The following is a 56,334-nucleotide window of genomic DNA, read 5'->3' as shown; positions in this document are numbered from 1 at the left end:
CTTCGAATTCTGCGAAGCCTCGGCGAAGCCGGCCTTGATCTCGGTGAGGTCGCCGTTCAGCAGGCCGATCTGCACGTTGGTTGCCCCGCCCGCGTCCAGCTTCAGGTTGCCGGTGACGCCGTCGGTGGTGACGCCGGGTTCGAAGTAGGCGCGCGCGTTGCCGCTGTCGGGCGTGCAGTTCGTGAGTGCGATGGTGAAGGGCGTGCGGCCCGCGGTCTGGCCGGCGGTCGACAAGGTGGTGACGGCCACGGTCGGCAGCGTCACCGTGAAGTCCTTGGCGCCGGAGCCATTGCCATTGATCGTGCAGGTCTGGGCCGTGATGTTGCCCTTGAAGGTGATGGTGCCATCCCCGTTGTCGGCGGCCGATGCGAGTTGTGAAACGAGGGCCGTGCCGGCAACGGCGAGAGCGGCGAGGAACTGGGGGGTCGTTTTCTTCATGGTGCGGAAACAGTCGATTCGTCTGGAAAATGAAAGCGGAGGGACGGGGCCACAGTGGCCTCGCTTCCCTCCGCCAGATCCGGATTGAATCGAATTCGCTCTCGCGCGCCTATGAGAAAGCTCCGAAAGCGAGAGCCCGGCTGCCGCGCCGCGGCTCAGGGCGCCTTGCGTGCGACGCGCCCCTGCACGCCCTCGGCCAGCCAGTTCATGTGGAGGACCTGCTCGTCGTCCAGGCCCTGCCCCTTGGCGATCACGACCCGGCCCTCGTTGTCGCGCACGTCGGCCGCCACGGCCTGGAAGGGCTTCAGCCTGCCGGTGGCGATGTCCTGCTGGCGCGCCATCACTTCGTCCTGCACGGCCTTGGGCACCTTGGAGCCGAAATCACCGACCCGGATCATGCCCTCCTTGACGCCACCCCAGACGTTGCCGCTTTTCCAGCTGCCGTCGAGCACGGCTCGGGCGCGCTGCGTGTAGTAGTCGCCCCACTGGTGCGTGACCGCGACGACCTGGGCATCCGGCGCGACCTTGCGCATGTCGGAGTGGTAGGCGACGGCCAGCTTGCCGCGCTCCTGCGCCGCCGCCATCACGGCGGTCGAGCCGGTGTGGAAGGCGATCACATCGACGTCCTGGTTGAACAGCGCCATGGCCGCCTCGCGCTCCTTCGGCGGGTCGAACCAGACGTCCAGCCACACCACCTTGACCCGCGCCTGCGGGTCGACCGAACGCATGCCCAGCGTGAAGGCGTTGATGCCCTGCAGCACCTCGGGGATCGGGAAGCCCGCCACGTAGCCCGCGACGTGGGTCTTTGTCATGCGGCCGGCCGCGACACCCGCGAGGTAGCGGCCTTCGTAGTAGCGCGCATTGGCGGTCGCGACGTTGGGCGCCGTCTTGTAGCCGGTGATCGACTCGAACTTCACGTCCGGAAAGTCGCGCGCCACCTTCAAGGTCGGCTCCATGTAGCCGAAGCTCGACGTGAAGATCAGCTTGTTGCCCTGCTGCGCCAGGTCGCGGATCACGCGCTCGGCATCGGCGCCCTCGGCCACGTTCTCGACGTAGGTGGTCTTGACCTTGCCGGCCAGTGCGGCCTCGACGGTCTTGCGTCCGTTTTCGTGCTGGCGCACCCAGCCGGCATCGGTGACGGGGGCGACATAGACGAAGCCGATCTTCAGCGGATCGGCCTTCGGCGCAGGTTGGGAAAAAGCTGGAAGAAAGCAACAAGCGGCCGCGAGCGCGGCTGCGAGGTTTTTATACATGGTAGTCCTCTACATGGCCCCGGAATGGAAAAGGCGCCGCGGGGCGGCGGCGCCGGGGCCATTTTACCGGAGCCGCCGCAGCGGGCGCGGCACGGCAGAATGCGAGGCACGAAGGATGGGCCCTCATGCACCGATCACCCCGATCCGCCAGCCGCCGGAAACACCTCGCATGGCGCTAGACGCCAGCCTGCCGGCCGCGGATCCGGCCGCCGAGGCCGAGCGCCAGTCGCGCGATCGGCGCCGCCTGCTGCGCTTCCTGCTGCGGCTGGGCCACCTGCTGCTGGCCACCGGGGCCGCCGCCGGCGTGGTCGAGACCAGCCTGCGGCGCGTGGCCCAGACCTACCAGGTCGAACACTTCAACGCCCTGGCGCTGCCCACCGTGGTGTTCGTGAACTTCACCGACGAGGAATCGCAGCAGATCGAATTCACCGCCGAGCAGGGCCTGGTGCTGCGCTTCGACCAGATCGAGGCCACCTACGAACTGGCGCGCGACGCCGAACAGGCACCGATCGACCCCAGCGACGGGCTCCGGCGCATCAACGAGATCCTCTCGATGCAGCCGCGCCTGGGCCTGGCCTGGGGCGTGCTCGGCCATGTGCTGGTGACGGTGGGCATCGCGCTGGTGCTGCGGCCCTCGATCGACGTCGTCACGGCCGCCGCCTTCTTCGGCGGCGTGGTCGGGGTGCTCAAGGTGCTGGCGCGCAACCGCGGCATCATCACCACGCTGCTGCCCACGGTGGCCGCCTTCGTGGTGGCGCTGGTGTCGCTGCTGGCCGCGCAGCATGGCTTCGCGGCCAGCCCGATCTACGTGCTGGTGGCCTCGCTGGTGACCTTCCTGCCCGGCGGCACCCTGGCCATCGCCACCATCGAACTGGCCTACGGCGACGTCGTCTCGGGCGGTACCCGCTTCGTCTCCGGCCTGCTGCAGCTGGTGTTCCTGGTGCTGGGGATGCTGGCGGCGGCCTCGATCGTCGGCCTGCCGCCCGACACCCTGCTCGCGCCGGTGCCCGACACCGCCGTGCGGGCCTGGGCGCCGTGGCTGGGCGTGCTGCTGTTCGGCGTCGGCCACACGCTGCACTATTCGGCCCGGCTGCGCACCCTGCCCTGGCTGCTGGCCCTGCTGTGCGTGGCCCAGGCCGGCCAGTTGGCCGGCAACGCGGTGTTCGGCGGCTACATGAGCGGCCTGTTCGCCGCGCTGCTGATCACGCCGGCCTCCTACCTGGTCCAGTACCGCCTGGGCGGACCGCCCTCGATGGTGACCTTCACGCCGGCACTGTGGCTGCTGGTGCCCGGCTCGCTGGGCCTCATCGGCATGGCCGAGCTGGTCGGCAACGACCGGCTCGCGGGGGCCGAGAACTTCGTCACCACGCTGCTGTCGATCGTCGCCATCGCGCTCGGCTCGGTGCTCGGCACCGGCATCTACAACGCGCTCTTCGACCCGGTGCTGCAGCGCGCCGGCACCATGGCCGACGCGATGCTGCGCTACCTGCGGCTGCGGCGCTGAGCCGCCGCCGCTCAGCCACCGGTCGCGCTGCCGCGCACCGCCTCGCGCATCAGGTCGGCCAGCCGCGCCACCGGCGCTTCGGGCCGGGCCTGTGCGCGCGCCATCGACAGCGCGATCTGAGGCAGGGCCGGCAGGCCGGTGCCCGAGCGGTCGAGCACACGCACGTGGGGCGGCAGCCCGAAGGCCGGACGGGCCGACAGCCCGAGCCCGGCCGACGTCGCGGCCCACAGCGCCGCCAGGCTGGCGCTGGTGAAGACATGGCGCCACGGAATGCCCGCACGGTCGAGCACCGTGGTGACGATCTCGCGCAGCGGGCATGGCGCGTCGACCATCACCAGCGGCAGCGGCTCGCGCGACTGGCGCGGGCCGGCGCGCTGCAGCTCGGTCCACCAGGCGGTGTCCAGTGCGGCGGGCGCGGCAGGCGCGATCCATTGCAGCGGCAGGCGCACCAGGTGCTCGGCATGGTCCAGCGGGGCGCTGCCCGCCACTTCCCAGGTCAGCGCCAGGTCGAGCTGGCCCAGCGCCAGGCGCTCGCGCAGCTCGGCGCTGCGCGCCACGCAGGCCTCGACGCGGACCCGGGGATGGGCCCGCGCGAAACGGCCGAGCACGCCCGGCAGCAGGCTTTCGCCCAGGTCTTCCTGCAGGCCGAGCCGGACCCAGCCTTCGAGGTCGGCGCCACGCATCGCGGCCGCGGCCTCGTCGTTGATCTCGAGCAGGCGATGGGCGTAGGCCAGCAGGGTCTGGCCGGCGTCGGTCAGCTGGAGGCCGCGGCCGGCCTTGCGCAGCAGCGGCGTGCCGGCCTGGCTTTCGAGCTTCTTGAGCTGGGCGCTCACCGCCGAGGTCGAGCGGCCGAGCTTGTCGGCCGCCCGGGCGTAGCTGCCGAGGGCCACGCCGGTCGAGAAGCTGCGCAGCACGTCGAGGTCGAACAACACGTGGGTCATGGTCAATCGTCCCATTTTTATGGATGGACAGTTGATTATTTTCTGATTTTCAAAAGCTTTGCGCGAGCGGACACTGCGCCGCATGATCCAAGCCCCCTCCCTGTCCGCCACCTCGTCGCACCGCTGGAAGGTGCTCACCGCCGGCGTCGCCGCCAACGCGGCGTTCTCGGTCGCCTTCAGCGGCATCCCGATGACCGCCGTGCTGATGCGCTCGGGCTACCGGCTCGACAACGCCGCGCTGGGGCTGGTGCTCGGGCTGATGGGCCTCGGCATCGCCGTGAGCGAACTGCCGTGGGGCCTGCTGACCGACCGCTGGGGCGACCGGCCGGTGCTGCTGACCGGGCTCGGCGCCACCGCCTTGGCGCTGCTGGCGATGGCGCTGCTGGCCGCGCCCACGCCGCAGCATGTGCCCGGCCTCGGCTGGCTCGGTGCCGGCCTGCTCGGGGTCGGGCTGCTGGGCGGCAGCGTCAACGGCGCCAGCGGCCGGGCGGTGATGAGCTGGTTCGCCGAGGGCGAGCGAGGGCTGGCCATGAGCATCCGCCAGACCGCGGTGCCGCTCGGCGGCGCGATCGGCGCACTGCTGCTGCCGGCGGTCGCGCTGCGCTTCGGCTTCGCCGCGATGTACGCCCTGCTGGCCGCGCTGTGCGCGCTGAGCGCCCTGCTGGCCTGGGCCTGGGTGCACGAGCCCTCGACGGTGGCGGCGCGCGCAGCATCGCCCGCGGGCGCGATCGCCGCGCGCTCCATCGGCCCGCTGCGCGATGCCCGCGTCTGGCGGCTGGTGGCGGGCATCGGCATCCTGTGCGCGCCGCAATTCGCGGTGCTGTCCTTCGGCACCGTCTTCCTGCACGATGCCGGCCATGCCGGCCTGGCCGAGATCGCGGCCGCGATGACGGCGGTGCAGGTCGGTGCCATGGCGATGCGCGTCTGGAGCGGCCGCTGGACCGATCGCCGCAGGAACCGGCCGGCCTACCTGCGCGCCTGCAGCCTGCTGAGCGCGGCGCTGTTCGCCGCGCTGGCGGGCTTGGCGTGGGCCGGCGAAGGTGCGGCCGGGACCTCAGCCACGCTGCGCGCCCTGTGGATCGGGCTGCTGGCCGCGAGCGGCATCTGCGTCTCGGCCTGGCACGGGGTGGCCTACACCGAGCTGGCCACCTTGTCGGGCGCGGCGCGTGCCGGCACGGCGCTCGGCATGGCCAACACCAGCGTGTTCCTGGTCTGCTTTGTCACGCCGCTGAGCATTCCGCATCTGCTCGCGCTCCAGGGCTGGCCGCTGGTGTGGCTGGTGGCCGCGGCCTGCGCGGGTGCGGCCCTGCCGCTGCTCGCGGCGCCGGCGAAGGCCGCTCAGGCGAAGGCGTCGAAGGCCGCGTTGAGCCGCTCGACATAGGCGCGCTTGGCCGCCGCATCGACGAAGCTGCCCTCGAAGCTGTTGGCCGCCAGCTGCCAGGCATGCTGCGCCGTCAGTCCGGTGGCGGCGAAGGTCTCGATGAAGTTCTGGTTCATGTAGCCGCCGAAATAGGCCGGGTCGTCGGAATTCACCGTGGCCACCAGGCCGCCGTCGAGCAGCGCGCGCAGGTTGTGCTGGCCGAGGTCGGGGAACACGCACAGCTTGAGGTTCGACAGCGGGCAGACGGTCAGCGGAATGCGGTCCTCGGCCAGCCGCTTCATGAGCGCGGCGTCCTTGGTGCTCTGCACGCCGTGGTCAATGCGCTCGACCTTGAGCACGTCGAGCGCGCTCCAGACATAGGCCGGCGGCCCCTCCTCGCCGGCATGGGCGACCAGATGGAAGCCGAGCTCGCGGCAGCGGGCGAACACGCGGGCGAACTTCTCGGGCGGATGGCCGAGCTCGCTCGAATCGAGGCCGACGCCGATGAAGCGGTCCCTGAAGGGCAGCGCCTGTTCGAGCGTCGCGAAGGCCTCTTCTTCGCTGAGGTGGCGCAGGAAGCACAGGATCAGTTCGGCATCGACGCCGAGTTTCGACTTGGCATCGACGCAGGCCCGGTGCAGGCCGTCGATCACGGTCTGCATCGCCACGCCGCGCTCGGTGTGGGTCTGGGGATCGAAGAACATCTCGGTGCGGATCACGTTGTCGGCCGCCGCCCGCTCCAGGTAGGCCCAGGCCATGTCGTAGAAGTCCTGCTCCTTCAGCAGCACGCTGGCGCCGGCGTAGTAGATGTCGAGGAAGGTCTGCAGGTTGGTGAAGGCGTAGGCGGCGCGCAGGTCCTCGACGCTGGCGTAGGGAATGGCGACGCCGTTGCGCTGCGCCAGCGCGAAGATCAGCTCGGGCTCGAGCGAGCCCTCGATGTGGATGTGCAGCTCGGCCTTCGGCATGGCGCGCAGCAGCGCGGGCAGGCGGTCGGCGGCGATGTCGCGCACGGTGCGGGGGAGGATGGTCATCAGCAGACTCCGAAGGTGATGCCACGCATTTTGAGGTGGCGGCGGTAGAGGGACGAGGCCTTGTCGGCCACGGTGTGGAGCTCGGCCCGCAGGTCGAGCGGCAGGCGCTTGGGGCTTTGCGATTCGAGCACCGGCTTGTCCTGCAGGAAGATGGTGTCCTGGAAGGCGCGCACCGAGGCCGCGTCGCGCTCGAAATCGGAGGTGGCGAAGCGGAACCAGACCCGGCTGCGCTCGGCATCGACCGGGCAGATCTGCAGTGCGATCGACTCGCGGTAGCCCTCGATGCCGACGCTCGAAGCCTCGGGCACCTTGGTCAGCACCGCCGCATAGGGCGCCGTGACCTCGTAGCCGTATTCGACCTGCGCCGGCGCGGTCGAATGGGCCGTGGACTGCGGCTGCCAGGCCTTGCAGCCGGTCGCGCGCAGGCCGTCGGGGGTGGCTTCGACGCGGTAGTCGTCGATCACGGCCATCTCGCGCGCGCCGAGCCAGCCTTCGTGCACGAAGCCGAAGTGCGCCATGTCGAGGAAGTTCTCGACCAGGCGCGGGGCGCTGGTCTCGACGTCGTAGGGGCCGCAGCTGATCTTGCGCATGCCCGCGTCGGCCTCGGCCTCGAAGGCGGGCAGCGCCGCATCGCCCTCGCCTTCGAGCCGGACCCACACCAGGCCCTGGGCCTCGATGGCGGCATGCGTCGCGGCACGGTGCGTGGCCGGCGGCACGAAGTCCGGCAGCGCCGGAACGTACGTGCAGCGGCCGCCGGCCTCGAAGCGCCAGCCGTGGTAGGGGCATTCGAGGACCGCGCCGCCCTCGCAGGCGACGACCCGGCCGAGCGAGAGCTGCGCCCCGCGATGCGGGCAGCGGTCGGCCCAGGCATGGACGGCACCGGCGGCATCGCGCCACAGCACCAGCTTGTCGCCGAGCAGGCGCACGGCCACGGGCGCCGAGGCGACTTCGTCGGCCAGCACCACCGGGTGCCAGAGTTGTCTTTCGATCATCATGGGACTCAAATGAAAAAGGGTTGCCCGAGGACAACCCTTCCGACCGGGAATCCGGTTCGTCGACTTACTTCTTGTCGCCGCCCGGCACCTTGCCTTCGACGCCCTTGACGTAGAAGTTGACGCCGCTCAGGAACTTGTCGTCGGCCACGGCACCGGCCGCCACCACTTCCTTGCCGTCCTGGTCGACGATCGGGCCCTTCCAGATCGAGAAGCTGCCGTCCTTCAGGCCCTTCTTGACTTCCTCGACGCGGGTCTTGGCCTCGGCCGGCACGTCCTCGGCGATCGACACCAGGTCGATCGCGCCTTCCTTGACGCCCCACCAGGTCTGGCCGGTGGTCCACTTGCCGTCCAGCATGTCCTGGGTGGCCTTGGTGTAGTACGGCGTCCAGTTGATGATGGCCGAGGCCAGGTGGGCCTTCGGGCCGTAGGCGGTCATGTCGGAGTCCCAGCCGAAGGCGCGCTTGCCCTTTTCCTGCGCGGTCTTCAGCACGGCCGGCGAGTCGGTGTTCTGGAACAGCACGTCGGCGCCGCCGTTGATCAGCGCGGTGGCGGCCTCGGTCTCCTTGGGCGGGCTGAACCATTCGTTGACCCACACCACCTTGGTCGAGATCTTCGGGTTGACCGACTGGGCGCCCAGCGTGAAGCTGTTGATGTTGCGCAGCACCTCGGGGATCGGCACCGAGCCGACCACGCCCAGCGTGTTGCTCTTGGTCATCGAGCCGGCGATCACGCCGGCCATGTAGGCGCCTTCGTAGGTGCGGCTGTCGTAGGTGCGCATGTTCTCGGCCGTCTTGTAGCCGGTGGCATGCTCGAACTTGACGTCCTTGTTGTCGCCCGCGACCTTGAGCATCGGCTCCATGTAGCCGAAGGTGGTGCCGAAGATCAGCTTGTTGCCCTGGCCCACCAGGTCGCGGAACACGCGCTCGGCGTCGGCGCTCTCGGGCACGCTCTCGACGAAGGTGGTCTTGATCTTGCCGCCGAATTCCTTCTCGATCGCCTTGCGGGCGTTGTCGTGCGCGAACGACCAGCCGCCGTCGCCGACCGGGCCGACATAGGCGAAAGCGATGTTCAGCGGGGCCGCCGGCGCGGGTGCCGCGGCGGTGGGAGCCGGTGCAGCCGGCGCCGCGGCCGGGGCTGCTGCTTCTTCCTTCTTGCCGCAGCCGATGAGGGCGGCCGAAGCGACCGCGGTCAGGGCAGCCAGCTTGAGCAGGGAACGCTTGTTCAGATCATTCATTGTTCGAAATCCTCGAAGGACAGGTTGGCGGAGAAACAAAAGGAAACGCAATTATGAGCCGGGGTAGAAGGGTTTCCCAATCGAAGCCGGCATGTTGACGCGGATAAACGCCGGGTTGCGCGAGATCAGCGCCAACACCACGATCGGCGCGATGTAAGTCAGCATGCTGAGGAACTGGCTCGGGATGTCGACCCCGGTGCTCTGCAGGTGGAAGCCCAGCATCGACACCCCGCCGAACAGGTAGGCGCCGAGCAGCACCCGCACCGGCCGCCAGGTGGCGAACGTGGTCAGGGCCAGTGCGATCCAGCCGCGGCCGGCCACCATGCCCTCGACCCACAGCGGCGTGTAGACGGTCGACAGGTAGGCGCCCGCCAGCCCGCACAGCGCGCCGCCGGCGATCACCGCCAGGAAGCGGATGCGCCGCACCGGATAGCCCAGCGCGTGCGAGGATTCGGGCGACTCGCCGACCGAGCGCAGCACCAGGCCGGCGCGGGTGCGGTAGAGGAACCAGATCAGGCCGATGGTCAGCAGCACCGCGAAATAGACCATCGGGTGGTGGCGGAACAGCGCCGGCCCCACCAGCGGGATGTCGCCCAGCACCGGCAGCGCGTAGGACACGCTTTCGGGCAGCTTGGCCTGGACGAAGTTGATGCCCGCGAAGGCCGAGAAACCGACCCCGAACAGGCTCAGCGCCAGCCCGGTGGCGTACTGGTTGGTGTTGAGCCAGATCACCAGCACGCCGAAGAAGGCGGCCAGCAATGCCCCGGCCGCCATGCCGGCCAGGAAGCCGAGCCAGGTGTTGTGCGTGACCACCACGGTGGCGAAGCCGGCGATGGCAGCGCACAGCATCATGCCCTCGGCGCCGAGGTTGACGATGCCCGCCTTTTCGTTGATCAGCAGGCCCAGGGCGGCAATGGCCAGGACCGTGCCGGCGCTGAGGGTGGAGCCCAGCAGCAGTGCGTAGCTTTCCATCATGCGGCTCCTTCGGTGGGACGGGCGACCGGTGCCGTGAGCGGCGTGCTGGCCTGCAGCGAACCGGTCCCGGAGGTCGAGGCGATCACCTTGACCGCCGCCTTGCGCCGGATCCGGTAGGCGATCAGCGTATCGCAAGCCAGCAGCGTGAACAGCAACAGGCCCTGGAACACGCCGGTCAGCGACTTGGGCAGGCCGAGCCGCGACTGGGCCAGCTCGCCGCCGATGTAGAACATGCTCATGAGGATGGCAGAAAAGATCATGCCGACCGGGTGCAGCCGGCCGACGAAGGCCACGATGATCGCGGCGAAGCCGTAGCCGGCGGGAACATAGGGCGTGAGCTGGCCGATCGGGCCCGCCACTTCGAGCGCGCCCGCCAGGCCGGCCGCGCCGCCCGAGACCAGGAGCGCGATCCAGACCGCGCGCCGGGCCGAGAAGCCCGCATAGCGCGCGGCCGCCGGGGCCAGTCCGCCGACCTGCTGGGCGAAGCCGGCCCGGGTGCGGAACAGGAACACCCACAGCGCGGCAGAGCCGGCCAGCGCGATCAGCAGGCCGATGCTCACGCGCGAGCCCTTGATGAGCCGCGGGATCTGGGTCACGGCCTCGAAGGTCTTGGTCTGCGGGAAGTTGTAGCCCTGGGGGTCTTTCCATGGGCCGTAGACCATGTAGCCCAGCAGCAGCACCGCGACGTAGACCAGCATCAGGCTCACCAGGATCTCGTTGGCGTTGAACTTGTCGCGCAGGAAGGCCACGATGCCGGCCCAGACCATGCCGCCCAGGATGCCGGCGACCAGGATCGCGGCCACGATCCACGACCCGGTCTGCTTGTCGGCCAGCAGCGCGACGCCGCCGGCGCAGATGGCGCCGAACACGAACTGCCCTTCGGCGCCGATGTTCCAGACGTTGGAGCGGAAGCACACGGCCAGGCCGAGCGCGATGATCAGGAGCGGCGTCGCCTTGACCATCAGCTCGCCCAGCGCGTAGCCGCTCTTGATCGGCTCCCAGAAGAAGACCGCCAGGCCCTTGACCGGGTCCTTGCCGAGCAGGGCGAACAGCACCATGCCGATCAGCACCGTGATCAGCAAGGCCAGGATCGGCGAGCCGTAGCTCCAGAAACGAGAAAGCTGCGGGCGAGGTTCGAGCTTAAGCATGGGCCACCTCCGTGGACTTGTCCCAAAGGCCGCTCATCCATTCGCCGATCTGCGGCACCGTGGCGGCGGCGCGATCGATCGAGGGCGACAGGCGGCCCTTGGCGATGACGTGCAGGCGGTCGCAGATCTCGAACAGCTCGTCGAGCTCCTCGCTGACCACCAGCACCGCGCAGCCGGCGTCGCGCAGCGCCAGGATCTCGCCGCGGATCAGCGCCGCAGCGCCGACGTCCACGCCCCAGGTCGGCTGCGAGACGATGAAGATCTTCGGGTCGGCGTCGATCTCGCGCCCGACGATGAATTTCTGCAGGTTGCCGCCCGACAGCGAGCGCGCCGCCGCGTTCGGCCCGCCGGCCTTGACGTTGAAGCGCTGGATGATCTTGCTGGCGTGCTGCTGCAGCGCGCCGGTCCGGATCCAGCCGCCCTTGCCGACCGCGTTGCCGCGGGTCAGCAGCATGTTCTGCGCCAGTCCCAGGGTCGGCACGGCGCCGCGGCCCAGCCGCTCTTCGGGCACGAAGTGCAGCCCCAGCGCGCGCCGCCGGCGCGGCCTGAAGTGGGCCGCCGGCTGGCCGAAGACCTCGATCATGCGGGCCTCGGCCCGCGTGTCCTCGCCCGACAGGGCGTAGAGCAGTTCCTTCTGGCCGTTGCCCGAAACGCCCGCGATGCCCACCACCTCGCCGGCGCGCACGTCCAGCGAGATGCCGTCCAGGTCGACGCCGAACTGGTCCTCGCGCGCCAGGCTCAGGCCCTTGACCTGCATCGCCACCGCGCCCGCATGGATCGGCCGGTGCGTGAGCGGCGGCGGCTCGGCGCCGATCATCAGCCGCGACAGCGATTCGTTCGATTCGTTCTGCGGATTGCAGACGCCCGTGACCTTGCCGCCGCGCAGCACCGTGCAGGCGGTGCACAGCTCGCGGATCTCGTGCAGCTTGTGGCTGATGTAGAGGATGCTGCAGCCTTCGGAAGCCAGCTTCTTGAGCACCACGAACAGCTTCTGCACCGCCTGCGGCGTCAGCACCGAGGTCGGCTCGTCGAGGATCAGCAGCTTGGGGTCGGTCAGCAGCGCGCGGATGATCTCGACCCGCTGCATCTCGCCGACCGACAGCGTGTGGACCGGCCGCGCCGGGTCGATGTCCAGCCCGTATTCGGCCGCCTTGGCCTGGACCCGGCGCGCCACCTCGGCCAGCGCCAGGCTCTTGTCCAGCCCGAGCCAGACGTTCTCGGCCACGGTCAGGGTGTCGAACAGGGAGAAATGCTGGAACACCATGCTGATGCCCAGCGCCCGCGCCTCCTGCGGGTTGCGCACGTTGACCGGCTGGCCGTTGAACATCACGCTGCCCTCGTCGGGCTTGACCGAGCCGTAGATGATCTTCATCAGCGTGGATTTGCCGGCGCCGTTCTCGCCGAGGACCGCGTGGGTTTCGCCGGGCGCCACCGTCAGCGAAACGTCGCTGTTGGCGACCACCGCGGGGTAGCGCTTGGTGATGTGCGCGAGCTGGAGTCTGTGGATTGTCATGCCTGTGCCTGGCCTTTGGGTTTCAGCGACGCATTGTCGTCAGTGTCCGCCGATATAAATGAACTTGAACAGGAAAACGCCGCCGATCAGCCACACCATCCAGTGGACCTTGCGGGCCTGGCCGGTGAACAGCTTCAGCACCGCGTAGGTGATGAAGCCGAACGCCAGGCCGTTGGCGATCGAGTAGGTGAAGGGCATGACCAGCGCGGTGACCGCCGCCGGAATCACTTCGGTCGTGTCTTCCCAGTCGAGTTCGGTCAGTTCCCTAAGCATCAAACAGGCCACGAAGAACAGGGCCGGTGCCGTGGCATAGGCCGGCACCGCGCCGGCCAGGGGCGAAATCACCAGCGCCGCCAGGAACAGCACCGACACCGTCAGCGCCGTGAGCCCGGTCCGGCCGCCCGCCTGGACGCCGGCCGCGCTCTCCACGTAGGCGGTGGTGCTGGAAGTGCCCAGCAGCGAGCCGGCGAAGATCGCGCCGCTGTCGGCCAGCAGCGCCTTGTTGAGCCGGTCCATCTTGCCCGGCACCAGCAGGCCGGCGCGGCGCGCCACGCCCATCAGGGTGCCGGTGGCGTCGAACAGCTCGACCAGGAAGAACACCAGGATCACGTTGAGGATGCCGCCCGTGAGCGCGGCCTTGATGTCCAGCTGCAGGAAGGTCGGCGCGATCGACGGCGGCGGCGCGAAGATGCCGTGAAAGACGTTGCCGCCGAAGAAGAAGGAAGCCACGGTGACGGCGATGATGCCGATCAGGATCGCGCCCGGCACCTTGAGCCGGTCGAGCACCACGATCAGGAAGAAGCCCAGCGTGGCCAGCACCACTTCGGGCGTGTGCAGGTCGCCGAGCGTGACGTAGGTCGCCTTGGAGGGCGCCACGATGCCGGCGCTCTTGAGCGCGATGATCGCCAGGAACAGCCCGATGCCGACCGTGATGGCAACCCGGATCGAATGCGGAATGCCGCGGATGATCAGCTCGCGCAGCTTGAACACCGTCACCAGCAGGAACAGGCAGCCCGAGACGAACACCGCCCCCAGCGCCGCCTGCCAGGTGAAGCCCATCTGGCCGACCACCACGTAGGCGAAATAGGCGTTCAGGCCCATGCCGGGCGCCAGCGCGATCGGGTAGTTGGCGTAGAGCGCCATGATGGCGGTGCCGAGCGCCGCGATCAGGCAGGTGGCGACGAAGACCGCGTCCTTCGGCATGCCCGCGTCGCCGAGGATCGACGGGTTGACGAAGATGATGTAGGCCATCGTCAGGAAGGTCGTCAGGCCCGCCACCAGTTCGGTGCGCACCGTGGTGTTGTGCTCCCTGAGCTTGAAGAGCCGTTCGGCCCAGCCGCTGGCGGCAGGGCGTGGCGTGGTGGCGTGCCCGGTGGGCACGGTGTCAGTCCGGTTCATCGCGTTTGTCTCCGTCTCGTTTCTTGGGCTCATGGCGTTCCTGTCGGTGTCGCGACGCCGGCGCGAAATTCGTAGCGGTCTATTCGGGACCGGCCGCGGCCGGCGGCGGGCGCAGCGACGCCGCCACCGCCTTGGTGCGCTCGCGCAGCCAGCGCGCCGAACTCGACGAATGGGTGCGCTCGTGCCACAGCTGGTAGTACATGAGGCGCGGCAGCGGCACCGGGCAATCGAGGATGGCGACCGGCAGCCGGTCGACGAAGCGCTCGCAGTACTGGCGACCGGTGGTCAGCACCAGCAGGCTCGAGGCCACCATGTCGGGGATCAGCCCGAAGTGGGCGCAGCGCGCCATGATGTTGCGCTGCCGGCCCATCTCGTCGAGCATCTGGTCGATGATCCCGCGCGCACCCGGATGCAGCGGCGTCGGCGCGATGTGCTCGGCCGCCAGCCAGCTGTCCAGGTCCCAGCCGCGCCGCACCGCCGGATGGTCCTTGTTGACCAGCGAGACGATCTCGTCGCCGAACAGCCGCGCCATATGCAGGTCCTCCGGCGGCTTGAGCCAGTTGCCGATCACCAGGTCGACCTGGCCGAGCGACAGGTGCGCGTGGTAGTCCGAATCGGAGGACAGGGGGTGGATCTCGATGTGGCACAGCGGTGCCTGGCTCTTGATCTGCGCCACCAGCAAGGGCAGGAACTGCGGGTCCATGTAGTCGCTGGCGGCGATCCTGAACGTGGTGGCCGCGGTCTGCGGGTCGAAGCCGCGGGCATCGCTGAACAGCACCTCGGCCGAGCGCAGGATCGCGGCGGCCGGCTCGATCATGCGCAGCCCGGCATCGGTCGGCACCATGCCCGAGCCCGAGCGCACCAGCAACGGGTCGCCCGAGAGCTCGCGCAGCCGCTTGAGGGCGGCCGAGACGGCGGGCTGGTACATCCCCAATCGGATGGCGGCACGCGAGACGCTGCGGTCGGTCAGCACGGTGTGTAGAACCCTGATGAGATGAAGATCGATCTTGTCGAGAAGCGCCTGGTCTCTCATGTCTGCCCGCCGTGGTCTGGAATGTGCGGGCAGTTATACAGCGCGGCAATCACATGGAAAGGGCCTCAGGCGCTCGCCTGCACCGCGGTGATCGCGTTCAGGATCGCCTCGCTGGTGGCCGGCGCGCGCAGCGGCGGGTCGACCTTGTGCTCGCCGGCCGCCGATACGGCATCGCGGATCGCGAAGAAGACCGAGAACGGCAGCAAGAGCGGCGGCTCGCCGACCGCCTTGCTGCGGTGGATCGAGTCCTCGAAGTTCTGGCCTTCGAACAGCCGCACGTTGAACACCGGCGGACAGTCGTTGGCGGTCGGGATCTTGTAGGTGCTCGGCGCGTGGGTGGTCAAGAGGCCGGTCTTGGGGTGCCAGACCAGCTCTTCGGTCGTGAGCCAGCCCATGCCCTGGATGAAGGCGCCCTCGACCTGGCCGATGTCGACCGCCGGGTTCAGCGACTTGCCGGCGTCGTGCAGGATGTCGGCGCGCAGGAGCTTCCACTCGCCGGTCAGCGTGTCCACCACGACCTCGCTCACGGCCGCGCCGTAGGCGAAGTAGAAGAACGGCCGGCCGAACATCCTGTCCTTGTCCCAGCTCAGGCCCGGGGTGGCGTAGAAGCCGTCGGACCACAGCTGCACCCGGTCGAGGTAGGCCTCGCCGACCACGGTGCCGAAGGGCAAGGTGCGGCCGTTGACCTCGACCTTGTCGTTGGCGAAGCGCACCTGCGACGCCTCGCCGCCATGGCGCGCCGCGGCGCAGGCGGCCAGCCGCTCGCGGATCTGGCGGGCGGCGTCCTGTGCCGCCTTGCCGTTCAGGTCGGCACCGGTCGACGCCGCGGTGGCCGAGGTGTTGGCGACCTTCTGGGTGTCGGTCGCCGTGACCCGAACGCTCTCGAAGCTGACGCCGAGCTCGTGCGCCACCACCTGCGCCACCTTGGTGTTCAGGCCCTGCCCCATCTCGGTGCCACCGTGGTTCACGAGGATCGAGCCGTCGGTGTAGACATGGACCAGCGCACCGGCCTGGTTGAAGTGCTTGACGTTGAACGAGATGCCGAACTTGAGCGGCGCCAGGGCGATGCCGCGCTTGAGCACCGGGCTCTTGGCGTTGAAGGCCGCGATCTCCTCGCGTCGCGCGCGGTAGCTGCTGGTGGCCTCGAGCTCGGCCACCAGCTCGTGGATGATGTTGTCGCTCACCAGCTGGCCATAGGGCGTGACGTTGTTCTCGCCCTTGCCGTAGAAATTGACCCGCCGCACGTCGAGCGGATCGCGGCCCAGTTCGCGCGCCACGCTGTCGAGGATGTTCTCGACCGCGATCGCACCCTGCGGCCCGCCGAAGCCGCGGAAGGCGGTGTTGCTCTGGGTGTTGGTCTTGCCCGAGTAGCCGTGCATGCTGACGTCGGGCAGCCAGTAGGCATTGTCGAAATGGCACAGGGCGCGGGTCATCACCGGGCCCGACAGGTCGGCCGAATGGCCGGCGCGCGAGACCATCGAGATCTCGGCGCCGAGGATGCGGCCCTCGTCGTCGTAGCCGACGTCGTATTCGTACCAGAAGCAGTGGCGCCGGCCGGTGATCATGAAGTCGTCGTCGCGGTCGAGCCGCAGCTTGACCGGGCGCTGCAGCTTGCTGGCGGCGACCGAGGCCACGCAGGCGAACAGGGCCGACTGCGATTCCTTGCCGCCGAAGCCGCCGCCCATGCGCCGGCATTCCACGTGCACCTCGTTGGCCTGCAGGTGCAGCGCATGCGCCACCAGGTGCTGCATCTCGCTCGGATGCTGGGTCGAGCAGTAGACGTGCATCGCGCCGCCCTCCTTGGGGATCGCGTAGCTGATCTGCCCTTCGAGGTAGAACTGCTCCTGGCCGCCGACGTCGAGTTCGGCCTTCAAGCGATGCGGCGCCCGGGCGATCGCCGCCTGCGCGCCGCCTTCGTTCGTGCTGCGCACCAGGTGCATCGGCGGCACCACGTACTGGCCCTTGGCGTGCGCGTCCTGCGGCGTCAGCACCGGCGGCGCGGCATCGATGTCGAGCGCGTCCCTGGCGCGGGCCGCGGCGCGGCGGGCAGCGTCGCGGGTCTCGGCGACCACCGCGAACACGGGCTGGCCCAGGTAGCGGATGTCGCCGCTGCACAGGATCGGGTCGTCGTGGACGATCGAGCCGCAGTCGTTGCTGCCCGGGATGTCGGCGGCGGTGAGCACCGCGACCACGCCCGGCATCGCCCGGATGGCGTCGAGCCGGACGCCCGTGAGCCGGCCGTTGGCCACCGGCGACAGGCCCAGCGCGCAGTGCAGCGTGCCCGCGAGTTCGGGGATGTCGTCGATGTAGGTGGCCTCGCCGGCGACATGCAGCTGGGCCGATTCGTGCGGCCGGCTGATGCCGACGCGGGCGCCATCGTCGTGCGCGCGGGCCTCGGCCTTGGCGTCGATGCGCGCGGCGGTGTTGGTCAGGTAGTCGGCGAAGGCCTCGGCCGACTGGAACAGGCTGGGATCGAGGGGTTTGTTCATGTCAGGCTCCTTGCACGGCGGCGTGCGGCATCACGCTCCAGACGCTGGTGGCTGCCACCGGCAACGCATCGATGGTGCGCGTTTCCAGCCACAGCCGCTGCAGCAGGTTCTGCGCCACCTGCAGCCGGTAGTCGGCGCTCGCGCGCATGTCGGTCAGCGGCTTGAAATCCTGCGCCAGCGCCAGCTTGGCGGCGTTCACGCTGGCCTGGCTCCAGGGCTTGCCGGCCAGCGCGGCCTCGGCCTGCGCGGCCCGCTTCACGGTCGCGGCCATGCCGCCGAAGGCCAGCCGGATCTCCTTGACCACGTCGCCGTCGAGCGCGATCGCGAAGCCGGCGCACAGGGCCGAGATGTCGCAGTCGAAGCGCTTGCTGATCTTGTAGGCGCGCAGCTGGCGCCCGAGCGCCGCCAGCGGGACCGCCAGCCCCTGCACGAACTCGCCCGGCTCGAGCTTGTTCTTCATGTAGTCGACATAGAAGTCGGGCAACGGCATGCGGCGCACGCGGTCGCCGCGGCGCAGCTCGATCTCGGCGTCGAGCGCCATCAGCACCGGCGGCGAATCGCCGATCGGCGAGCCGTTGGCGACGTTGCCGCCCATGGTGCCCGCATGGCGGATCGGCGGCGAGGCGAAGCGCAGCCAGACATCGGTCAGGCTCGGCGCCCGCTGCACCAGCGCGCCGAAGGCGTTCTCGAGCGAGGCGCCGGCGCCGATGTAGAGCTCGCTGCCGCGCTCCTCGATCCGCTTCAGCTCGGCCACGTCGCCGACCGAGATGATGTCGCCCAGGTCGCGGAACTGCTTGTTGACCCAGAGCCCGACGTCGGTCGATCCGGCCAGCAGCTGGGCGGCCGGCTTGGCTTCGCGCAGCGCGGCGAGCTCGGCCAGCGTGGTCGGCGCATGGAAATGGTCCAGCCGCTGGCCCAGGGGCGCGGCGTAGTCGAAGGTGGCGTCGTGCTTCAGGCTGGCCAGCGCGTCGACCACCGGCGCGGTGTCCAGCCGCACGCCCGGCAGGTCGAACATGCGCTGGCCGGCGTCGAGGATCGGCCGGTAGCCGGTGCAGCGGCACAGGTTGCCCGACAGGTCGTCGGCCAGCTGCTGGCGGCTCGGCTGGGTGCCGGCCTCCTTGTGGTGCTCGTAGCTGGACCACAGCGACATCACGAAGCCGGGGGTGCAGAAGCCGCACTGCGAGCCGTGGCAGTCGACCATCGCCTGCTGGACCGGGTGCAGCCGCTGCACCGGGTGTTTCTCGTGCCGCGACGCATCGTGCCCGTGGCCGCACTGCGCCTTCAGGTCCTCGACCGTGAACAGGGCCTTGCCGTGCAGGGTGGGCAGGAACTGGATGCAGGCGTTGACCGTCGACAGGCGCAGCCCGCCGACCGCCCCCTGCTCGCCCGGCTCGGCCAGCTCGCCGACGACCACGGTGCAAGCACCGCAGTCGCCCTCGTTGCAGCCTTCCTTGGTGCCGGTGCAGCGCACGTCCTCGCGCAGCCAGTCGAGCACCGAACGGGTCGGATGGACGCCGCTGACGTCGACGATTCGGCCGCGATGGAAAAAGCGGATCGGTTGGGTGCTCGGGGTCATGCGCATCTCGTGGGTGGGTTCTGTCGACGCTCTGGAACGATCAAAAATCGGGCCAAGTCGAAGTTAGTACTTTGCCGCAAGCCACGCATACGGTCGCACCCATAGCGCCTATGTGGCGCCTGGTATGTGACGATAGGGAAAACCCTTGGGGCGCAGCGCCCGCGCGGGGCTAGGCCGGCCGGAGGTCGAAGCAGCAACCGGCGTAGTAGGCCGCGTCCCCGCCCTCGACGAAGGGAACCTCGATCAGCTTGCCCTCGTTGCGCCAGGCATCGCGCCGCACGTAGCCGGCCTCGACCAGCTCGGCCATCAGTTCGTCGTGTTTCTGGATCCGGTAGGGGCAGAAACCGAAGCCCAGGCTGTGCACGGTGAAGATCGTCCGCTCGGGATGCACCGTCGTGGTGTTCAGGATGATGCGCTTCGGCTTGACCGGCAGCGCGGCCAGGATCTGCGGCATGCGTTCGGGCAGGAATTGCAGGCAGCCGGAGATGAAGAGCACGTCGAAGCCGGTGGCTTCCTGGTAGTCGCTGGTGAAGCTCAGTTCCTCGCCGATGCCGCGCTCGGCCGCGATCTCGCGACCGGCCTGGATGACACCGGCCACATCGCAGGTCTTCCAGCGCAAGCCGGACGGGTAGTTCAGCACGCGGCGGAAGGCGTAGTACTTGATGCCGGCATGGCCGCCGAGGTCGAACACCGAGCGCAAGCCATCCTCGAACGAGCGGGCGATCCAGAACAGCGCCGGGTAGTCGTAGAAGAAGATCTTCTGGCTGAACAGCCGGCGGGCCTCCTCGGCGTTGTCGAATCCCATGGGCTTGGACTTCGGCGCCGCCGCGGCGGCCGCTTCGAAGCTCTCGTAGGAGCCCATGAACAGGTGCTCGTCGACGTTGTCGATGAACTTGCGCCGGTAGGCGGCCTCGCGAAAGGCCCGCGGCAGGGGAAGAAGGTTCTGCGCCATCGGTTCAGGCGACGGCGCCCGGCGCGGGAGCCGTCGGGGTCGATGAGTCGGCGAGAGATGAGCGTTGCATAGCTTCATCCTACATAAATATGTACTAAAACGTAAGTCATTGTCGACCCCTGGTCAGGTGGAAGTCAGGCGCCCTCGCTGAACAATTCCCGGATCACCTGCCGCAGCCAGCCGTTGGCCGCATCGCCCTCGAAGCGCTTGCTCCAGTGCAGCGAGACGCTGAAGTCGCGCAGCGGAAAGGCCGGCTCGACGATCGCGTAGCCGCCTTCCTGCGCGAAGCCGCGCGCGATGTTGCGCGGCATCACCACCGCGAGGTCGGTGGCCCGGACGATCGCCGGCAGCACCATGAAGTGCTCGGTGGTCAGCCGCACCCGGTCCTCGAGGTTGAGCAACTGCAGGATGCGCAAGGTTTCGGCGTGGGTACGCACGGCAACGTATTCGAGCGTCTGCAGCGCGTCGAGAAGCCCCCGGCTCGTGCGCCGGCCGCGCGTGAACGGATGGCCCGCGCGCAGCAGCACGATGTAGCGGTCCTTCAGCAGGTGGGCGCGCTGGGTGTCGCGGACCTTCGGCAGGAAGCCGAAGGCGAAGTCGATCCGGCCGTTGTCCAGCGCCGGGGCGATCTCGCCGGGCGCCAGCGGCAGCGTTTCGAGCCGCACCCCGGGCGCCAGCGCGCCCAGCCTGGCCATCAGCAGCGGCAGGAAGCGGCCTTCGCCGATGTCGCTCATGTGGATGCGGAAGGTCTTGCGCGAGGCCGTGGGCTCGAAGCGGTCGGGCTCGTTGAGCGCCTCCTCCAGCGTGCCCAGCGCCGCCTGCACCGCCACTGCCAACCGGTCGGCGCGCGGTGTCGGCGCGACGCCGCCCGGCGCCCGGATGAAGAGCGCGTCCTCGAGCAGCAGCCGCAGCCGGCCCAGCCCGTGGCTGGCGGCCGGCTGGGTCAGGCCCAGCGTCTCCGCCGCCCGGCTCACGCTGCGCGCCCGGTAGACGGCATCGAACAGCCGCAGCAGGTTCAGGTCGATCGAGTCGATATGCATGGCGTTCATGTAGCTTAGTCTGATTATTCTATTGATGGCCAACGACCGCCCCGCGACACTGGCGGCCCCTCGCCCGCTCCATCGCGCGCCTTCCCGACGCCACCCGCCCACGCCACCCCAGCCCTCCGGCCAACAGGAATCCCTCTCTTGGAAGTCTCATTCAGCAAGGAAATCGAGGCCCTGCGCCTCGGTGCCGGCGACACCTTTCACGGCGAGGGCATCCTCGCGATCACCAAGGGCCTGCTGCAGTCCGGCGTGGCCTACGTCGGCGGCTACCAGGGCGCGCCGGTGTCGCACCTGCTCGACGTCATGGTGCAGGCCAAGCCCTACATGGACGAACTCGGCGTGCACGTCGAGGCCTGCTCCAACGAAGCCTCGGCGGCGGCCATGCTGGGTGCCTCGATCCACTACCCGCTGCGCGGCGCCGTCACCTGGAAGTCGATCGTCGGCACCAACGTGGCGGCCGATGCGCTGTCCAACCTGTCGTCGCCGGGCGTCCAGGGCGGCGTGCTGATCGTGGTCGGCGAGGACTACGGCGAAGGCGCCTCGGTGATCCAGGAGCGCACCCACGCCTATGCGCTCAAGTCCAGCATGTGCCTGCTCGACCCGCGGCCCGACCTGGCTGTGATGGTGGACATGGTCGAGCACGGCTTCCGGCTGTCGGAGGCTTCCAACATGCCCTGCATGATGGAACTGCGCATCCGCACCTGCCACGTGCGCGGCAGCTTCGACTGCAAGGACAACCTGCCGCCGGCGATCTCGACCCGGGCGCTGATGGCGGAGCCGGCCGGCTTCGACTACATGCGGCTCGCGCACCCGCCGGTCACCTTCCGCCACGAGAAGCTCAAGGGCGAGGAGCGGCTGCCGGCCGCGCGGCGCTACATCGCCGAGCACCAGCTCAACGAGCTGATCCCGGGCACGCAGGCCGACCTCGGCATCGTGGTGCAGGGCGGGCTCTACAACGCACTCGTCCGCAGCCTTCAGCAGCTGGGCCTGGCGGATGCCTTCGGCGCCACCGACATCCCGCTGCTGGTGCTCAACGTCGCCTACCCGCTGGTGCCGGAGGAAGTGGCGGATTTCTGCGTCGGCAAGCGCGCGGTGCTGGTGGTCGAGGAGGGGCAGCCCGAGTACATCGAGCAGGAGATCGCGACCTTGCTGCGCCGGCGCGACATCCAGACGCCGCTGCACGGCTGCGACATGCTGCCGGCCGCCGGCGAGTATGGCGTCGAAGTACTGGCCACCGGCGTCGGCCGCTTCGCCCAGCGCTACCTGCCCGAGCACGCGCACGCCTCGGCCCAGGCCTGGCTGGCCGGCAACAACGACCGCCGCGCCGCGGTGGCCACCCGGCTCGACGCCCCGCTGCCCAACCGGCCGCCGAGCTTCTGCATCGGCTGCCCCGAGCGGCCGGTGTTCGCGGCGCTCAAGCTGGCCCAGCAGGACAGCGGCCCGGTCCACATCGCGGCGGATATCGGCTGCCATGCCTTCGGCACCTTCGAGCCCTTCTCGATGGGCCACTCGATCCTCGGCTACGGCATGAGCCTGGCGAGCCGCGCCGGCGTCTCGCCGATGATGCAGCGGCGGGCGCTGTCGATCATGGGCGACGGCGGCTTCTGGCACAACGGCCTGCTCACCGGCGTGCAGAGCGCACTCTTCAACGGCGACGACGCGGTGCTGCTGATCTTCAAGAACGGCTACACCTCGGCCACCGGCACGCAGGACATCATCTCCACGCCCGACGACGAGATGAAGGAGCGCGTGGTCGACAAGCAGCAGAGCCTGGTCGACAAGAACCAGACCATCGAGGCCACGCTCAAGGGCCTGGGCGTGCAATGGCTGCGCCCGGTCCATACCTACGACGTCGACAAGATGCGCAAGACGCTCAACGACGCCTTCACGAGCGACTTCAACGGCCTCAAGGTGATCATCGCCGAGGGTGAATGCCAGCTCGAGCGGCAGCGCCGCATCAAGCCGTGGATCGCCAGCCTGCTCCAGCGCGGCGAGCGGGTGGTGCGCGTGAAGTACGGCGTCGACGAGGACGTCTGCAACGGCGACCATGCCTGCATCCGGCTGTCGGGCTGCCCCACCCTGACGATCAAGGACAACCCCGACCCGCTCAAGGTCGACCCGGTGGCGGTGGTGATCGACGGCTGCGTGGGCTGCGGCCTGTGCGGCGCCAACGCCCACGCCGCCACGCTGTGCCCGAGCTTCTACCGCGCCGAGGTGGTGCAGAACCCGAAGTGGCACGAGCGCCTGCTGCACGGCCTGCGCGGCGCCTTCGTCCGATTTCTCCAACCCGCATGATGAACCGCACCCCACCCATCACCCTGCTGATCTGCGCCCTCGGCGGCGAAGGCGGCGGCGTGCTCACCGAATGGCTGGTCGACACCGCGCGCCATGCGGGCTACGCGGCGCAGAGCACATCGATCCCCGGCGTGGCGCAACGCACCGGCGCCACCACCTACTACGTCGAGGTCTTCCCGCTGCCGCTGGCCGAGCTCGGCGGCCGCCGGCCGGTGTTCAGCCTGAGCCCGGTGCCGGGCGCGCTCGACGCCATCGTCTCGTCCGAACTGCTCGAGACCACGCGCCAGATCGGCAACGGCATGAGCGCACCGGAACGCACCCTGGTCATCAGCTCGTCGGCCCGCACCCTGACCACCGCCGAGCGCATGCAGCCCGGCGACGGCCGCGCCGACGCGCAGCGGCTGCTCGAGGTGGTCAAGGCCTTCAGCCGCGCACACCATGTGTTCGACATGGGCGCCGCGGCGCGCGAGGCCGGCACGGTGGTCAGCGCCGTGATGCTCGGCGCGATCGCCGGCAGCGCGCTGTTTCCGTTTCCGCGCGAGGCCTTCGAGCGCGTGGTGCGCGGCGGCGACGGCGGCGAGAAGCCGAGCAAGACGGCCGCCGCCAGCCTGCGCGGCTTCGCCGCCGCCTTCGATGCGGTCAACGCGCCGCGCGAGCAGGCCGCGATGGTGGCCCGCCTGCTGGACACCTCGGGCGGCGAAAGCGCCCAGGCCACACCGCTGCCCCCGGCCGTGGCCGCGCAGTTCCCGGCGCCGATGCACGACCTGCTGGCGCTCGGCCATGCGCGGGTGCTCGACTACCAGGACGCCGCCTATGCCGCGCTCTACGTCGAGCGCCTGGCCCAGGTGCTGGCCGCCGAGCGCGCGGCCGACCCGGCAGCCGCCCACGGCTTCTCGACCACGCGCGAGATGGCGCGCTGGCTGGCCTTGTGGATGGCCTTCGACGACATCGTGCGGGTGGCCGAGCTCAAGAGCCGTGCCAGCCGGGCGCAGCGCGTGCGCGCCGAGGTCAAGGCCGGCGACGCCGACATCGTCAAGGTCTACGACCATTTCAAGCCCGGCGCCCCCGAGTTCGCGGCACTGCTGCCGGCCCCGCTGGCACAGCGCGTGACCGCCTGGGACCGCCGCCGGTCGACGCCCTGGGCGATGCCGCTGAAAGTCGGCAGCCATTCGGTGATCGGCATGGCCTCGCTGCGGCTGCTGGCCTCGCTGCGCTGGCTGCGCCGGCGCGGCAGCCGCTTCGCCGAGGAGCAGGCGCTGATCGCCCGCTGGCTCGACGCCGTGGTCGCCGGCACCCGCAGCGACTGGCGGCTGGGCCACGAGATCGCGCTGTGCGGCCGCCTCATAAAGGGCTATGGCAGCACCAACGAGCGCGGCAAGGCCAACCTGCTGCACGTGGTCGACCACCTGGCGACGGCTGCGCTGCCCGACGGCTCGCCGGCCGCACGCGCCACGGCGATCGCCGCCGCGCGCGAGGCCGCACTGGCCGACGAGGCCGGCAAGGCGCTCGATGCGGCGCTGGTGCGCCACGGCGCGCCGCCGCGGCCGGTGATCGCGCAGCCGATCCGCTGGATGAAGCGCAAGCCGCCAGCTGCCGCCAGCCATCGCACCTGAACGCCCGCGGACGCGGCCGGCGCCGCGCCAGAGACAAACAAAGAAAGAGGAGACGCCCCATGCAAGAAAAAAAGACCGATCACTTCCGCCGACGCCTGCTGCCCGCGTGCGCCGCCATGGCCCTGGCCTTCGCGGTGCCGGCGACCGCGCTCGCCCAGGCCTGGCCGACCCGCCCCGTGAAGATCCTGGTCGGCTTCCCGCCCGGCGGCGTGGCCGACATCATGGCGCGCTCGATGGCGCCGCTGATGTCCGAAACGCTCGGCCAGCCGGTGGTGGTCGAGAGCCGTGCGGGCGCCAATGGCAACGTGGCGGCCGATGCGGTCGCCAAAGCGCCGGCCGACGGCTACACGCTGGCCATGACGAGCACCGGCATCGAGTCGGTGAATCCGTACCTGTTCAGCCGCATGCCCTTCGATCCGGCCAAAGACCTGGCACCGGTCGCGGCCGCCGGCCGCATCCAGCTGTTCCTCACGGCCCGACCGGGCCTGCCGGCCAGCGACGTCGAATCGTTCGTGCGCTACGCCAAGGCCCACCCCGGCAAGCTCTCGTTCGGATCGGCCGGCTCGGGCAGCACGCCGCACCTGGTGGGCGAGCTGTTCAAGCAGAGTGCCGGCATCTACGCGGTCCACGTCCCCTATCGCGGCGCCGCGCCGGCGCTGCAGGACCTGCTGGCGAGCCAGATCGACTTCTTCTTCGATCCGGGCATCTCGTTCGCCAATGTGCGCGCCGGCAAGCTCAAGATGCTGGCGGTGGCCAGCGGCCAGCGCTCGCCCCTGTTCCCCGAGGTGCCCACGCTGGCCGAGCGCGGCTACAAGAACATGGACTACGACACCTGGTTCGGGCTCTTCGCCCCCGCCGCCACCCCGCCCGAAGTGCGGCAGCGGCTCAACGAGGCCGCGAACAAGGCACTCGCCAACGAAGGCCTGCGAAGCCGGTTCCGGGAGGTCGGCGGCGAAGCGACGCCGATGACGGCCGAGGCCTTCAAGGGCATCGCACGCAAGGAGGCCGTGGTGTTCGGCCAGCTCATCAAGGACCGCGACATCCAGGCGGACTGACGCATTCCCAAGGTAAACGCGAATAGCGGCACCGAGACTGTTCTTATAGAACATAACCGGTTGCCTTCGTCCCACGCCCCCCGAACAAGCCAGGAGATATTCATGAACTCGCGCATCCGCCCTCTCGCCGTGCTCGCCGCCGCGCTGGCGCTTTCGTCCCTGCCGGCGCTGGCGCAGGACAAGCCGGTCAATCTCAAGATGTCGAGCTGGGTGCCGGCGCAGCATCCGCTCAATCCGTCGCTGCAGGCCTGGGCCGACGACATCAAGAAGGCCTCGAACGGCACCATCACCGCGACGCTGTTCCCGTCGGAGCAGCTCGGCAAGGCCTTCGACCACTACGACATGGCGCGCGACGGCATCGCCGACTTCGCCTACATCAACCCGGGCTACCAGCCGGGCCGGTTCCCGATCATGGCCGGCGCATCCCTGCCCTTCCTGTTCGCCAACGGCAAGGGCGGCTCGGCGGCGATCGACGAGTGGTACCGCCCCTACGCGGCCAAGGAGATGAAGGACGTGAAGTTCTGCTTCGCCTTCGTGCACGACCCGGGCACCTTCCACGCGCGCAAGAAAATCACCTTGCCGACCGACATCAAGGGCATGAAGATCCGCCCCGCGACCAGCACCATCGGCCAGATGGTCACCTCGCTGGGCGGCACCAACGTGCAGGCCTCGGCGCCCGAGTCGCGCGACATGCTGGAGCGCGGCGTGGCCGACGCCATCACCTTCCCGTGGGGCTCGATCGGCCTGTTCGGCATCGACAAGGTCGTGAGCTTCCACATGGACGTGCCGCTCTACGTCACGCCCTTCGTCTGGGCCATGAACCAGAGCAAGTACGACAGCATGTCGGCGGCGCAGAAGAAGGTGATCGACGACCACTGCACCAGCGAATGGGCCGAGAAGGTGGCCACGCCGTGGGCCGAGTTCGAGTTCGCGGGCCGCGCCAAGATCGCCGGCCAGTCGGGCCACGAGATCTACAAGCTCACGCCCGAGCAGCTCGACGCCTGGCGCAAGGCCACGGCGCCCGGCGAAGCGCAATGGGCCGAGGGCGTGAAGAAGGTCGGCCAGGACCCGAAGGCGGTGATGGACGCGCTCAAGGCCAGCCTGGCCAAGAACAAGTCGGCGCTCTGAGCTCGGCGGATACCGGATGAACGACGCAGCCGCGCCGACCAGGCCCCGCGTGGGGGTCATGGACCGGATGATCAATTCCATCGAGTGGCTGGCCGCCATGTTCGTGGGAATCGTCGCGCTCAACATCTTCCTGGCGGTGGTGCTGCGCAAGTTCTTCAACACCTCGATCCCCGACTCCTACGACTTCGGCCGGATGCTGCTGGGCATCCTGATCTTCTGGGGCATCGCGGCCACCAGCTACCGCGGCGGCCACATCACGGTCGACCTGGTCTGGACCGCCGCCAGCCCGCGCATGAAGCGCTGGATCGACGTCTTCGCGACGCTGGTGCTGCTGTTCGTGGTCGCGGTACAGACCGCCATGCTGTTCGACAAGGTGCGCGGCACCTATGTCGACAACGTGCTGACCTACGACATGAACATCCCGACCTGGCCCTTCTACGCGGTGGCCTGGCTCGGCGACGTCTCGGCCGTGGTGCTGATCGCGATCCGCACCTGGCGATTGATCTTCCATCCTGAACTGCTCCATGACGAGAAGCCGGAAATGAAAGCGGACGAATGAGCACCGATGCGATCGCTGTACTTGGGTTCGTCGTCCTCTTCGCATTGATGCTGCTGCGGGTGCCGGTCGGCATGGCGATGGGCCTGGTCGGCGTCACCGGCTACGCCTGGATCGTCGGCCCCGGCCCGGCGCTCAAGCTGGTCGGCCAGACCTCGATGCGCACCGTGACCGACTACACCTTCGGCGTCATCCCGATGTTCATGCTGATGGGCGCGCTGGTCTCGGTGTCGGGGGTCAGCCGCGAACTGTTCAAGGCCGCGAACTCGATGATCGGCCATCTGCGCGGCGGGCTCGGCGTGGCCACCGTGCTGGCCTGCGGCGGCTTCGCGGCGATCTGCGGCTCGTCGGTGGCCACTGCCGCCACCTTCTCGGCCGTGGCCTATCCGGAGATGCGGCGCTTCAACTACCCGCAGTCGTTCTCGACCGGCGTGATCGCCGCCGGCGGCACGCTGGGCGCCATCCTGCCGCCGTCGACCGTGCTGGCGGTCTACGCCATCCTCACGCAGCAGGACATCGGCAAGCTCTTCATGGCCGGCATCGTGCCGGGCATCCTGGCGATGGCGATGTACGTGCTGACCATCGCGATCATCGTGCGGGTGCGGCCCGACTGGCTGCCCGCCGGCCAGCTCCGGCCCTGGGCCGAGCGGCTGGCCGACCTGAAGAACGTCTGGGCGCCGCTGGTGCTCTTCGTCTTCGTGATCGGCGGCCTGTACGGCGGCTTCTTCACGCCGACCGAGGCCGGCGGCGTCGGCGCCAGCGGGGCCTTCATCCTCGGCCTGCTGCGCCGCAAGCTCGACGGCCCGAAGATCCGCGAGGCGCTGCTGTCGGCCACCCGCACCGCGGCGGCGGTCTTCACGGTGCTGATCGGCGCCCTGCTGTTCGGCTATTTCCTCACCATCACGCAGAGCCCGCAGAAGCTCACCGAGTTCCTCACCAGCCTGGGCATCGGCCGCTACGGCGTGCTGGCGCTGATCATGCTGATGTACTTGGTGCTCGGCTGCCTGATGGACGCCATGGCGATGATCATCCTCACGGTGCCGATCATCTTCCCGGTGATCGTGCACCTGGGCTTCGATCCGATCTGGTTCGGCGTCATCATCGTGATGACGGTGGAGCTGGGGCTGATCCATCCGCCGGTGGGGATGAACGTCTTCGTCATCAAGAGCGTGGTCAAGGACGTCAGCTTCACGACCATCTTCAAGGGCGTGCTGCCCTTCATCCTGACCGACATCCTGCGGCTGGTGATCCTGATCGCGTTCCCGGTCATCGCGCTCTGGCTGCCGACCAAGATGGGCTGACAACGCCGGCCCGGCAGGCGACACAATCGCGCATGCATCTTCCCAACGCACCGACTTCCGCCTGGATCGACACCGACATGGGCTTCGACGACCTGGCGGCCGTGCTCACGGTCACGCAGACGCCGCCCTGGCGCGTCGACGGCATGTCGCTGGTGGCGGGCAACGCGCCGCTCGACGTGGTGGTCGACAACGCCTTGCGCGCGGCCGCGTGCTTCGGCTGGGACTTTCCGATCCACGCCGGCAGCGACCGGCCGCTGGTTGGCGAGCTGGTCACGGCGCAGAACATCCTCGGCGCCGACGCCATGGCCTCGGCCGGCCGCAGCCTGCCGCTGGCGCGCGCCGCGCTGGCATCGAGCGACGCGGCGGCCGCGCTGGTCGACCATCTCTCGGCCGCGGGCCAGCCGGTCACGCTGCTCGCGCTGGGGCCGCTCACCAACATCGCGCGCGTGCTGCAGCGCCGCCCCGATTTGGCGCCGCGCATCGGCCAGCTGATGTGGATGGGCGGCAGCGCCGGCCCGGGCAACCACACGGCGGCGGCCGAATTCAATGCCGCGGTCGACCCCGAATCGATCAACGCGGTGCTCGACGCCGGCGTGGTGCTGCACATGGTCGGCCTCGATGCCTGCCGGCAGGTGCGCGTGCAGGCGGCGGACGCCGAGGCCCTGCGTGCCGTCGGCACCGAGAGGGCCGAGCTGCTGGCCGACCTGCTGCTCGGCTATGTGCGCATCGCGAGCCCGGCGGGTGACTTGCCGATGTCGCTCTATGACCCGACGGCCTCCGCGGCGCTGGTGGCGCCCGGAGGAATGCGCTTCAGGCCGGCCCACCTGGTGGCCGAATGCCAGGGCGAGCACACGCGCGGCATGACCGTTTGCGAGTGGCGGGTGCCGAAGCGCGCGGCGGCCAATGCGCAGGTGGCCAGCGTGGCCGACGAGGCCTTGCTGCGGCGCGTGGTGCTGGACGCGCTGGCGCGCGCGGCCGGGTAGATGGCCCCCACGCTCCCCACTTCGTGTGGGTCGCTGCCCCCCGAGGGGGCGCAGGCCGCCTTGGGAGCGGCCCGGCGGCGGCCTGGCTAGTCCCGCAGCACCCAGCCGTCCGGCACGGCCTTCAGCAGCGGACTGTCGAACACGCCGACCACCCGTGCGGCGCGTTCGGCGCCGAGCTTGTCGACCCAGCGGCGGCCCTGCAGCATCGCGACCCCGCAGGCCACGACATCGCCCCCCAGCGACTCGATCAGCTCCCAGGCGGCGAGCAGCGTGGTGCCGGTGCTGACCGCATCGTCGACCAGCACCAGCCGCCGGCCCTCGATCAGGGGGCGCAGGTGGGGGTCGAGATAGATGCGCTTGCCCGGCGTCGGCGAGGTGATCGAGTGCACCGGCGCGGAGAGCCCTTCGTCGTACCAGAACTTGCGCGAGTAGCCCATCGGCAGATAGCGTGCATGGCCCAGCGCCCGTGCGACCACCGGCGCCAGCGTGAGCCCCAGCGTGGGCAGGCCGATCACCAGCTCGGGCGCCTGCGGCGCGAGGCGCTGCGCCAGCATGGCGCCCAGCGTGTCGACCACATCGAGCGAGGCATGGTTGACCAGCAGCGAGGCCACCGCATGCGCCGGCTCGGCCGCGAGTTGCCGGATCGGCAGCATCAGCACGCGGCCGTCGGGCAGCCGCGCCGGATAGCCGAAGCGCCAGGGCGCCTCGGGCCGCTCGACCGCATCGGCCGCGACGATGCGCTGCCAGTAGTCGGTGGTGGATTCGGTGAGATGCCGGGTCATCTTCAGGTCGGCTGCGGCGCGCGCTGGCGCGACGGATCGGGCACCGGCGTGGCGGCCAGCAGGCGCTGGGTGTAGGGGTCGCGCGGCGCATTCAGCACCGCGTCGGCGTCGCCGCTCTCGACCACCCGGCCCTGGTGCATCACCATGACGCGGTCGGCCATGGCGCGCACCACGCCGAGGTCGTGGGTGATGAAGAGATAGGCGAGCTGGCGCTCCCGCTGCAGGTCGAACATCAGCTTGAGGATCTGCGCCCGCACCGAGACGTCGAGCGCCGACACCGGCTCGTCGGCAACGATCAGCGCCGGATTCGATGCCAGTGCGCGGGCGATGCCCACCCGCTGGCGCTGGCCGCCCGAAAGCTCGTGCGGCAGGCGGTGGCGGAAGTGCGCGGCAGCGAGGCCGACCTGTTCGAGCAGCGCATCGACCTCGACCGCCGCCGCACGGGCATCGAGCCCGCGGTGCCAGGTCAGCGGCAGGGCGACGCTCTGGCCGATGGTGCGGCGCGGATTGAGCGAGCCGCCGGTGTCCTGGAACACCACCTGCACCTCGCGCCGAAAGCGGCGCGCCGCCTCGCCGGCGCGGGTCGCGACGTCCATGCCCTTGTAGAGGATGGTGCCTTCGCTCGGCGCCGTCAGGCCCAGCAGCATGCGTCCGAGCGTGGTCTTGCCGCTGCCGCTTTCGCCGACCAGCGCCAGCACTTCGCCGGCGCCGATCGACAGTGAGACGCGATCGACCGCGCGCTGCATCTGGCGGGCCCGGAACAGCCCGCCGCTCGCGCGCACCGGGAACAAGCGACTGAGGTCGCGGGCTTCGAGCAGCACAGAGGTGGCTTCGTTCATGATGCCGCGGCCTCCTTGCGTTGCCAGGCGTCGGCGGCCAGCGCCTCGTCGCTGCGCAGGCAGCGGTCGGCACCGCGGCCTTGGCTTCGCAGCGCCGGCGTGCCGGTGTCGCACAGGCCGGCCTGCGCGATCGGACAGCGCGGATGAAAGCGGCAGCCGGCGGGCCAGTGGCCGGCGATCGGCACGCTGCCCGGGATCGAGAACAGCGAATGGGCGCGCGACTGCGGGCTCAGGATGCTGGCCAGCAGGCCCTGCGTGTAGGGATGGCGCGGCGCCCCGAACAGCGGCCCGACCTCGTTGGACTCGACCACCTGGCCGGCGTACATCACGTTGACCCGCTGGCAGGTCTCGGCCACCACCGCCAGGTCGTGCGTGATGAGCAGGATGCCGAGGTCGAGCTCCTTGCGCAGCCGCATCAGCAGCTTCAGGATGCCGGCCTGGACCGTGACGTCGAGGGCCGTCGTCGGCTCGTCGGCGATCAGCAGCGCCGGCCGCATCGCCAGCGCGCTCGCGATCAGGATGCGCTGGCGCATGCCGCCCGAGAGCTCGTGCGGATACTGGCGCGCGACCCGGGCCGCGTGGGGCAGCTCCATCAGGTCGAGCAGTTCGAGCACGCGCGCTTCCAGCCCCTCCGTGCGGCCATGCGCGCGCAGCGGCTCGGCGATCTGGCGGCCGACCGGCATCAGCGGATCGAGATAGCTCGTGGGGTCCTGGAACACCATGCCCACGCGGGCGCCGCGCACCGCCCGCAGTTCGGCGGCCGGCAGCCGCGCCAGGTCGCGGCCTTCGAGCAGGACCTGGCCGGCGGCCACCCGCGCCAGCGGCGAGGGAAAGAGGTTCAGCAGCGCAAAGGCCGTCATCGACTTGCCCGAGCCCGACTCGCCGACCAGGCCCACGGCCTCGCCGCGGCGCACCGTGAGCGACAGGTCGTTGACCACCCGCAGCGCGGCTGCCCCCTGGCCGATGTCGACCGACAGGCCGCGCACGTCGAGCAGCAGATCCGAATCGCTCATTTCGGTCCCCGCGGATTCAAGGCGTCGTTGAGCGCGTCGCCGAAGACATTGAAGGACAGCACGGTGAGCGCGATCGCCAGGCCCGGAAAGGCCGACATCCACCAGGCGCTGCGCAGGTACTGCTGGGCGTCGTTGAGCATCGCGCCCCAGGACACGTGGTTCGGATCGCCAAGGCCGAAGAAGCTCAGGCTGGCCTCGATCAGGATCGCCATCGCGATGTCGAGCGAGCCCAGCACGACGATCGGCGCCGCCACGTTGGGCAGGATCTCGCGCACGATGATCGCGCCGTGGCCCATGCCCGCCACCCGTGCCGCATCGACGAACTGCGACTGCGCCAGCGCGGCCACCGAGGCCCGCACCACCCGCGCCAGCTGCGGCCAGGAGAGCGCCGCGATCACCACGATCATCTTCAGCACGCTGGTGCCGAACAGCGCGATCACGATCAGCGCCACCACGAAGCGCGGCAGCGTCTGGAAGAACTCGGCGATGCGCATCAGCAGCGTGTCGAGCCAGCCGCCGAAGTAGCCCGCCAGCGCGCCGACGACCACGCCGACCGCCACCGCGATCAGCGCGCTCAGCACGCCGACGGTGAGCGAGATGCGCGAGCCGAAGACCACCCGGGCCCAGATGTCGCGGCCGAGGTCGTCGGTGCCCAGCCAGTGGCCGGGCGAGAGCGGTTCGAGCAGTGCGCTGTCGCCGCCACCCAGCGGGTCGTGGCCGGTGGCCAGCGGCGCGCAGGCCGCCAGCCCGAACAGCAGCGCCAGGAAGGCCAGCGCGAGCAGGGTCGTCGGGCGGCGCAGCAGGCGGCGCCGGAAGCCGGCCTTGCCGACAGGCGCACCCGCCGCGGGAGGCGTCATCGTCAGTGTGGTCGGTTCGCTCATGCGCGTTCGATCCTCGGATCGATCAGCCGGTGGACGATGTCGGTGACCAGGTTGGCGATCACCACCGTGACCGACACCATCAGCAGGATCGCCAGCATCACCGGATAGTCGCGCTTGGAGATCGATTCGTAGAGCAGCCGCCCGATGCCGGGCCAGGCGAACACGGCCTCGATCAGCGCCGAGCCGGCGAGCACGAAGCCGACGTTGTAGCCGATGACCGTCAGCACCGGCGCCGCGGCATTGCGCAGCGCGTGCACCACCACCACCGTCCATTCGGAAGCGCCGCGCGAGCGCGAGGCCAGGATGAAGTCGGCGTTCATCACCTCCAGCATCGCGGCGCGCGTGATGCGCGTGATCAGCGTCAGGTAGCGCAGCGACAGCGCGAAGGCCGGCAGCACCAGATAGGACAGGTGCTGCACGAAGCCGTCGAAGCCGGGCAGCGTGCCGCGCACCGGGTTGTTGCCTTGCGACGGCAGCCAGCCCAGCCAGATCGCGAACACCAGGATCAGCAGCTGGCCGAGCCAGAAGTCGGGAATCGCATAGCCCGCCGACGAGGCGCCCTGGATCGCCGAGTCGACCAGGCCGCGGCCCGGGCGGGTGGCGGAGCGGGCCGCGACGACGCCGAGCACGATTCCCATCACGCTGGCGAAAGCCAGCGCGGTCAGCGTGAGTTCGAGCGTGGCGCCCAGCCGTTCGAGGATCAGCGCCGCCACCGGCTGCTGGTTGGCGAACGAATAGCCGAAGTCGCCCTGCGCCACCTTGGCCAGGTAGCGCAGGAGCTGGACCCACACCGGCTGGTCGAGCCCGAACTCGCGGCGCATCTGGTCGAGGTATTCGGGCGGCGCCGGGAAGTCGCCCACCAGCAGCGTGATCGGGTCGCCCGGCGTGAAGGCGATCAGCAGGAAGTTGAGCACCACCACCGCGAGCAGCAGCGGCATCGCGTGCAACAGCCGCCGCAGGATGAAGGAGGACATCGAGAGACGGCTAGTCCAGACGCTTGACGCCGGCCCACTGGTCGCGCGCATCGAGCGCGGGGAACACGCCGCTGAGCTTCCTGCTCGCCGTGTCCACCGTCTCCTCGTCGAACAGCACCAGGGTCGGCAGGTCTTCGTTGAGGATCACCTGCAGCTCCTTGTAGAGCCTGGCGCGGGCCTCGCGGTCGGTGGCCGTCGCGGCCCGGGCGAGCAGGTCGTCGACCTTCGGATTCGAATAGCCGCTGGCGTTGGTGTTGGGCGCGGTCCCGGCGTAGGTGTTGTACAGGCGGGTGTAGCCGATGGCCGGGTCGCCGGCCGAGAAGTACGAGCCCAGCATCATGTCGTAGTCGCGCTTGGCGAACACGCGGTCGTAATACACCGAGCGCTCGAGCGGCTCGAGCTTGACCTCGATGCCGATCTGGCGCAGGTTGTCCTGGATGATCTGCGACTGCGCGCGCATCTGCGCGCGGCTGACGTCGAAGGGCATGCGCAAGGTCGTTCCGCCGGGCTTGGCGCCGGCCTTCTCGAACAGCGCCTTGGCGCGCGCCGGGTCGAGCGGGTACTTCTTGGCGTAGCCCACCTCCTCGTTGAAGAGCCGATTGAAGCCGTCGCCGAAGGCGCCGGCGCCCGGCCGGGCGATGCCGTTCATGGCCTGCTTCACCAGCCGCTGGCGGTCGATCGCCAGCGCCGCCGCATGGCGCGCCTCGATCTTCGAGAACAGCGGCGACTGGGTGTTGAACATCAGGAAGTAGATCGCCGGGATGTTCACGCCGCGCCGCGGTACCAGGTTCTTGTCGGCCAGGATGCGCGGGACTTCGGGCTTGGGCGTGTAGAAGTCGAGCAGTTCGTCGATCTCGCCGGTCTGCAGGGCGGGCACCCGGTTCGCCGCCTGCGGAATCACCTGGAAGATGATCGATTCGAGGAAGGGCTTGTCGCCGTCCCAGTACTGGTCGTTGCGCACCAGCTTGATGCTGGCGCCGCGCTTCCATTCGCCGAACTTGAAGGGGCCGGTGCCGACCGGCTTCTGGTTCGCCGGGTGGGTGCCGATGTTGCTGCCTTCGTAGAGGTGGCGCGGCAGCATCGGGGCGTCGAACACCGTCATCTGCGACAGCAGCGGCGCGTACGGCTTCTGCAGCCGCACCACCACGGTCAGGGGATCGGGCGTGTCGACCTCGACGCCCAGGCCCTTGAACACCGGCGCCGCGCGCGGATGCAGCTTGCCCACCACCTCGAGCAGCGTGAACTTGACGTCGGCGCTCGTGAAGTCCTTGCCGTCGTGCCACTTGACGCCGGGGCGCAGGGTGAAGCGGTAGGTCTTGCCGTCGGCCGAGACCGTCCAGGCGGTCGCCAGCGAGGGCTTGGGGTTGTATTGCGGGTCGAGCCAGACCAGGCCTTCGAGGATCTTGGCCGAGACGTCGCCGGCCGCGAAGTCGGTGGTGGTGCCGAGGTTCAAGGTCGGCGGGTCGGCGTCGATGGCCAGCACCGCCGTGCCCTTGCCGGTGGCCGCGCGGCCGTAGCGCGCGGTGGCGAGGCTGCCGGCCAGGGCGAGCGCGCCCAGGCTCAGCTGGCGGCGGGTCAACGGGAGGGGCGAAGAATCGGGGGTGGAATCGGTCATCGTTCTGGGAGAGCAATTTCGAGGCCAATGGGCCCGCCATTATTGGCGTGGAAAATGCGAGTCCACTGCAGCATCAAGGCGGCTTCGATGATTTCCGTTCCCATCCACCCAGGCATCCAGGCGTCGACCGACGAAATGGTTGGTCTGCGCCGGCAGATCCATGCGAATCCCGAACTGGGCTACGAAGAGTTCCAGACCAGCGAGCTGGTGGCCGAGAGGCTGGCGCGCTGGGGCTATGCGGTGCACCGCGGCCTGGGCGGCACCGGCGTGGTCGGCACCCTGAAGCTCGGCCAGGGCGGCAAGCGGCTGGGCCTGCGCGCCGACATGGACGCGCTGCCGATGACCGAGACCACCGGCCTGTCCTGGGCCAGCCGAAAACCGGGCGCCATGCACGCCTGCGGCCACGACGGCCACACTGCCACCCTGCTTGCCGCCGCCCAGGTGCTGGCGGCCGCGAAGGGCTTCGACGGCACGCTCCACCTGATCTTCCAGCCGGCCGAGGAAGGCCTGATGGGGGCCAGGAAGATGGTCGAGGACGGGCTCTTCGAGCGCTTCCCCTGCGATGCGGTCTATGCGTACCACAATGAGCCCGGCTTTCCGGCCGGGCAGTTCGGCTTCCTCCCGGGTGTCATCTACAGCTCGTCGGACACGGTCGTCATCACCCTCGAGGGCAAGGGCGGCCATGGCGCGATGCCGCACACCACGGTCGACCCGATCATGGTCGCGGCGCACCTGATCCTGGCGCTGCAGACGCTGGTGTCGCGCGAGGTCGACCCCAACGACATGGCGGTGGTCACCGTGGGCGCGATGAACGCCGGCAAGGCGCCGAACGTGATCCCGACCAGCGCCGAGCTCAAGCTGTCGGTGCGCGCGCGCCGGCCCGAGGTGCGCGCCTTCCTGCGCGAGCGCATCACCGCCATGGCCGAGGGCCAGGCCGCCGTGCATGGCGCGCGCGCGGTGGTGGACTACCAGTGGAAGATGCCGCCCTGCGTCAACGACCCGGCCGCCACCGCCTTCGCGCGCCAGGTGGCGATCGAATCGATGGGCGAGAAGGCGCTGATCCCGGACATGGCGCCGCTGCAGGCCAGCGACGATTTCGCCTTCATGCTGAACGCGGTGCCGGGCAGCTACTTCATCGTCGGCAACGGCGACGGCAAGCCCGGCAGCGGTCCCGGCTGCATGGTGCACAACACCGGCTACGACTTCAACGACGAGATCCTTCCGAGCACCGCGAGCTACTGGGTGTCGCTGGTGCAGGCCTACCTGCGTTGAATGCATAGACTGTGGCCACCATGAACCCTGAAGTCATCTACACCGTCCGCGTCGAATTCGGCGACTGCGACCCCGCCGGCATCGTCTGGTTTCCCAACTTCTTCCGCTGGATCGACGCCGCATCGCGCCACTTCTTCGCCGAACGCGGCGTGCCGCGCTGGGAGGAAACGGCCCGCACGCTGGGCGTCATCGGCACGCCGCTGGTCGACACCCACACGCGCTTCGTCAAGAGCGCCAGCTACGGCGACACGCTGCAGATCGCGGCCGCGATCACCGAGTGGCGCGAGAAGAGCTTCGTCCAGACCTACCGGGTGACGCGCGGCGAGGACCTGATCCTCGAATGCGAGGAGGTCCGCATCTTCGCCGCCGCCCGCGAAGGCGGCGGCATCCGGGCGGTGCCGATCCCGCAGGCGATCCGCCAGCTCTGCGAATAGGCGGCCGGGCGGGCGCCGCGGAGTCAGTCCTGGGCCAACCGGGCGGCGATGCGCCGGTCGAACCAGTCGTCCATCATCGCCTTCTCGTAGCGCAGCCGGTCGCTGGGCGAATAGCGATTGACCGACCCGAGGTAGTTGAGGTCGGACATCTGGTCGTCGGCGTCCGCCAGCACGCGCTCGCCGCGCGTCAGCGTGTAGTGCAGCCGGATCCGCGGCCAGGTGATGTCGCGCAGGATGCGGATGTCGGTGCCGGTGCGAAAGCGAAAGGGCTCGAACCAGCCGGCCAGGTCGATGTCCACCACCTCGATGCGCAGGCTGTCGCCCGGCGGCAGGCCGGGCCCGGCCAGCTGCACCAGATGGCGCTGGACGTCGCGCATGACCTCGACCCGCTCCGGCTCGCTGCCGTTGGGATGCGCGTAGGCGGCGTCGGTGAAGCGTTCCGGATGCACGAAGAAGACCGACAACGCGGGCGCGGGGGCCTGTGCTGATGCGCCGGTCACGAGCAACGCGGCGATCGTGGCAACGAGCAGTCGAGGCATGGCATCTCCTGTCGAAAGGGGCGGCCCGGTTGGACAGCGCGGCGTTCCCGGGGTTCCCGGCGCGTCAGCGGCTGGCCCAGAACGCGCGCTGCATCGCGATCGTCTCCTGCGCGATCTCAGTGACCGGGCCGATCAGCTCCACCGGCTTCTGGCCGCGGTCGAAGACGTAGCGTGACGAAACCTGCATCGTCGGGTTCTCGGCGTGGCTGCCGGTCTCCGCCAGCAACTCCGCCTCGGTCATGGCGAACACCACGCGGCCGATGTTGGCCCAGTAGGCCGTCCCGGCGCACATGCAGCAGGGTTCGACCGCCGTGTAGAGCGTGCAGCCCCACAGGAATTCGGGCGTGAAGTTGGTCGCGGCCACGCGCGCCAGCGTGGACTCGGCGTGGTTGACGGTGTCGATGTTGCATTGCTCCAGCAGCACGGTCTCCTGGTCGGGGCCGACCAGCACGGCACCGAAGGGATGGTGCCCCAGCGCAACGGCGCGCTGCGCCACCTCGTTGGAGCGGCGCAGGTGGCGCAGCATCTGCGCGTGCGTGGGACGCAGGCCCTGGGGCGGCAGCGGTGATGTTCCGGACATGGTTTCAATACTCCTGGATGACGACAGGCCAAGGCTATTACTTTTGCACGGGCAGCGCCCTTGCGGCGCGGTGAGCCACTCGACCGTTTGGCAGAGGGGCGCAGCGGCCGCCAGGGAGTACAACCATCGCTCCATTCCCGCGGGAAAACCGATGGCCCAGCCGCAGCGATTTCTCGTCAAGATGCGAGCCCCCGCAGGCCAGGCCGCGGTGCAGCTGTTCGGCGCCGCCGTGCCGCTGCGCATCCGGCCGCTGTTCGAGAGCATCGGCGCCCCGGCCGGGCTGGGGCTGGCGGCCGGCGCCAGCTGGCACATCGTCGAGCCGGCACTCGCGCTCGATGCCGGCAGCCCCTGGGACGTCTGCCACGCGATGGTGACGCAGGGCCTCGGCCTGGCGGACACGGCCCTGCCCGATTTCGCCGAGCCGGACTTCGCCCAATCCTGGATCACCGGCTCGCCCGAAGCCGAAGCGCTGGCGCTGACCGCATCGTGCGAACCCGTTGCCCAGAAGACCGGCAGCGGCGGCTATCCCGGCGCGGCCGACCCGCTCTGGCACCAGGACGACGGCCATTCGGAGTTCGCCCGCGCGCTCGCGGACCTGGCGCTGCCGCCGGCCAACCAGCGGGTGCGCATCGCCCACCTGGACACCGGGTTCGATCCTGCGCACCAGAGCCTGCCGGCCCTGCTCGAGACCGCGCTGCAGCGCAACTTCGTCGACGACCAGGCGCCCGGGGACGCCACCGACACGGCCTCGGGCGTGTTCAACAACCGGGGCCACGGCACCGGCACGCTGAGCCTGCTGGCCGGGTCGCCGGCCGGCGGCCTGCCGCGGCTCGGGGCGGCGCCGTTCGCCCGGGTGGTGCCGCTGCGCGTCGCCGATCGCGTGGTGCTGTTCCGCAACAGCGCGATCGCGCAGGCGCTAGACCACGTCCACGCGCTGTGCGCGACCCCGGCGACCGCGTTCGATGTCGTGACGCTGAGCATGGGCGGCCTGGCGAGCCGCGCCTGGGCCGATGCGGTCAACGCGCTCTACGACGCCGGGGTGGTGGTGGTGGCCGCGGCCGGCAACAACTTCGGCAACCTGCCGACCCACCACGTCGTCTACCCGGCCCGCTTCAACCGCGTCATCGCGGCCTGCGGCGTGATGGCCGACCACCAGCCCTACGCCGACCTGCCGGCCTCGAAGATGGCCGGCAACTACGGCCCGGCGAGCAAGATGCGCACCGCCATGGCGGCCTGCACGCCGAACGTGCCGTGGGCCAAGCTGGGCTGCGAGACGGTGGTCGACCTCGATGGCGCCGGCACCTCCGCGGCCACCCCGCAGATCGCCGCCGCGGCCGCGACCTGGCTGCAGAAGAACCGGGCCGCCTGCGACCGCTACACGAAGCCCTGGATGCGGGTCGAGGCCGTGCGCCGGGCGCTGTTCGACAGCGCCGACGACCGCGACCCCGTCAAGCTCGGGCGCGGCCGCCTGCAGGTCGCGAAGGCGCTGGCCGTCGCGCCTGCAGCCGAGGCCGCGCTGAAGGCGGAGGCGCCCGACAGCGCCTCCTTCCCGCTGTTCAAGGTGCTGACCGGGCTCGGCCTCCAGGCCCAGGCCACGCCGGCGCAGGCGATGCTGGAGCTGGAGGCCCTCCAGCTGTCCCAGTGCGCGGCGATCGAGCGCATCCTGCCCGAGCCCACGGTCGATCCGCTGTCGCTCACCGGGCCCGAACGGATGGCCGTGCTGGAAGCCCTGCGCACCCATCCGCGGGCCTCGCAAGCGTTGCGCGCGGCCCTGCAGTCGCATCCCGCGACCGATCCGGGCCTGCCCATCCCGCCGCAGCAGCTGAGCCGCATCGAGGCCCTCCACCTGCAGCAGGCCCTGGCGCCGCAGCCGCCCACGCCGGCGGCCCGGCGGCTGCGCATCTACGCCTACGACCCCTCGCTGGGCCGCGACCTCGACACGGTCGGCCTCAACGAGACCGTGGCCGCGGTGCGCTGGGAGGCGAAGCTGCAGCCCGGCCCGGTGGGCGAATACCTCGAGGTGGTCGACGTCGATCCGGCCAGCGGCTGCTGCTACGCGCCGGTCGATCTCGACGATCCGCGCCTGCTGGCCGCCGACGGCCTGCGCCCTTCGGAAGCCAATCCGCAGTTCCACCAGCAGATGGTGTACGCGGTCGCCATGCGCACCATCGACCATTTCGAGAAGGCGCTGGGCCGGGTGGCGCTGTGGGCACCGCGGGCCGGTGCGCCGTCCGAGCGCTTCGTGCGCCGGCTGCGCATCCATCCGCACGCCCTGCGGGCCGAGAACGCCTACTACAGCCCCGAGCGCAAGGCCTTGCTGCTCGGCTACTTCGCGTCGAGCGCGGCGACCAGCGGCGCGCCCTCGGAATACGTCTTCACGGCCCTGTCGCACGACATCGTGGCCCACGAGACCACCCATGCGCTGCTCGACGGCCTGCACCGGCGCTTCCGCGAAGCGACCAACCCCGACGTGCTGGCCTTCCACGAAGCCTTTGCCGACATCGTCGCGCTGTTCCAGCATTTCTCGATGGGCGACTCGCTGCGCGAAGCGGTCGCCCGGGCCCGCGGCGACCTGTTCCAGCCGACCCTGCTGGCCAAGCTGGCGGTGCAGTTCGGCAATGCCACCGGCCACTATGGCGCCCTGCGCCAAGCCATCGGCAAGGAGGTCCGGGACGAGGCCACCGGCCAGAACGCCTGGCAGCCTGCGGCCCCGCCCGACAAGGGCGACTACCAGCGCTCGACCGAGGCCCATGCGCGCGGCGCGGTGCTGGTGTCGGCGGTCTTCGACGCCTTCCTGAAGATCTACACCCGGCGCGCCCAGGTGCCGATCCGGCTCGCCACCCATGGCTCGGAGGTGCTGCCCGAGGGCGCCCTGCCGGCTCAGCTGGTGGATGCGCTGACCGAAGTCGCGAGCAAGGTGGCGAGCCAGATCCTCGGCATGTGCATCCGCGCGCTCGATTACTGCCCGCCGGTCGACATCACCTTCGGCGACTACCTGCGGGCGCTGGTCACGGCCGACCGCGACCTGGTGCACCACGATCCGCTCGGCTACCGGGTCGCCTTCGTCTCGGCCTTCGCGGCGCGCGGCATCTACCCCGAGAACGTGCGCACGCTGTCGGTCGACACCATCGCCTGGGAACCGCCGCCGGCGCCCTTCCCGCGCCTGGAACGCCAGCTCGCCGGCCTGCAGCTGAACTGGGACCTGCAGGTCGACCGCGAAGCGGCCTGGGCGGACGCGCGCGCCAACGCCGTGCTGCTGCACGGCTGGCTGGTCGACCCAGAGGTGGTCGACGACGACGAGCTCGCGGTGCTCGGCCTGCGCCGCGGCGCGCCGGCCTCCGTCTCGCTGGCCGGCACGGACGGCAGCGCCGTGCCCTGCACGCTGCACGGCATCGAGGTGCACTCGATCCGCCCGCTGCACCGGGTCGGCCCCGACGGCCAGCTGCTGTCGCAGCTGGTGATCGAGCTGACCCAGTCGCTGCACGCCGACGACGGCTCCGGCATGGTGTTCCGCGCCGGCGCCACCCTGCTGTTCGACATCGGCAAGGGCGCCATCACCTACCTGGTGCGCAAGCGGGTCGACCAGCCCGCACGGGTCTCGGCGCAGCAGGCGCTGTGGGCCGACCGCCGGGCGGCCCAGCCCAACAGCTATTCGGGCCTGGCCACGCACGACGCCGAGCCTTTCGCCCTGTTGCACCGCGCCCATTGAGACGGGACACACCATGGCCGCCGCCAAGAAGACCCCGACCCCGAGCAAGAAGCCGCCGCGCGCCACGGTGCGCACCTACCGCCACGGCCTGGGCGACTGCCACCTGGTCACGCTCCACGGCGCCCGCAAGGCCAGGTACCAGATCATGATCGACTGCGGCGTGATCCTCGGCACGTCGAACCCCGGCGCGGTGATGACCGAGGTGATGGACGACATCCTGGCCGCCACCGGCGGCAGCATCGACCTGCTGGTCGCGACCCACGAGCACTGGGACCATGTGTCGGGCTTCGCCCAGGCCGCCGGTTCGTTCGCCAGGCTCAAGGTCGGCGCGGTCTGGCTGGGCTGGACCGAGGACCCGAAGGACGCCGACGCGAAGAAGCTGCGCGGCGAGCGCGACAACGCCCTCGCGCTGCTGCGGGCCGCGGCCGTTCGGATGCAGCTCGATGGCGGCGGCGATGGCGAGCCGAACCTGCTGACCTCGCTGCTCGACTTCTTCGGCGCCGCCGCCCGGACCACCACCGCCTCGGCGCTGGAACTGGTGCGCGCCAAGGTGGCCCGGCCGCGCTATTGCGACCCGAAGGACCTGCCGGTCGAACTCGACGGTTTCCGGGCCCGCATCTACACGCTGGGTCCGCCGCGCGACATGAAGATGCTGAAGAAGACGCTGCCGAGCGCCTCGGCGCCCGAGACCTACGGCATGGCGCTGGCGGCGGCCGAGCAGAGCATCGGCCAGGCGCTGGCGCATCCCGAGCAGCAGCCGTTCTCGAATGCCTTCCGGATCCCGAACCGGGTGGCGCAGAGCACGCCGTTCTTCCAGCAGCGCTACTGGAACGACGAGGCCTGGCGCCGCATCGACGCCGCCTGGATGGACGACGCCGCCGAACTCGCGCTGGCGCTGGACAGCATGACCAACAACACCAGCCTGGTGCTCGCGATCGACCTGGACGATGTCGGCGTGCTGCTGTTCGCCGCCGACGCCCAGGTCGGCAACTGGCTCACATGGAGCGACTGCCAGTGGCGTGTCGGCGGCAAGCCGGTGACCGGGCCCGACCTGCTCGCGCGCACCGTCTACTACAAGGTCGGCCACCACGGCAGCCACAACGCGACCCTGAAGGCCGGCGGCCTCGAGCGCATGACGGCCCTCGACGTCGCGGTGATCCCGGTCGACCACGCCATGGCGCTGAAGAAGAAATGGGGCGACATCCCGCTCGACACGCTGGTCACGGCGCTCGGCAAGGCGACCACCGAGCGGGGCTACGTGGTGCGCACGGACGAGGAGCTGTCGGCCACCGCGAAGCGGCGCGGGGCGCGGATGACGCGGTTGTATGTGGAGGTGGATGTTTGAGGGAGATCGGAGCCAGATTCAAACAGCCCGCTTCCCCCGCTCGATGTTCGGCAACAGCACCGCCACCACCCCCAGCAGCGGCAGGTAGGCAATGACCCGGTACACGTAGTCGATGCTGGTGTGGTCCGCCAGCAGCCCGAGCAGCGCCGCGCCCAGGCCGCCCATGCCGAAGGCGAAGCCGAAGAACAGGCCCGACACCATGCCGACCTTGCCCGGGATCAGTTCCTGCGCATAGACCAGGATCGCCGAGAACGCCGACGAGAGGATCAGCCCGATCAGGATCGTCAGCGTCGTGGTCCAGAACAGGTCGGCATGCGGCAGCAGCAGCGCGAACGGCGCCACGCCGAGGATCGAGGCCCAGATCACCGGCTTGCGCCCGACGCGGTCGCCGATCGGGCCGCCGGCCAGAGTGCCCAGGGCCGAGGCGAAGAGGAAGACGAACAGGTGGTACTGCGAGCTCTGCACCGAGAGCCCGAAGCGCTCGATCAGGTAGAAGGTGTAGAAGCTGCTGAGCCCGGCGACGTAGAAGTACTTCGAGAAGATCAGCAGCAGCAGCACGCCGATCGTGCCCAGCACCTTGCCGCGCGGCAGCGGTGGGGCCACGGGCCGGCGCGCCGCCCGCGCGCTGGCGGCCGCGTGATGCGCACCGTACCAGCGGCTCACCTGCGTCAGCAGCACGATGCCCAGCAGCGCCGCCAGCCCGAACCAGGCCACGCTGCGCTGGCCGAAGGGCACGATCACCGCCGCCGCCACCAGCGGCCCGAGCGCGCTGCCGGTGTTGCCGCCGACCTGGAACAGCGACTGCGCCAGGCCATGCCGCCCGCCCGAGGCCATGCGCGCCACGCGCGAGGACTCCGGATGGAAGATCGACGAACCGGTGCCCACCAGCGCCGCCGCCAGCAGCAGCACCGCGAAGCTGGGCGCGAAGGCCAGCAGCACCAGCCCGGCCAGCGTGAAGCCCATGCCGACCGGCAGCGAGTAAGGCATCGGCCTGCGGTCCGTGTAGAGCCCGACCAGCGGCTGGAACAGCGACGCGGTCAGCTGGTAGGTCAGCGTGATCAGGCCGATCTGGCCGAAGCTCAGCTGGAAGTCGCCCTTGAGCACCGGGTACATCGCCAGGATCAGCGACTGCATCATGTCGTTGATCAGGTGCGAGGCGCTGATCGCGCCCAGGATGCCGAAGGCGACCCCGTTCGGTGGCGATGTGCCGGAGGCGGCGGAAACGCGGGTGGCGGCGGGCGAAGACATGGGAAGGAGGTGCGCGCAGGACGCGGGGACAGGAACAAGGAAACGGATCGTAGCGATACGATGCAGGCCTGTCGCACGCCGTTCGGGCTGCGATCTTCGCGAAAAAGACATCGCCATGCCCGCCCTTCCCGCGTCGCCGAACCCCGAATTCCTGTCCCAGGTCGATCGCAACCCGGCGCCTGTGAGCTGCAAGGCCACCGACTACCCGGCCGGCCACGTGATCGCGCCGCATGCCCATGCCAAGAGCCAGCTGATCTACGCGGTGCACGGCGTCATGATGGTGAGCGCCGGCGAAGGCCGCTGGATCGTGCCGCCGACCCGCGGCATCTGGATGCCGGCCGGCTGGCCGCACGCGATCCGCTGCATCGGCGAGGTGCGCATGCGCAGCATCTACGTGCGCCCGGAGGCGGCGCCGCACCTGCCCGACCAATCCCGCGCAGTCGGCATCTCTGCGCTGCTGCGCGAGCTGATCCTGGCGGCCGCCGAAGTGCCGCCGGACTACGCCCGGAATTCGCGCGACGGCCGCCTGATGCGCCTGCTGCTCGACGAACTGCACGCGCTGCCGGTGCTGCCGCTGCACCTGCCGCAGCCGGCCGATCCCCGTTTGAAGCGGATCTGCTCGCGCCTGCTGGCCGCGCCGCACGACGGCGCGACGCTCGCTGACTGGGCCCGCCGCCTGGCGGTGGACGCCAAGACCCTGCAGCGCCTGTTCGCGCGCGAGACCGGCATGACCTTCGGCAAATGGCGCCAGCAGGCGCGGCTGCTGCACGGGCTCGAGCGGCTCGCCACCGGCGACAAGGTGCTCGACGTCGCGCTGGCGCTGGGCTACGACAGCCCGAGCGCGTTCGCGACCATGTTCAAGCGGCAGTTCGGACTGTCGCCGAGCGAGTTCTTCCGCTGAGCCGCGAGCGCCCTCACTCCTTGACCGACCCCGTCAATCCCGACACGTAGTACTCGACGAAGAACGAGTAGATGAAGGCCACCGGCAGCGAGCCCAGCAGCGCGCCGGCCATCAGCGGCCCCCACTGGTAGACGTCGCCCTGCACCAGCTCCGTGACGACACCCACCGGCAGCGTCTTGATCTCCGATGACGAGACGAAGGTCAGCGCATAGATGAACTCGTTCCACGACAGCGTGAAGGCGAAGATGCCGGCCGAGATCAGGCCCGGCACCGCCAGCGGCAGCACGATCTTGACCAGGATCTGCCAGCGGCTGGCGCCGTCGATGAGCGCGCACTCCTCGAGTTCGGCCGGGATCGAGCGGAAGTAGCCCATCAGGAGCCAGGTGCAGAACGGAATCAGGAAGGTCGGGTAGGTCAGCACCAGCGCCCAGCGGGTGTCGAACAGGCCGAGGTTGAAGACCACGTTGGCCAGCGGAATGAACAGGATCGACGGCGGCACCAGGTAGGCCAGGAAAATCGCCAGCCCGGTCTGGCGCGAGCCCTTGAAGCGCAGCCGCTCGATCGCGTAGGCGGCCAACACCGACACCACCAGCGAGCCGAAGGTCGACACCACCGACACCAGCACCGTGTTCCACAGCCACTGCGGATACGCAGTCTCGAACAGCAGCTTGTGGAAGTGCGCGAGCGTCGGCGCGATGACCCAGAACGGATTGCCCTCGCGCGACAGCAGCTCGGGCTCGGGCTTCACGGCCGTGATCGCCATCCAGTAGAACGGAAACAGCAGCACGATCAGGAACACCACCAGCGGCAGGTACACCGTGACCGCCTTGCGCGGCACGGTGTCCAGGTAGCTCATGCCGACGACGTCGATCTGGCCGGATTTGCTCATTTTTGCCACGCGCGCCGTTGAAGTCCGAAGTAGCTGAACATGATGCAGCCCAGCAGGAAGGGCACCATCGCGATCGCGATCGCCGCGCCCTCGCCCAGCGCACCGCCCGAGATCGCGCGCTGGAACGACAGCGTCGCCATCAGGTGCGTCGCATTGAGCGGCCCGCCGCGGGTGATCACGTAGATCAGCTGGAAGTCGGTGAAGGTGAACAGCACCGAGAAGGTCATCACCACCGCGATGATCGGCGTCAGCAGCGGCAGCGTCACATGGCGGAATTGCTGCCACGGCGTCGCGCCGTCGATCGCCGAGGCCTCGTAGTACGAGGGCGAGATGGTCTGCAGCCCGGCCAGCAGCGTGATCGCCACGAAGGGCACGCCGCGCCACACGTTGGCAGCGATCACCGCGAAGCGCGCATTCCACGGGTCCCCGAGGAAGTCGATGTAATGGTCGATCAGCCCCATCTTGACCAGCGCCCAGCTGATGATCGAGAACTGCGAGTCGTAGATCCACCAGAAGGCGATCGCCGACAGCGCCGTCGGAACGATGTAGGGCAGCAGGATCACGGCCCGGAAGAAGGTCTTGAAGCGGATGTTCTTGTTCAGCAGCACCGCCAGCCACAGGCCGAGCAGGAACTTGAACACGCTCGCCACCACCGTGTAGAAGAGCGTGTTGAAGAGCGCCAGCCGCGTGACCGAATCGCCCCAGAGGAAGATGTAGTTCTCCAGGCCGATCCACTCGCCCGGCCGGCCCACCTTGGCATCGGTGAAGCCGAGCCAGGTGCCCAGGCCGAGCGGATAGGTCAGGAACAGCAGCAACAGCACCGCCGCCGGCAACATGAACATGAAGCCGAGGGCGTTGCGGCTGTTCTGCAGCCTGGCGAGAAAGGTCATAGCGAGCGTCGCCCTGCCGGTTTCCGAATGGCTCCCTTCCAGGAACACCGCGGAACCGGCTTTGCCGGGCCGCTGGTGTTGCCCCCGGTGAGGGGGTGGGCGGCTACACGAAGTGAGCCAACCTGGGGGAGAGCTTTCATCCTAGACCTTGTAGTAGCGCTCGGCACGCTTCTGGGCGCGCTCGGCGGCTTCCTTCGGCGTCTTCGACCCGCTGGCGGCTTCGGCCACCATGTTCGGGATGATGAAGTCCGCCGCCGCGCCGGCCGAGGCGTAGCCGAGCTTGCCTTCGTAGCCGGCCGGCCGCAGGTTCTTGACCGAATCGCGGTAGGGCGTGTTCTTCGGGTCGGAGGTCCAGATCGGATTGGCCTCGTAGGCCTTCAGGGGCTGCGCCACGTAGCCGCCGGCGCCCTGCAGCCAGTCGTCGAACTGCGGCCGCTCCATCATGAAGCGCAGGAACTCCTTGGAGGCCTGCGGGTACTTGGTGTACTTCATGATCATCTGGTTGAAGAACAGGTGCGACTCGGTCGGCACCCCCACCGGCCCGACCGGGAATACCGCATGGTTGATGTCCGACGCCATTTCCTTGACCTTCGGATCGGGCGAGTTCTTGGCCGCGTAGTAGATCGAGATGCCGTTGTTGGTGACGCTGATCTGGCCGTCGAGAAAGGCCTTGTTGTTGTTCGGATCGAGCCACGACAGCGTGCCCGGGATGAAGTTGGCGTAGAGCTCCTTGGCGTACTCCAGCGCCTTCAGCGTCTCGGGGCTGTCGAGCACCACCTTGTTGTTCTTGTCGACCAGCTTGCCGCCGAAGGACCAGATCAGCCAGTTGGTCCAGGTGCTGTCGCCGGTCGCGTTGCCCAGCGCCATGCCGCCCGGCGTGCCCTTTTCCTTCAGCGCCTTGTAGAGCTTGAGGAAATCGTCGTTGTTGGTCGGGAACTTGTCGAAGCCGGCCGCCTTGACCATGCTCTCGCGGTAGACGATCAGCGAGCCCGAGGCGCCGAGCGGCAGCCCGATCCACTTCTTGCCGTCGGGCCGCATGAAGAGTTCGCCGGCGGGGTACCAGCCGCCGTACTTCTTGCCCAGGTACTCCGCCAGGTCGGTGACGTCGAGCAGCTTGTCCGGATAGAGGTTGGCGTCGTCGTTGGTCGACAGGATGATGTCGGGCCCGGCGCCGGTGTTGGCCGCCACCGCCGCCTTGGGCCGCACGTCCTCCCAGCCCTCGTTGTCGACCCGCACCTCGATGCCGGTGGCCTCGCTGAAGCGCTTGACGTTGGCCATGTAGGCGTCGATGTCGCCCTGCACGAAGCGGCTCCAGCGCAGCACCCGCAGCTTGGCGCCCTTCTCGGGCTTGAAGGCCAGGGTCTGCGCGTTCGCCAGCGGCGAGAAGATCGCGGTGCCGACGCCGAGCGAGGCCGCGGCCGCGAGGCCGGCCGAACTCTTCAGAATCTTGCGGCGATTGATGTCACTCATTCATGTCTCCTGTTGTTGAACGGCCGGAAATGAAAGGTCAGGCCACCAGGCGTTGGCCGTTGGCGGCATCGAAGAGGTGGGCCCGCTGAAGATCGGGCTGCAGGTGGATGATGGTGCCGGGCGCGAAATCGTGGCGCTCGCGGAACACCGCCGACAGCTCCACGCCTTCATGGCGGCAGGCCACGAAGGTGTCCATGCCGGTCGGCTCCATCACGGCCACCCGCGCGGGGATGCCGCCGCCGTCGGCCAAGGTCAGGTGCTCGGGCCGGGTGCCGTAGATCACGGGCTGGCCATCGACGCCGCCGGCGGCGAGCGGGGCGTCGAGCTGGGTGCCGTCGGCCAGCTCGACCCGGGCCGCGCCGCCGCCGCGGCGCAAGGTGCCGGGCAGGAAGTTCATCGACGGCGAGCCGATGAAGCCGGCCACGAACTGGTTCGCCGGATGGTCGTAGAGCTCGAGCGGGCTGCCGGTCTGCTCGATCCGGCCGTCGCGCATCACGACGATCTTGTCGCCCATGGTCATGGCCTCGATCTGGTCGTGCGTGACGTAGATCGAGGTGGTCTTCAGGCGCTGGTGCAGTTCCTTGATCTCGCTGCGCATCGCCACCCGCAGCTTGGCGTCGAGGTTGGACAGCGGCTCGTCGAACAGGAACACCTGCGGGTCGCGCACGATGGCCCGCCCCATCGCCACCCGCTGCCGCTGGCCGCCCGAGAGCTGGCGCGGATAGCGCTCGAGCAGCGGCGCCAGCGCCAGGATCTCGGCCGCACGCTTGACCTTGGCCTCGATGGAAGGCTTGTCCATCTTGGCCAGCGCCAGCGCGAAGGCCATGTTCTCGCGCACCGTCATGTGCGGATAGAGCGCGTAGTTCTGGAACACCATCGCGATGTCGCGCTCCTTGGGCGGCAGGTCGTTGACCCGCTTGTCGCCGATGCGGATCTCGCCGCCGTTGATCTCCTCGAGCCCGGCGATCATGCGCAGCAGGGTCGACTTGCCGCAGCCCGACGGGCCGACCAGCACGGTGAACGAGCCGTCCTGGATGTCGATGTCCACACCATGCAGGATGGCGACATCACCGAAGTTCTTCTTGACTGACTGGATCGTGACACTGGCCATGCACTGAAGTCCTGAAAGGTCGCGAGTCGACATCGGGCCATGGAGGACTCCATGCCGCAAGCGCGCAGTATTGGCATCGCGACCGGTCGGCGCATCAGGGCAAACCGTTAGGCATTAACCCGCGCAAAATTTGTATGATGACCTGATAACCGCCTTGATCTCTCCCTCTGCCGTGCGGAACGCCGCTTCTCCCCAACCCCAGCCGCTGGTCGTCGACCGGCTGTCGGACCGGTTGGCGGCGCTGCTGGGCGCGCAGATCGACAGCGGCGCGCTGCGGGCCGGCGACCGGCTGCCGACCGAGCAGCAGCTGGCCACCGCCCACGGCGTCTCGCGCACCGTGGTGCGCGAGGCGGTCCACCAGCTCAAGTCCAGGGCCCTGGTGCAGTCGCGCCAGGGCTCCGGCGTGTTCGTCGCGCCGCCCCCGGTCAACCAGGCGCTGGCCTTCGACCCGGCCGTGCTGACCTCGGTGCAGGCGGTGGTGCATGTGGTCGAGGTGCGCCGCGTGCTCGAAGGCGAGATCGCCGCGCTGGCCGCCGAGCGCGCCACGCGCGGCCAGATCGCCGCCCTGCGCCGCGCCCTCGCGGCCATCGACACCGCGGTGGCCGAGGGCCGCGACGGCGTGGCCGAAGACCTGGCCTTCCACCGGGTGATCGGCGAGTCGACCGGCAATCCGCAGTTCCGGCTGCTGCTCGGCTTCCTCGAACAGTACCTGCGTGAAGGCATGCGCATCACGCGCGGCAACGAGGCCCGGCGGGCCGACTTCATGACCGCGGTCCAGAGCGAGCACCGCGCCATCTTCGAAGCCATCGCGGCCCACGATCCGGTGGCCGCCCGGCTGCATGCCAACGACCACCTGATCCGCGGGGAGCAGCGGCTGGTCGAAGGCGGCATCATCGATGGCCGGCGCCGCCAGGCCGCCGCCCGGGTCGCGCGCTCCGCGCGCCCGGCACCCGACAGACCAGCAAAGCACTGAAGGAGACCGACATGAAACTGATGATCACCGGCGGCGGCGGCTTCGTGGGGGCCCGGCTCGCCCGCGCCCTGCTCGCCCGCGGCACCCTGGACGGCCAGCGCATCGAGCGCATGGTCCTGACCGACATCGCACCGCCGCCGGCCGACCTGCTGGCCGACGCCCGGGTCGAGGCCCGCACCGGCCCGCTGCTCGCGCACACCGAGGCGCTGCGCGAGGAGCCCTTCGACGGCATCTTCCACCTGGCCTCGGCCGTGTCGGGCGAATGCGAACTCGACTTCGACCTCGGCCTGCGCTCCAACCTCGACAGCACCCGGGCCCTGCTCGATGCGCTGCGGGCCCACGTGAACGGCGGCGGCAAGGTCGCGCGGCTGGTGTTCTCGAGCTCGGTGGCGGTGTTCGGGCCCGACCCGGCGGTGCCCCTTCCGAAGCTGGTGGCCGACGACACGCTGCCGGCGCCGCAGACCTCCTACGGCACGCAGAAGCTGATCTGCGAGCACCTGGTGGCCGACTACACCCGCAAGGGCTACATCGACGGCCGCGCCGCGCGGCTCATGACCGTCACCGTGCGGCCGGGCCGGCCCAACGGCGCCGCCTCGTCGTTTTTCAGCGGCATCATCCGCGAGCCGCTGGCGGGCGTCGAATCGATCTGCCCGGTCTCGCCCGAGGTGTCGCACCCCATGTCCTCGCCGACCCGCACCGTCGACGGCCTCATCGCCGTCTACGAAGCCACGCGCGAGGCCTTCTGCGGCCGCACGGCGCTCAACCTGCCGGCGCTCAACGTGCGCGTGGCCGACATGCTCGACGCCCTGGAGGCGGTGGCCGGCCCGAAGGTGCGCGCGCTGGTGCGCTTCGAGCGCGACGAGCGCATCGCCGGCATCGTGGCCAACTGGCCGGGCGGCGCCAGCGCCGCGCGGGCCGCCCGCCTGGGCCTGCTGCCGCACGAGAACTTTGCCGATATCGTCCGGCAGTACATCGACGACTGCGCGGCGCTGCCGAATGCAGACCAGACCTTGAAGGGAATGTCCTGATGAAGAACCCCACGAAGAAAAAATCCCCGGCTGCCAAGCCGAAGCCCCTCGCGCTGCGCTCGCAGGCCTGGTTCGACAACCCGGCCAATGCCGACATGACGGCGCTCTATCTCGAGCGCACCATGAACTTCGGGCTCGGCTTCGACGAGCTGCAGTCGGGCCGGCCGATCATCGGCATCGCCCAGACCGGCTCCGACATCGCGCCCTGCAACCGGCACCACCTCGTGCTGGCCGAACGCACCCGCGAAGGCATCCGCGATGCCGGCGGCATCGCCTTCGAGTTCCCGATCCACCCGATCCAGGAGACCTGCAAGCGGCCCACCGCGGCGCTCGACCGCAACCTGCAGTACCTGTCGCTGGTCGAGGTGCTCTACGGCTACCCGATCGACGGCGTGGTGCTCACCACCGGCTGCGACAAGACCACGCCGGCGCAGCTGATGGCGGCGGCCACGGTCGACATCCCGGCGATCGCGCTCAACTCGGGACCGATGCTCAACGGCTGGTACAAGGGCGACCGCACCGGCTCGGGCACCATCGTCTGGCGCGCGCGCGAGATGATGGCGGCCGGCGAAATCGGGTACCAGGAGTTCCTCAAGCTGGTGGCATCGTCGGCGCCGTCGACCGGCCACTGCAACACCATGGGCACCGCGTCGACGATGAATTCGCTGGCCGAGGCGCTCGGCATGACGCTGCCGGGCAGCGCCGCGATTCCCGCGCCCTACCGCGACCGCCAGGAGATGGCCTACATGACCGGCAGGCGCATCGTCGAGATGGTGCGCGAGAACCTGAAGCCCTCCGACATCATGACCCGCGAGGCCTTCGAGAACGCGATCGTCGTGAACTCGGCGCTGGGCGGCTCGACCAACGCGCCGGTCCACCTGATCGCGATCGCCCGCCACATCGGCGTCGAGCTCACGCCCGACGACTGGGAGAAGATCGGCTACAAGATCCCGCTGATCGTCAACCTGCAGCCCGCCGGCGAGTATCTGGGCGAGGACTACTACCGCGCCGGCGGCGTGCCCGCGGTGGTCGCCGAGCTGATCGCCAAGGGCAAGATCAAGCCGGCGCTCACGGCCAACGGCAAGACGCTGATCGAGAACTGCGAGGGCAAGTTCACCAGCGACCGCGAGGTGATCTGGCCCTACGCCAAGCCGATGAAGAAGAACGCCGGCTTCCTCAACCTCAAGGGCAACCTGTTCGAATCCGCGATCATGAAGACCAGCGTGATCACGCCCGAGTTCCACGACCGCTACCTCGAGGACCCGAAGGACCCGATGGCCTTCGAGGGCACGGCCGTCGTCTTCGACGGCCCCGAGGACTACCACCACCGCATCGACGATCCGAAGATGAAGATCGGCCCGCACAGCGTGCTGTTCATGCGCGGCGTCGGCCCGGTCGGCTATCCCGGCGCGGCCGAGGTGGTCAACATGCGGGCGCCGTCCTACCTGATCAAGAAGGGCATCACGGCCCTGCCCTGCATCGGCGATGGCCGGCAGTCCGGCACTTCGGGCTCGCCCTCGATCCTCAACGCCTCGCCCGAGGCCGCGACCGGCGGCGGGCTGGCGCTGGTGCGCACCGGCGACCGCGTGCGCATCGACCTCAAGAAGCGCACCGCCAACATGCTGGTGTCCGACGAAGAGCTCGACCGGCGCCGCGCCGAGCTGGCCGCCGCCGGCGGCTACCCCTTCCCGCCGAGCCAGACGCCCTGGCAGGAGATCCAGCGCGGCATCGTCGACGAGCTGTCGCAGGGCATGGTGCTCAAGCCGGCCGTGAAGTACCAGAAGATCCACGCGACCTTCGGCATCCCCCGAGACAATCATTGACCTCCCCCCGGTTGCCCGCACTTCGTGTCGGGCGCCCACCCCCTCGCCGGGGGCAATACCAGCGGCCCGGCAAAGCCGGTTCCGCGGTATTCCTGGAAGGGAACCCGCCGCTTACTTCGAGCCGGGGGGGAAGCCGGCAAACATCTTGTCGAGCGCCGCCTGCAAGAGCGCATTCATCTTCGCCGGGTCGTCGTGCAAGGTGCCGCTCGCGGTGCCGCGCCAGGCCGAGCGCTTGCTCTGCGCATTGACCATCTCGACCACCAGGGTGCCGACCTCGTAGGTGTCGGTGGGCGCTGCCGTGTTGGGCGCCGGCGGCCCGAAGCCGCCCCAGCCCAGGTAGCCCACGCGGGAGTAGTAGGCGCTCTGGCTTTCCTTCTCGGTCGACGACACGTGCGCCGACACATGGATGTCGCCATTGGGCGCCAGCTTCCAGCCCTTGGCCTGCAGCCGGGCGTCGATGCCGTCGACGATGCGCTGCTGCATCAGCGGCGTTCCGCCGTCCGGCCGGGCCACCCAGCTGTAGCTGCGCACGCGCGAGAAATCCGCGCCCGGGTCGACGTCGATCTTGACCGTCGGCCCGCCGACGGTCGCGCAGGCCGCGATCAGCAGCGGAAGGGCCAATGCGGCCAGGGCAGCGAAACGTCTGTTCATGTCGAATCCCAAGCGAGGTGAAAAAGCAGTTTAGCGCTCAGCCGCGGCTGAACAGCAGCACCGAATTCGTGCCGCCGAAAGCGAAGGAGTTGCTGATGGCGGCCTGCAGCTCGGGCGCCGCCGTATCGCCGGGCGCCACCAGGTTCAGGGCGCAGGCCGGATCGAGCGCGGTGCCGTGCATGTTCGGCGGCAGCGCGCGCCGATGCAGCGCCAGCACCGTGGCCACGGCCTCGAGCGCGCCGGCGGCGCCGAGCAGGTGGCCATGCAGCGCCTTGGTCGAACTCACGCGCAGGCGGTCGAGGTCGCCGCCCCAGACCTCGGCCAGGGCGTCGCGCTCGACCACGTCGCCGATGCGCGTGGCGGTGCCATGGGCGTTGCAGTAGCCGACGTCGCGCGGCTGCAGGCCGGCCAGGCGAAGTGCCTGGCGCAGCGCGCGCGCCTGGCCGAGCGCGTCCGGCTTGGTCAGATGCGTGGCGTCGCAGCTCAGGCCCCAGCTCGCCAGTCGGGCATAGGTCCGTGCGCCGCGCCGCTGGGCCCGCTCGGCGGATTCGAGCACCAGAAAGGCGGCGCCCTCGCCGAGCGCGAAGCCGCTGCGGTCGCTGGCGAAGGGCCGCACCGCGCGCGCCTCCTCGCCGGGCGTGACGCTGGCCAGGGTCTGCATCGCCTGCCAGGCGAGCACCACCCCGGGCACGATCAGCGCCTCGCTGCCGCCGGCGATCGCCAGCTCGACATCGCCGCGCTGCACCGCCTTGGCCGCCTCGGCGATCGCCACCGAGGACGAGGCGCAGGCCACCGAATAGGTCAGCACCGGGCCCTGCACGCCCTGGCGCATCGCCACGTGCGAGGCCGGCGCGTTGGGCATGAAGGCCGGGATGGTCAAGGGCGGCACCCGCCCGCCGCCCCGGTAGGCGGCCTCGAGCGCCGCGGCGCCGCCCATGCCGCAGCCGGCGAAGACGCCGATGCGCTCGGGATCGAGCGCGCCGACGGCGCCGGCATCGCGCATGGCCAGGTCGGCCGCGGCCACGGCGAGCTGGCTCACGCGGTCGACGCCGGCGAGCTGCAGCTTGGTGAACCAGCGCGATTCGTCGAAGGCCGCCCGGGCCGCGACCGCCGGCTTGGGCAGTTCGGGAAAGACCGGTTGGAGCGCGGAGTCGCCGCGCAGCAGGGCGTCGAACACGCTGCCGGGATCGTCGCCGTGGGGAGCCACGACGCCCAGGCCGGTGACGGCGACGGCAACGGCGTTCACGCGGTCTGCTTCGCCCTGACCTTGTCGACCACCGCGGCCAGTTGCGCCAGCGTGTCGATGTTCGGGTCGTCGTCGGGCATCGTGATGCCGAAGTGGTCCTCGATGGCGAACACGAACTCGACCAGCGCCAGCGAATCGAAACCCTTCTCGCGCATCGAGGCCTCCGGGTCCAGCGCGGACGCTTCGATGCCGTACTTCTCGTGGATCAGGTCCTGCAATTCCTTCAGCGAACTCATCGTGCGGTGTCCGTCGTCATTTCTGGCCGTCCCCCTGGCGGACGGCGATGTTGTGGAAGTCGGCCCAC

At 69.7% G+C, this 56,334-nt stretch carries 48 protein-coding genes (1 of these 48 running past the window's edge); 17 read left to right on the top strand and 31 right to left on the bottom strand.

Translation table 11 applies throughout. From position 1 onward, the window contains the following. Together QTI33_RS07205 and QTI33_RS07200 are read right to left on the bottom strand one after the other, a co-directional pair. Window positions 1–438, bottom strand: partial view of a fimbrial protein gene (locus QTI33_RS07205; protein WP_286505099.1) — the 5' portion only. Its footprint begins 120 nt before the window's first position; only the first 438 of its 558 coding nucleotides appear in the window; it begins with the start codon at window positions 436–438; its stop codon lies beyond the left edge, outside the window. 155 nt (window positions 439–593) lie between these two features. Then, a complete protein-coding gene (locus tag QTI33_RS07200; RefSeq protein WP_286505098.1) occupies window positions 594–1,691 on the bottom strand; it encodes a BMP family ABC transporter substrate-binding protein in 1,098 nt (365 codons plus the stop codon). A 169-nt stretch (window positions 1,692–1,860) separates the two neighbouring features. Between QTI33_RS07200 and QTI33_RS07195 the strand changes: the two genes are divergently transcribed. After that, window positions 1,861–3,195: a threonine/serine exporter family protein gene (locus tag QTI33_RS07195; protein WP_286505097.1), complete on the top strand. Its 1,335-nt coding sequence runs from the start codon at window positions 1,861–1,863 to the stop codon at window positions 3,193–3,195. Window positions 3,196–3,206: 11 nt separating this feature from the next. Here the strand turns inward: QTI33_RS07195 and QTI33_RS07190 are convergent, their stop codons facing one another. Next, on the bottom strand, window positions 3,207–4,136 hold the full coding sequence (locus QTI33_RS07190; RefSeq protein WP_286505096.1) for a LysR substrate-binding domain-containing protein: 930 nt from the start codon (window positions 4,134–4,136) through the stop codon (window positions 3,207–3,209). Between the two features lie 82 nt (window positions 4,137–4,218). Between QTI33_RS07190 and QTI33_RS07185 the strand changes: the two genes are divergently transcribed. Continuing rightward, window positions 4,219–5,517, top strand: a complete 1,299-nt coding sequence (locus QTI33_RS07185) for an MFS transporter (RefSeq protein WP_286505095.1) — start codon at window positions 4,219–4,221, stop codon at window positions 5,515–5,517. On the opposite strand, the gene QTI33_RS07180 is transcribed toward QTI33_RS07185, so the two are convergent. The 12 genes from QTI33_RS07180 to QTI33_RS07125 form a co-directional block, all read right to left on the bottom strand. Continuing rightward, on the bottom strand, window positions 5,475–6,527 hold the full coding sequence (locus QTI33_RS07180) for an adenosine deaminase (protein ID WP_286505094.1): 1,053 nt from the start codon (window positions 6,525–6,527) through the stop codon (window positions 5,475–5,477). The two genes, QTI33_RS07185 and QTI33_RS07180, sit on opposite strands and share 43 nt — an antisense overlap. Continuing rightward, on the bottom strand, window positions 6,527–7,519 hold the full coding sequence (locus tag QTI33_RS07175; protein ID WP_286505093.1) for a Rieske 2Fe-2S domain-containing protein: 993 nt from the start codon (window positions 7,517–7,519) through the stop codon (window positions 6,527–6,529). Before QTI33_RS07175 ends, QTI33_RS07180 begins: the two co-directional genes overlap by 1 nt. Before the next feature lie 67 nt (window positions 7,520–7,586). Further along, window positions 7,587–8,756 (bottom strand): BMP family ABC transporter substrate-binding protein, encoded by a 1,170-nt coding sequence (locus QTI33_RS07170; RefSeq protein WP_286505092.1) that lies wholly within the window; start codon window positions 8,754–8,756, stop codon window positions 7,587–7,589. 51 nt (window positions 8,757–8,807) lie between these two features. Continuing rightward, on the bottom strand, window positions 8,808–9,728 hold the full coding sequence (locus tag QTI33_RS07165; RefSeq protein ID WP_286505091.1) for an ABC transporter permease: 921 nt from the start codon (window positions 9,726–9,728) through the stop codon (window positions 8,808–8,810). Next, a complete protein-coding gene (locus tag QTI33_RS07160) occupies window positions 9,728–10,879 on the bottom strand; it encodes an ABC transporter permease (RefSeq protein WP_286505090.1) in 1,152 nt (383 codons plus the stop codon). The genes QTI33_RS07165 and QTI33_RS07160 overlap by 1 nt, the downstream gene beginning before the upstream one ends. Beyond that, a complete protein-coding gene (locus tag QTI33_RS07155) occupies window positions 10,872–12,392 on the bottom strand; it encodes an ABC transporter ATP-binding protein (RefSeq protein WP_286505089.1) in 1,521 nt (506 codons plus the stop codon). The genes QTI33_RS07160 and QTI33_RS07155 overlap by 8 nt, the downstream gene beginning before the upstream one ends. 39 nt (window positions 12,393–12,431) lie before the next feature. Next, complete coding sequence (locus QTI33_RS07150) at window positions 12,432–13,790, bottom strand: NCS2 family permease (protein WP_286505088.1); 1,359 nt, start codon at window positions 13,788–13,790, stop codon at window positions 12,432–12,434. 79 nt (window positions 13,791–13,869) lie between these two features. Further along, window positions 13,870–14,823 (bottom strand): LysR family transcriptional regulator, encoded by a 954-nt coding sequence (locus tag QTI33_RS07145; RefSeq protein ID WP_286505087.1) that lies wholly within the window; start codon window positions 14,821–14,823, stop codon window positions 13,870–13,872. A gap of 65 nt (window positions 14,824–14,888) precedes the next feature. After that, window positions 14,889–17,312 (bottom strand): xanthine dehydrogenase molybdopterin binding subunit, encoded by a 2,424-nt coding sequence (gene xdhB / locus QTI33_RS07140; protein WP_286505086.1) that lies wholly within the window; start codon window positions 17,310–17,312, stop codon window positions 14,889–14,891. Window position 17,313: 1 nt separating this feature from the next. Beyond that, on the bottom strand, window positions 17,314–18,894 hold the full coding sequence (xdhA, locus tag QTI33_RS07135) for a xanthine dehydrogenase small subunit (protein WP_286505085.1): 1,581 nt from the start codon (window positions 18,892–18,894) through the stop codon (window positions 17,314–17,316). 163 nt (window positions 18,895–19,057) lie between these two features. Further along, entirely contained in the window at window positions 19,058–19,840 is a 783-nt protein-coding gene (locus QTI33_RS07130) for a methyltransferase, TIGR04325 family (protein WP_286505084.1), read from the bottom strand. A 134-nt stretch (window positions 19,841–19,974) separates the two neighbouring features. Continuing rightward, entirely contained in the window at window positions 19,975–20,889 is a 915-nt protein-coding gene (locus QTI33_RS07125) for a LysR family transcriptional regulator (RefSeq protein ID WP_286505083.1), read from the bottom strand. A 138-nt stretch (window positions 20,890–21,027) separates the two neighbouring features. On the opposite strand from QTI33_RS07125, the gene QTI33_RS07120 reads away from it, so the two are divergent. From QTI33_RS07120 to QTI33_RS07090, 7 genes are all read left to right on the top strand, one after another. Beyond that, entirely contained in the window at window positions 21,028–23,181 is a 2,154-nt protein-coding gene (locus tag QTI33_RS07120; RefSeq protein WP_286505082.1) for a thiamine pyrophosphate-dependent enzyme, read from the top strand. Continuing rightward, on the top strand, window positions 23,181–24,794 hold the full coding sequence (locus QTI33_RS07115; RefSeq protein ID WP_286505144.1) for an indolepyruvate oxidoreductase subunit beta family protein: 1,614 nt from the start codon (window positions 23,181–23,183) through the stop codon (window positions 24,792–24,794). The genes QTI33_RS07120 and QTI33_RS07115 overlap by 1 nt, the downstream gene beginning before the upstream one ends. Window positions 24,795–24,853: 59 nt before the next feature. Continuing rightward, window positions 24,854–25,849 carry a Bug family tripartite tricarboxylate transporter substrate binding protein gene (locus QTI33_RS07110; RefSeq protein ID WP_286505081.1) on the top strand — a complete coding sequence of 332 codons (996 nt, stop codon included), beginning with the start codon at window positions 24,854–24,856 and terminating at the stop codon, window positions 25,847–25,849. Between the two features lie 102 nt (window positions 25,850–25,951). Continuing rightward, window positions 25,952–26,977 (top strand): TRAP transporter substrate-binding protein, encoded by a 1,026-nt coding sequence (locus QTI33_RS07105; RefSeq protein WP_286505080.1) that lies wholly within the window; start codon window positions 25,952–25,954, stop codon window positions 26,975–26,977. Between the two features lie 16 nt (window positions 26,978–26,993). Beyond that, entirely contained in the window at window positions 26,994–27,536 is a 543-nt protein-coding gene (locus QTI33_RS07100) for a TRAP transporter small permease (RefSeq protein ID WP_286505079.1), read from the top strand. Continuing rightward, window positions 27,533–28,834, top strand: a complete 1,302-nt coding sequence (locus QTI33_RS07095; RefSeq protein ID WP_286505078.1) for a TRAP transporter large permease — start codon at window positions 27,533–27,535, stop codon at window positions 28,832–28,834. Before QTI33_RS07100 ends, QTI33_RS07095 begins: the two co-directional genes overlap by 4 nt. Before the next feature lie 32 nt (window positions 28,835–28,866). Beyond that, a complete protein-coding gene (locus QTI33_RS07090; protein WP_286505077.1) occupies window positions 28,867–29,817 on the top strand; it encodes a nucleoside hydrolase in 951 nt (316 codons plus the stop codon). A gap of 86 nt (window positions 29,818–29,903) precedes the next feature. Here the strand turns inward: QTI33_RS07090 and QTI33_RS07085 are convergent, their stop codons facing one another. From QTI33_RS07085 to QTI33_RS07060, 6 genes are read right to left on the bottom strand one after another with little or no spacing between them, the layout of a single operon-like run. Next, the gene (locus tag QTI33_RS07085) at window positions 29,904–30,599 is read right to left on the bottom strand and encodes a phosphoribosyltransferase (protein WP_286505076.1); all 696 of its coding nucleotides are present in this window, start codon (window positions 30,597–30,599) and stop codon (window positions 29,904–29,906) included. 2 nt (window positions 30,600–30,601) lie between these two features. Beyond that, window positions 30,602–31,438, bottom strand: coding sequence for an ATP-binding cassette domain-containing protein (locus QTI33_RS07080; RefSeq protein WP_286505075.1), 837 nt, complete (start codon window positions 31,436–31,438; stop codon window positions 30,602–30,604). Further along, window positions 31,435–32,451, bottom strand: a complete 1,017-nt coding sequence (locus tag QTI33_RS07075; RefSeq protein ID WP_286505074.1) for an ABC transporter ATP-binding protein — start codon at window positions 32,449–32,451, stop codon at window positions 31,435–31,437. The genes QTI33_RS07080 and QTI33_RS07075 overlap by 4 nt, the downstream gene beginning before the upstream one ends. Next, entirely contained in the window at window positions 32,448–33,332 is an 885-nt protein-coding gene (locus QTI33_RS07070) for an ABC transporter permease (RefSeq protein WP_286505073.1), read from the bottom strand. The genes QTI33_RS07075 and QTI33_RS07070 overlap by 4 nt, the downstream gene beginning before the upstream one ends. Further along, window positions 33,329–34,306, bottom strand: coding sequence for an ABC transporter permease (locus tag QTI33_RS07065; protein WP_286505072.1), 978 nt, complete (start codon window positions 34,304–34,306; stop codon window positions 33,329–33,331). Before QTI33_RS07065 ends, QTI33_RS07070 begins: the two co-directional genes overlap by 4 nt. A gap of 10 nt (window positions 34,307–34,316) precedes the next feature. Continuing rightward, window positions 34,317–35,921: an ABC transporter substrate-binding protein gene (locus tag QTI33_RS07060; protein ID WP_286505071.1), complete on the bottom strand. Its 1,605-nt coding sequence runs from the start codon at window positions 35,919–35,921 to the stop codon at window positions 34,317–34,319. An 87-nt stretch (window positions 35,922–36,008) separates the two neighbouring features. Between QTI33_RS07060 and QTI33_RS07055 the strand changes: the two genes are divergently transcribed. Together QTI33_RS07055 and QTI33_RS07050 are read left to right on the top strand one after the other, a co-directional pair. After that, complete coding sequence (locus tag QTI33_RS07055) at window positions 36,009–37,193, top strand: M20 aminoacylase family protein (protein WP_286505070.1); 1,185 nt, start codon at window positions 36,009–36,011, stop codon at window positions 37,191–37,193. 20 nt (window positions 37,194–37,213) lie between these two features. Beyond that, window positions 37,214–37,627 carry an acyl-CoA thioesterase gene (locus tag QTI33_RS07050; protein ID WP_286505069.1) on the top strand — a complete coding sequence of 138 codons (414 nt, stop codon included), beginning with the start codon at window positions 37,214–37,216 and terminating at the stop codon, window positions 37,625–37,627. Between the two features lie 23 nt (window positions 37,628–37,650). On the opposite strand, the gene QTI33_RS07045 is transcribed toward QTI33_RS07050, so the two are convergent. Together QTI33_RS07045 and QTI33_RS07040 are read right to left on the bottom strand one after the other, a co-directional pair. Beyond that, window positions 37,651–38,166, bottom strand: coding sequence for a DUF3016 domain-containing protein (locus QTI33_RS07045; RefSeq protein WP_286505068.1), 516 nt, complete (start codon window positions 38,164–38,166; stop codon window positions 37,651–37,653). Between the two features lie 64 nt (window positions 38,167–38,230). Then, window positions 38,231–38,746, bottom strand: coding sequence for a nucleoside deaminase (locus QTI33_RS07040; protein WP_286505067.1), 516 nt, complete (start codon window positions 38,744–38,746; stop codon window positions 38,231–38,233). Between the two features lie 181 nt (window positions 38,747–38,927). Here QTI33_RS07040 and QTI33_RS07035 point away from each other — a divergent pair, with 181 nt between their 5' ends. After that, window positions 38,928–42,455, top strand: coding sequence for a S8 family serine peptidase (locus tag QTI33_RS07035; RefSeq protein ID WP_286505066.1), 3,528 nt, complete (start codon window positions 38,928–38,930; stop codon window positions 42,453–42,455). Window positions 42,456–42,468: 13 nt separating this feature from the next. Next, window positions 42,469–43,800 carry a ComEC/Rec2 family competence protein gene (locus QTI33_RS07030; protein ID WP_286505065.1) on the top strand — a complete coding sequence of 444 codons (1,332 nt, stop codon included), beginning with the start codon at window positions 42,469–42,471 and terminating at the stop codon, window positions 43,798–43,800. An 18-nt stretch (window positions 43,801–43,818) separates the two neighbouring features. Here QTI33_RS07030 and QTI33_RS07025 read toward each other — a convergent pair whose 3' ends face one another. Continuing rightward, window positions 43,819–45,048, bottom strand: a complete 1,230-nt coding sequence (locus tag QTI33_RS07025; RefSeq protein ID WP_286505064.1) for an MFS transporter — start codon at window positions 45,046–45,048, stop codon at window positions 43,819–43,821. A 115-nt stretch (window positions 45,049–45,163) separates the two neighbouring features. On the opposite strand from QTI33_RS07025, the gene QTI33_RS07020 reads away from it, so the two are divergent. Beyond that, window positions 45,164–45,949 carry an AraC family transcriptional regulator gene (locus tag QTI33_RS07020; RefSeq protein WP_286505063.1) on the top strand — a complete coding sequence of 262 codons (786 nt, stop codon included), beginning with the start codon at window positions 45,164–45,166 and terminating at the stop codon, window positions 45,947–45,949. A gap of 13 nt (window positions 45,950–45,962) precedes the next feature. Here the strand turns inward: QTI33_RS07020 and QTI33_RS07015 are convergent, their stop codons facing one another. The 4 genes from QTI33_RS07015 to QTI33_RS07000 form a co-directional block, all read right to left on the bottom strand. Next, window positions 45,963–46,838 (bottom strand): carbohydrate ABC transporter permease, encoded by an 876-nt coding sequence (locus QTI33_RS07015; RefSeq protein WP_442285684.1) that lies wholly within the window; start codon window positions 46,836–46,838, stop codon window positions 45,963–45,965. After that, window positions 46,835–47,728 (bottom strand): carbohydrate ABC transporter permease, encoded by an 894-nt coding sequence (locus QTI33_RS07010; RefSeq protein WP_286505061.1) that lies wholly within the window; start codon window positions 47,726–47,728, stop codon window positions 46,835–46,837. Before QTI33_RS07010 ends, QTI33_RS07015 begins: the two co-directional genes overlap by 4 nt. A 141-nt stretch (window positions 47,729–47,869) precedes the next feature. Beyond that, window positions 47,870–49,198, bottom strand: a complete 1,329-nt coding sequence (locus tag QTI33_RS07005; RefSeq protein WP_286505060.1) for an ABC transporter substrate-binding protein — start codon at window positions 49,196–49,198, stop codon at window positions 47,870–47,872. 37 nt (window positions 49,199–49,235) lie between these two features. After that, window positions 49,236–50,309 carry an ABC transporter ATP-binding protein gene (locus QTI33_RS07000; RefSeq protein WP_286505059.1) on the bottom strand — a complete coding sequence of 358 codons (1,074 nt, stop codon included), beginning with the start codon at window positions 50,307–50,309 and terminating at the stop codon, window positions 49,236–49,238. Between the two features lie 154 nt (window positions 50,310–50,463). On the opposite strand from QTI33_RS07000, the gene QTI33_RS06995 reads away from it, so the two are divergent. The 3 genes from QTI33_RS06995 to QTI33_RS06985 are packed head-to-tail and all read left to right on the top strand — an operon-like array spanning window position 50,464 to window position 54,133. Beyond that, window positions 50,464–51,282, top strand: a complete 819-nt coding sequence (locus QTI33_RS06995) for a FadR/GntR family transcriptional regulator (RefSeq protein WP_286505058.1) — start codon at window positions 50,464–50,466, stop codon at window positions 51,280–51,282. A gap of 11 nt (window positions 51,283–51,293) precedes the next feature. Continuing rightward, window positions 51,294–52,310: a D-erythronate dehydrogenase gene (gene denD, locus QTI33_RS06990; protein WP_286505057.1), complete on the top strand. Its 1,017-nt coding sequence runs from the start codon at window positions 51,294–51,296 to the stop codon at window positions 52,308–52,310. After that, window positions 52,310–54,133: an IlvD/Edd family dehydratase gene (locus QTI33_RS06985; protein WP_286505056.1), complete on the top strand. Its 1,824-nt coding sequence runs from the start codon at window positions 52,310–52,312 to the stop codon at window positions 54,131–54,133. Before denD ends, QTI33_RS06985 begins: the two co-directional genes overlap by 1 nt. Window positions 54,134–54,244: 111 nt before the next feature. On the opposite strand, the gene QTI33_RS06980 is transcribed toward QTI33_RS06985, so the two are convergent. From QTI33_RS06980 to QTI33_RS06970, 3 genes are read right to left on the bottom strand one after another with little or no spacing between them, the layout of a single operon-like run. Then, a complete protein-coding gene (locus QTI33_RS06980) occupies window positions 54,245–54,784 on the bottom strand; it encodes a DUF4136 domain-containing protein (protein ID WP_286505055.1) in 540 nt (179 codons plus the stop codon). Window positions 54,785–54,821: 37 nt separating this feature from the next. Continuing rightward, window positions 54,822–56,030, bottom strand: coding sequence for a beta-ketoacyl-[acyl-carrier-protein] synthase family protein (locus QTI33_RS06975; RefSeq protein ID WP_286505054.1), 1,209 nt, complete (start codon window positions 56,028–56,030; stop codon window positions 54,822–54,824). Further along, the gene (locus tag QTI33_RS06970; RefSeq protein ID WP_286505053.1) at window positions 56,027–56,266 is read right to left on the bottom strand and encodes an acyl carrier protein; all 240 of its coding nucleotides are present in this window, start codon (window positions 56,264–56,266) and stop codon (window positions 56,027–56,029) included. The genes QTI33_RS06975 and QTI33_RS06970 overlap by 4 nt, the downstream gene beginning before the upstream one ends. Window positions 56,267–56,334: the final 68 nt, after the last annotated feature.

It is taken from the genome of Variovorax davisae (assembly GCF_030316845.1).
GTDB classification, from domain to species: domain Bacteria; phylum Pseudomonadota; class Gammaproteobacteria; order Burkholderiales; family Burkholderiaceae_C; genus Variovorax; species Variovorax davisae.
The sequence above is the reverse complement of the archived record's forward strand: the minus strand, read 5'-3'. Positions and strand labels throughout refer to the sequence as shown.

Excerpts from the sequence above, each read along its gene's own strand:
- QTI33_RS07200 (WP_286505098.1), bottom strand. The coding sequence starts at position 1,691 with ATGTATAAAAACCTCGCAGCCGCGCTCGCGGCCGCTTGTTGCTTTCTT.
- QTI33_RS07195 (WP_286505097.1), top strand. The coding sequence starts at position 1,861 with ATGGCGCTAGACGCCAGCCTGCCGGCCGCGGATCCGGCCGCCGAGGCC.
- QTI33_RS07190 (WP_286505096.1), bottom strand. The coding sequence starts at position 4,136 with ATGACCCACGTGTTGTTCGACCTCGACGTGCTGCGCAGCTTCTCGACC.
- QTI33_RS07185 (WP_286505095.1), top strand. The coding sequence starts at position 4,219 with ATGATCCAAGCCCCCTCCCTGTCCGCCACCTCGTCGCACCGCTGGAAG.
- QTI33_RS07180 (WP_286505094.1), bottom strand. The coding sequence starts at position 6,527 with ATGACCATCCTCCCCCGCACCGTGCGCGACATCGCCGCCGACCGCCTG.
- QTI33_RS07175 (WP_286505093.1), bottom strand. The coding sequence starts at position 7,519 with ATGATCGAAAGACAACTCTGGCACCCGGTGGTGCTGGCCGACGAAGTC.
- QTI33_RS07170 (WP_286505092.1), bottom strand. The coding sequence starts at position 8,756 with ATGAATGATCTGAACAAGCGTTCCCTGCTCAAGCTGGCTGCCCTGACC.
- QTI33_RS07165 (WP_286505091.1), bottom strand. The coding sequence starts at position 9,728 with ATGGAAAGCTACGCACTGCTGCTGGGCTCCACCCTCAGCGCCGGCACG.
- QTI33_RS07160 (WP_286505090.1), bottom strand. The coding sequence starts at position 10,879 with ATGCTTAAGCTCGAACCTCGCCCGCAGCTTTCTCGTTTCTGGAGCTAC.
- QTI33_RS07155 (WP_286505089.1), bottom strand. The coding sequence starts at position 12,392 with ATGACAATCCACAGACTCCAGCTCGCGCACATCACCAAGCGCTACCCC.
- QTI33_RS07150 (WP_286505088.1), bottom strand. The coding sequence starts at position 13,790 with ATGAACCGGACTGACACCGTGCCCACCGGGCACGCCACCACGCCACGC.
- QTI33_RS07145 (WP_286505087.1), bottom strand. The coding sequence starts at position 14,823 with ATGAGAGACCAGGCGCTTCTCGACAAGATCGATCTTCATCTCATCAGG.
- xdhB (WP_286505086.1), bottom strand. The coding sequence starts at position 17,312 with ATGAACAAACCCCTCGATCCCAGCCTGTTCCAGTCGGCCGAGGCCTTC.
- xdhA (WP_286505085.1), bottom strand. The coding sequence starts at position 18,894 with ATGCGCATGACCCCGAGCACCCAACCGATCCGCTTTTTCCATCGCGGC.
- QTI33_RS07130 (WP_286505084.1), bottom strand. The coding sequence starts at position 19,840 with ATGGCGCAGAACCTTCTTCCCCTGCCGCGGGCCTTTCGCGAGGCCGCC.
- QTI33_RS07125 (WP_286505083.1), bottom strand. The coding sequence starts at position 20,889 with ATGAACGCCATGCATATCGACTCGATCGACCTGAACCTGCTGCGGCTG.
- QTI33_RS07115 (WP_286505144.1), top strand. The coding sequence starts at position 23,181 with ATGAACCGCACCCCACCCATCACCCTGCTGATCTGCGCCCTCGGCGGC.
- QTI33_RS07110 (WP_286505081.1), top strand. The coding sequence starts at position 24,854 with ATGCAAGAAAAAAAGACCGATCACTTCCGCCGACGCCTGCTGCCCGCG.
- QTI33_RS07105 (WP_286505080.1), top strand. The coding sequence starts at position 25,952 with ATGAACTCGCGCATCCGCCCTCTCGCCGTGCTCGCCGCCGCGCTGGCG.
- QTI33_RS07100 (WP_286505079.1), top strand. The coding sequence starts at position 26,994 with ATGAACGACGCAGCCGCGCCGACCAGGCCCCGCGTGGGGGTCATGGAC.
- QTI33_RS07095 (WP_286505078.1), top strand. The coding sequence starts at position 27,533 with ATGAGCACCGATGCGATCGCTGTACTTGGGTTCGTCGTCCTCTTCGCA.
- QTI33_RS07090 (WP_286505077.1), top strand. The coding sequence starts at position 28,867 with ATGCATCTTCCCAACGCACCGACTTCCGCCTGGATCGACACCGACATG.
- QTI33_RS07085 (WP_286505076.1), bottom strand. The coding sequence starts at position 30,599 with ATGACCCGGCATCTCACCGAATCCACCACCGACTACTGGCAGCGCATC.
- QTI33_RS07080 (WP_286505075.1), bottom strand. The coding sequence starts at position 31,438 with ATGAACGAAGCCACCTCTGTGCTGCTCGAAGCCCGCGACCTCAGTCGC.
- QTI33_RS07075 (WP_286505074.1), bottom strand. The coding sequence starts at position 32,451 with ATGAGCGATTCGGATCTGCTGCTCGACGTGCGCGGCCTGTCGGTCGAC.
- QTI33_RS07070 (WP_286505073.1), bottom strand. The coding sequence starts at position 33,332 with ATGAGCGAACCGACCACACTGACGATGACGCCTCCCGCGGCGGGTGCG.
- QTI33_RS07065 (WP_286505072.1), bottom strand. The coding sequence starts at position 34,306 with ATGTCCTCCTTCATCCTGCGGCGGCTGTTGCACGCGATGCCGCTGCTG.
- QTI33_RS07060 (WP_286505071.1), bottom strand. The coding sequence starts at position 35,921 with ATGACCGATTCCACCCCCGATTCTTCGCCCCTCCCGTTGACCCGCCGC.
- QTI33_RS07055 (WP_286505070.1), top strand. The coding sequence starts at position 36,009 with ATGATTTCCGTTCCCATCCACCCAGGCATCCAGGCGTCGACCGACGAA.
- QTI33_RS07050 (WP_286505069.1), top strand. The coding sequence starts at position 37,214 with ATGAACCCTGAAGTCATCTACACCGTCCGCGTCGAATTCGGCGACTGC.
- QTI33_RS07045 (WP_286505068.1), bottom strand. The coding sequence starts at position 38,166 with ATGCCTCGACTGCTCGTTGCCACGATCGCCGCGTTGCTCGTGACCGGC.
- QTI33_RS07040 (WP_286505067.1), bottom strand. The coding sequence starts at position 38,746 with ATGTCCGGAACATCACCGCTGCCGCCCCAGGGCCTGCGTCCCACGCAC.
- QTI33_RS07035 (WP_286505066.1), top strand. The coding sequence starts at position 38,928 with ATGCGAGCCCCCGCAGGCCAGGCCGCGGTGCAGCTGTTCGGCGCCGCC.
- QTI33_RS07030 (WP_286505065.1), top strand. The coding sequence starts at position 42,469 with ATGGCCGCCGCCAAGAAGACCCCGACCCCGAGCAAGAAGCCGCCGCGC.
- QTI33_RS07025 (WP_286505064.1), bottom strand. The coding sequence starts at position 45,048 with ATGTCTTCGCCCGCCGCCACCCGCGTTTCCGCCGCCTCCGGCACATCG.
- QTI33_RS07020 (WP_286505063.1), top strand. The coding sequence starts at position 45,164 with ATGCCCGCCCTTCCCGCGTCGCCGAACCCCGAATTCCTGTCCCAGGTC.
- QTI33_RS07015 (WP_442285684.1), bottom strand. The coding sequence starts at position 46,838 with ATGAGCAAATCCGGCCAGATCGACGTCGTCGGCATGAGCTACCTGGAC.
- QTI33_RS07010 (WP_286505061.1), bottom strand. The coding sequence starts at position 47,728 with ATGACCTTTCTCGCCAGGCTGCAGAACAGCCGCAACGCCCTCGGCTTC.
- QTI33_RS07005 (WP_286505060.1), bottom strand. The coding sequence starts at position 49,198 with ATGAGTGACATCAATCGCCGCAAGATTCTGAAGAGTTCGGCCGGCCTC.
- QTI33_RS07000 (WP_286505059.1), bottom strand. The coding sequence starts at position 50,309 with ATGGCCAGTGTCACGATCCAGTCAGTCAAGAAGAACTTCGGTGATGTC.
- denD (WP_286505057.1), top strand. The coding sequence starts at position 51,294 with ATGAAACTGATGATCACCGGCGGCGGCGGCTTCGTGGGGGCCCGGCTC.
- QTI33_RS06985 (WP_286505056.1), top strand. The coding sequence starts at position 52,310 with ATGAAGAACCCCACGAAGAAAAAATCCCCGGCTGCCAAGCCGAAGCCC.
- QTI33_RS06980 (WP_286505055.1), bottom strand. The coding sequence starts at position 54,784 with ATGAACAGACGTTTCGCTGCCCTGGCCGCATTGGCCCTTCCGCTGCTG.
- QTI33_RS06970 (WP_286505053.1), bottom strand. The coding sequence starts at position 56,266 with ATGAGTTCGCTGAAGGAATTGCAGGACCTGATCCACGAGAAGTACGGC.